The sequence below is a fragment of the Nocardioides sp. CF8 genome, assembly GCF_000389985.1.
GTDB classification, from domain to species: Bacteria; Actinomycetota; Actinomycetes; order Propionibacteriales; family Nocardioidaceae; genus Nocardioides; species Nocardioides allogilvus.
Map to the genome: position 1 here is coordinate 2147411 of NZ_CM001852.1, position 46789 is coordinate 2194199.

The following is a 46789-nucleotide window of genomic DNA, read 5'->3' on the forward strand; positions in this document are numbered from 1 at the left end:
GCCCGCCATCTTCTCCAGCGACGTCTCGCGCGGGCACTCGTCGGTGTCGAAGTCCCCGACGGGCGCGATCTCGCCCACGAAGCGACCCTCGGCGATCGCCGTACGCGCCCGCTCGTGGGACGCCAGGGCGAACGCCTCCATGTCCTCGCGGCTGATGCCCCACTTCTCGGCGATCATCTCGGCCGAGCCGAACTGCGAGACCTCGACGTCGCCGTAGCGCGCCGCCCAGCCGGGCGACTCGGCAAACGGCGTGGTGAAGCCGTACTGGTCGGCGACGAGCATGGCGGCGCTGATCGGGATGGCCGACATGTTCTGCAGCCCGCCGGCGACGACGAGGTCCTGGGTGCCGGACATGACGCCCTGGGCAGCGAAGTGCACGGCCTGCTGCGACGAGCCGCACTGGCGGTCGATGGTGACACCGGGGACGTGGTCGGGCAGCCCGGCGACCAGCCAGGCCGTGCGCGCCACGTCGCCGGCCTGCGAGCCGATGGTGTCGCAGCAGCCCATGATCACGTCGTCCACGAGTCCCGGGTCGATGCCGGTGCGCTCGACCAGGGCGGACAGGACGTGGGCACCGAGGTCGGCCGAGTGCATCGCGGCGAGCGAGCCCCCACGCTTCCCGACCGGGGTGCGGACGGCGTCGACGATGAATGCTTCAGGCACGGGCAATTCCCTCCAGCAAGATGGTGAGGTACTGGTCCGCCACGTCGCTGTGGCTCAGGTCGCCACCGGGGCGGTACCAGCGGACGGCGACCCAGACGGTGTCGCGGATGAAGCGGTGGACGAGGTCGATGTTCAGGTCCGGGCGGAGCACGCCGGTCTCGACGCCCTCGCGCAGCAGCGTCACCCAGATGTCGCGCGACTGGGCTCCCCGCTCGGCGAGGTAGCCGAACCTCTCGAGGGTGCCGAGGTGGTCCGCCTCGTTCTGGAAGATCGCGACCTCGGCCGGGTGCTGGTCGATGGCCTCGAACGAGAGCCGCACCACCCGGTCGAGCTTGGTGCGGGCGTCGTCGTCGGAGGCCAGCACTGCGTCGTACGACGCGAACAGCTCGTCCTGGAAGGTCGAGAGGATCTCGTCGACCATCGACTCCTTGGAGTCGAAGTGGTGGTAGAGGCTGCCGCTCAGGATCCCGGCGGCCTCGGCGATGTCGCGGACCGTGGTGTTCCTGAAACCCTTCTCGGCGAACAGCGTGGCGGCGATCCGCAGCAGCTCGCTGCGCCGGCCCGTCGTGCTCGGCGTGCTCGTCGGCTCAGGCATGCTGGCTGCTCACGGAGATGACCTCGCCGGTGAGGTAGGAGGAATAGCCGCTGGCCAGGAAGACCATCACGTTGGCGATCTCCCAGGGCTCGGCGGCCCGACCGAAGGCCTCGCGCTGCTCGAGCTCGTGCAGGAGCTCGTCGCTGGTGACCTTGGCGAGGAACGGGTGCATCGCCAGCGACGGGGAGACCGCGTTGACGCGGATGCCGTGCGGGGCGACGTCGAGGGCTGCGCAGCGCGTCAGCGCCATCACCCCCGCCTTCGCAGCGGCGTAGTGGGCCTGGCCCTCCTGGGCGCGCCAGCCGATGACCGAGGCGTTGTTGATGATCACCCCGCGCGTGCCGGCCGCGATCATCCGGTTGCTGGCCGCGCGCACGCAGCGCATGGTGCCGGTCAGCGTGATGTCGAGGACCCGGCTCCACTGCTCGTCGGTCATCTCGGTGATCGAGGCGGTGCCGCCGAGGCCGGCGTTGTTGATCATCACGTCGACGCCACCGAGCTCGTCGGCCACGTCGAGCAGGGCGCTCACGTCGGCCTCGGCGGTGACGTCGCAGACCAGCGAGCGCACCCGCTCGGCGCCGAACGCGTCGGACAGTGCAGCCTGCGCCTCGGCGATGCGGCGTTCGTGGGTGTCGGAGAAGACGACCGCCTGCGCACCCTCCTCGAGCGCACGGCGCACGACCGCGGCGCCGATGCCCGCGCCGGCGGCCGCCGTCACGACGACGACCTTGCCCGCCAGCAGGTTGTGCGGCTCGACGTAGTCGGGCGCAGGTTGTCGAACTCTCATCCGCGGGGCTCCTTGGGTAGGCCGAGCACGCGCTCGGCGAGGATGTTGCGCTGGATCTCGTCGCTGCCGCCATAGATCGTGTCGGCGCGGGAGAAGAGGAAGAGACGCTGCCAGGCGTCCAGGTCATCGGCGTCCCGGCCCGGACCCGCCTGCAGGCCTGCCGGGCCGGCGATCGCCATCGCGAGCTCGCCGAGGTCGCGGTGCCAGTTGGCCCACACGAGCTTGGCGATCGACTCGGCGCCGGGCGCCGGGTCGGCGAGCGTGCGCTGCACGTTGGCCCGCATCACCGCGAGGCCGACCTTCGCCCGGGCCAGCCGGTCGCGGAGCAAGGGGTCCTCGAAGGAGCCGTTGTCCCTGGCCAGCGTCACCAGGTCGGCGAGCTCGCGCTCGAAGCCGACCTGCTGGGCCAGCGTGGAGACGCCCCGCTCGAAGCCGAGCAGCGCCATCGCGACCGCCCAGCCCTGGCCGGGCTGGCCCACGACGAGGTCGGCGGTCGTGCGCGCGCCGGTGAAGAAGACCTCGTTGAACTCCGAGCCGCCCGTCAGCTGCTCGATCGGGCGGACCTCGATGCCGGGCTGGTCGATCGGGACCAGAAGGAAGGACAGTCCGTGGTGGCGCTGGGAGCCGGGACCGGTGCGGGCGAGGACGAAGATCCAGTCGGACTCGTGGGCGTTGGACGTCCAGACCTTCTGGCCGTCGATGATCCACTCGTCGCCGACCAGCCGGGCCTTCGTCTGCACGTTGGCGAGGTCGGAGCCGGCGTCGGGCTCGGAGTAGCCCTGGCACCACAGCTCGGTGACGTCCTTGATCCGGGGCAGGAAGCGCGCCCGCTGGGCATCCGTGCCGTGGGCGAGCAGTGTCGGGCCGAGCAGCTCCTCACCGAGGTGGTTGACCCGCGCGGGCGCCTCGGCCAGGGCGTACTCCTCGTGGAAGATCACCTGCTGGTCCAGGCTCAGGCCGCGACCGCCGTGCTCGACGGGCCAGCCGACGCAGGTCCAGCCATGCGCGGCGAGGTGGCGGTTCCAGGCCAGTCGCTCGGCGTGGGCCTCGTGCTCGCGCCCCGGTCCGCCCAGGCCCTTGCAGGCCGCCCACTCGCCGCTCAGGTTGTCGACGAGCCAGCTGCGGACCTCGGTCCGGAACTCCTCATCGGTGGGGGCGCTCATGCCTGCTACCCTACCAAGCAATTGCTTGGTTCGCACCACCCAACCAAATGCCCACGAAGGACCTCCGCGATGGATCTTGACCTCACCGACTCCGAACTGGCCTTCCGGGCCGAGGCCCGCGAGTGGCTCTCGGCCCACGTGCCGCGCACACCGCTGCCCTCGATGGACACCGCCGAGGGCTTCGTCGCCCACCAGGCGTGGGAGAAGCAGCTCTGCGACGCGCGCTGGTCGGTGGTGTCGTGGCCGCGCGAGCTCGGTGGCCGCGAGGCGTCGCTGGTCGAGTGGGTGATCTTCGAGGAGGAGTACTACCGCGCGGGCGCACCCGGTCGGGTCTCCCAGAACGGCATCTTCCTGCTCGCACCGATCATCTTCGACCACGGCACCCCCGAGCAGCAGCAGCGCTTCCTGCCGACCATGGCCAGCGGCGAGAAGGTGTGGGCGCAGGCGTGGTCCGAGCCCGAGGCAGGTTCCGACCTCGCGTCCCTGCGGTCGAGCGCCACCCGCGTCGACGGTGGCTGGCGGCTGAGCGGCCAGAAGACCTGGTCGTCGCGCGCCGCGCTGGCGCACTGGGGGTTCGGTCTCTTCCGCTCCGACCCGTCCGCGGAGCGGCACGCCGGGCTGACCTACTTCCTGTTCCCGCTCGACGCCGACGGGATCACCGTCCGCCCGATCGCCCAGCTCGACGGTGAAGCCGGTTTCGCGGAGGTCTTCTTCGACGACGTGTTCGTCCCCGACTCCGACGTGCTCGGCGCCCCCGGCGACGGCTGGCGGGTCGCGATGTCGACCGCCGGCAACGAGCGCGGGCTCTCGCTCCGCTCCCCCGGGCGGTTCTGCGCCGCCGCCGATCGACTCGTCTCGCTGTACGCCGCCACGCCGGCCCCCTCAGGGGCCGCGGCCGACGCCGTGGTCGACGCCTGGGTCAAGGCCCGCGCCTACCGCCTCTACACGTGGGGCACCGTCACCCGCCTCGCCGCCGGTGGCGACATGGGCACGGCCGGCTCGGTCAACAAGGTCTTCTGGTCCGAGCTCGACGTCGCCCTGCACGAGACCGCCCTCGACCTGCTCGGCCCCGAGGCGGAGGTCGAGTCGGCCTGGACCGACGGCTACCTCTTCTCCCTGTCCGGCCCGATCTATGCCGGCACCAACGAGATCCAGCGCAACATCGTCGCCGAGCGGATCCTCGGCCTCCCGAAGGAGCCACGCCGATGAGGTTCACCCACACCGCTGAGCAGGCCGACTTCGCGCGCACGCTCGAGTCGCTGCTGTCGGGAGCCGACACCGTCACCGCCGCCCGTGCGTGGGCGGCCGGCGACCACGCGCCCGGCCTCGCCCTGTGGTCGAAGCTGGCCGACACGGGCGTCACCGCGCTGCTGGTCCCGGAGCGGGCCGACGGCCTGGCTGCCAGCCCGGTCGAGCTCGTCATCGCCATGGAGGCCATCGGCCGCCACTGCGTGCCGGGTCCGTGGGTGGAGACGCTGGCCTTCCTGACGCCGCTGCTCTCGTCCGTCGGCTCCGCCGACGACACGCTGGCCGAGGTGGCCGCGGGTGAGGTGCTGCTCACCGTCGCGGCCGGTCCGCACGTCCCCCACGCCCTCGACGCCGACGTCGCGTCGGCCTTCAGGCTCCTCGACTCCCGCACCCTGCACACGGCTCGGGTCGGTGCGGCGCTCTCCTCCATCGACACCACCCGGCGGCTCTTCACGGTCGTCCCGGACCGCGAGATCGCCGAGGTCCCGACCGACGCGGTGCTCGCAGCGTTCGACCTTGCGGTGCTGGCGAACGCCGCGCAGCTGCTCGGGGCCGGCGAGCGCGTGCTCGCCGACAGCGTCGCCTATGTCAAGCAGCGCAAGCAGTTCGGCCGCGAGATCGGGTCCTACCAGGCGATCAAGCACCAGCTCGCGGACGTGCGGATCGCGCTCGACTTCGCCCGCCCGCTCATCGACGGTGCGGCGCTCACCCCGGGCACGATCGACGTCTCCGCTGCCCGCATCGCCGCCGCGGACGCCGCCCACCTCGCGTCGCGGGTCGGGCTGCAGGTGCACGGTGCGATCGGCTACACCGCCGAGTTCGACCTGTCGCTGTGGATCCTCAAGATCCGCGCTCTGGTCGCGGCCTGGGGCACCCAGTCCTTCCACCGGGCGCGGGTCCTGCAGGCGCTGGGAGCCGCCTGATGCGCACCGAGGAGCAGGCCGAGCTCGCTGCCGTCGTGCGGTCCCTGCTCGCGAAGCGCGCCGACAGTGCGGCCGTCCGGGCCGCGATGACCTCCGGGAGCGGCTTCGACGAGACCCTGTGGCAGACGCTGTGCGAGCAGGTCGGCGTGACCGATGCCGACATGGGCGTCGCCGAGACCTGCGTCGTGCTCGAGGAGCTCGGCCGCTCGCTCGCGCCCTCTCCCCTCCTCCCCACCGCGATCGCCGCCGCCGCCCTGCTCGCCGACGGCGACCCGGGCGGCCTGCTGGAGCGCATCGCGGCCGGCGAGATCGCCACCGTGGCCACCCCCGACCACGTGCTCTTCGGCGCCCAGGCACAGATCGTCCTGGCGTACGTCGACGGCATCCTCGTCGAGGTGGCCGAGACCCCCGTCAAGGTGCCCGCGATGGACCCGACGATCCAGCTCGCGACCGTGGCACAGCGGGTCGACCCCTTGCCCGCTCACGTCCGCGACGTCGCGCTCGTCCTCACCGCAGCCCTCCAGGTCGGCGGCATGCAGCGCGCCCTCGACGACACCGTCGCCTACAGCTTGCAGCGGGTGCAGTTCGGCCGGCAGATCGGCTCGTTCCAGGCGTTGAAGCACCGGATGGCCGACCTGCTCGTCGAGCTCGAGCTGTCGCGATCAGCGATGCTGCACGCGGTCGACGGGCTGGTCGACGCGGCAACCGATGCACCCGAGAGGGCGGCCGTCGCTGCGGCGTACTGCACCGAGGCCTTCGGCCACGTCGCCGGCGAGATGGTCCAGCTGCACGGCGGCATCGCCATCACCTGGGAGCACGATGCCCACCTGGTCCTCAAGCGGGCGCACGCGCTCGGCACGCTGTGGGGCCAGCCGCACACGCACCGTGCGCGGCTGGCCCTCTGACGGGGTCGGTCAGCCGTTGCCGCCGGCGCGGTACTCCACCCAGCCGTCGCTCATCCGGGCCGACTGGCCCGGCGTGAACATGTTCATGCAGGAGTCCTGCGTGTAGTCCATGAAGTTGTGGATGGGGTCGAGGCCGGGCGCCGAGCAGGTGTCCGCGCCGACCGGACAGTCGAACTGCGGGTGCGCCTCGGCCGGGGTGTCGTCGACACCGTCGCCCTTGACCGAGCAGCCGCCGGCGAAGGTGTGCTCGAGCATCAGCCAGTGGCCGACCTCGTGGGTGAGCGTGTCGCCGAGGGAGTACTTGCCAGCCGTGCCGCCGGGCATCGACTCGTCGAGGATCACCACGCCGTCCTTGGTGGCACCGGAGCCGGCGTTGTAGGTCTGCGGGAAGTAGGCCCAGCCGAGCAGGCCGCCACCGATGTTGGCGGCATAGACGTTGAGCGTCTCGGAGTCACCCTCGTGCAGGGCCTCCTTCATCGCGATCTCGGTGCGCCCCGGGGTGACGGTCGACCACTCGGCGTTGACGGTGTAGGTCGTCTTGGCGAGGGCGAAGCGGAACGGAGTGTCGGCGGCGTCCGGAGCGGTCAGCCCGCTGAAGGAGTCGTTGAGCACGGTCATCTGTGCGGCGACCATGCCCTCCATCCGGCGGGTCTCCCTGCGCGTCAGGGCGTGGTCGGAGACGACGTGGAAGACGGTGTCGACGGTGACCGACCCGGGTGCGAGCTGGGCGGAGTCGGCGAGCTGGGCGAACTCGCCTGCCTTGGCGGCGGGGTAGAGCGCCGGCTCCTGGGCCTTGGCGCCCGGCTTGATGCGGGCGGCGGACGAGGAGCCCTCGGCGCAGGCAGCGGCGCCGTCGGACATGACGCCGGCGAAGACCGGGGTGACGGCGAACGTCAGCGGCGAGAGGGCGAGGATGCCGGAGACGGCGGCGGGGCGGGCAAGACGCGTGGGACGCATGGGTGGTGTTCCCTTCGGGCGACGAGGTGGATCAGGCCAACCTAGACGCGCGTCGCCGGTTTGGGTATCACCGCTGCGGGGGAACTCAGGTCGCGGTGCGATAGCCGCCGCGGTAGTAGAGCAGCGGGTCCTCGGCGTCGCCTGCGGCGAGGTCGACGACCTTGCCGATCACGAGGTAGTGGTCGCCGGCCTCGTGCACGGCGTGCACCGTGCAGTCGACGTGACCGACGATCCCGGCCAGCAGCGGCGAGCCGGTGTCCTTGCTCGGGGTCCAGGAGACCCCGGCGAACTTGTCGTCGCCACTGGACGCGAACTGGTTGGAGACCTGCTCCTGGTCGGAGGCCAGGAAGTTGACGCAGAACGTGCCGGCACGCTGGATCGACGCGAAGGCCCGTGACTGCCTCGTCGGCAGGAAGGCGACGAGCGGCGGGTCGAGGGAGACACTCGTGAACGACTGGCAGGTCATCCCGACCGGCACCCCGTCCGACACCGTCGTGACGACCGTGACTCCCGAGGCGTAGCGGCCGAGGACGTCGCGGAACAGCCGCGCCTGGTTCTGCGCCTCCTCGCCGTCGACCTCGATCGTCTCGCCGGGCCGCCACTCGAAGTCGTGGGGGAAATTGCCCAGGAACGAGTCGATCAGCTCCCGTGGCGGCCAGGACGCGCGTGCGTCGTCGGCCATTCCGTCAGGGAGGTCATTCATCCGGACAGTCTCGCCCATCGCGCTCAACCGCCGAACTGGTGACCCCAGTAGGAGACGGCCGTGCTCTCCCGGGCCACCCAGCGGGCGTCGTCGACCTGCAGGCCCTCGGTGCCGAACTCGATGTCGAAGCCGGCCGGGCTCTTGACGTAGAACGAGACCATCTCGTCGTTCATGTGCCGCCCCAGCGTCGCCGACAACGGCGCCTTGTGCTTGCGGACCCGCTCCAGCGCGCGACCCACGTCGTCGAGCCTGTCGACCTCGAGCATGATGTGGACGCACTTGGACGGGTTGGGCATCGGCAAGAACGCCAGCGAGTGGTGGCGCGGGTTGATGCCGAGGAAGCGCAACCACACCTTGGTGCCCGGCTCCTTGCCGACGAACTCACCCGGCATCGACATCGAGTCGCGCAGCCGGAAGCCGAGCACGTCGCGGTAGAACCGCAGCGCCTCGACGTCGTCGCTGACCGGGACCACGATGTGGCCCATCCCCTGGTCGCCGGTGACGAAGGTGGCGGCATAGGGCGTGACGACCGGGCGGGACTCGTAGGTGATGCCGTGGAAGAGCTCGAAGACGTTGTCGAAGGGGTCGGTGAAGCGGACCAGCTCCTGCACCCGGCGCTCGGCCAGCTCGGCGGCCGTGCCCTCCTCGAACTCGACGCCCGCCTTCTGCAGGTGCTCGCGCGCCTGCTGGAGCGCGTCGTGGTCGGCCAGCTCCCAGCCGGTCGCCGACAGCTCGTCGACGTCGCTCGGGAAGACGACCAGCCGGGCCGACACCTCGTCGATGCGGTAGTAGAGGTTGCCCTCGGTCGGCCCGCGGCCGACGGCGAGTCCGAGCACCTTCTCGGCGAAGGAGCGCCAGGCCTCGAGGTCGGTGCTGGCCACGCGGACGTAGCCCATGGACTTGATGTCGATCATTTCGATCCCCTCTCGACATGGCGGTTCAGGAAGTTGACGGCGACCTCGCGGAACTCGTCGGCCGCCTCGATCTGGGCCCAGTGGCCGCAGTTGGGGAACACGTGCAGCTGGGCCTTCGGGATCAGCTTGAGGGCGACCATCGCGCCGTCGAGCGGGTTGACCCGGTCCTCGCGGCCCCAGGTCAGCAGCGTGTGCTGCCGCAGCCGGTGGGCCTCGCGCCAGAGCATGCCGTCCTCGTAGGTGTCGGGGTTCCAGAACGACAAGCCCATCGAACGCATCGCCTCGCGGGCGCCGGGCGCCGTCGCGTCGGCGAAGCGCTCTTCGACGAGCTCGTCGGTGACGAGGTCCTGGTTGACCACCATCGTCCGGATGAATGCCCGCAGGGACTCGCGCGTCGGGTCGGCCCCGAAGTCCATCAGCCGCTGCACGCCCTCGGTGGGATCGGCGTGGAACAGGTTGAGCGAGAGCCCGCCCGGTCCCATCAGCACCAGCCGCGCGACCCGCTTCGGGTGCTCGAGGGCCAGCCGCATCGCCGTACCGCCACCGAGGCTGTTGCCCAGGAGGTGGCAGCGGTCGATGCCGAGGTGGTCGAGCACGCCGATGACGTGCTGGGCGGCGTGGCGGTAGTAGTTGCCGACGACCTCGGGCTTGCCGGAGGCGCCGAAGCCGGGCTGGTCGACCAGGATCGTGCGGAAGCCCTGCGCGAAGCCGGGCAGGGCCGCGCCGAAGTTGGACCACGACGACGCCCCGGGCCCGCCGCCGTGCAGCATGACGAGCGGGAACCCCTCACCGCTCTCGTAGTAGGCGATCTCGGTGCCGTCGACCTCGACGGTCAGGCGGAGGTCTTCCTTGGCGGGCACTCAGTACATCCCCGGGTCGATCTTGTGCCCGAACTCGAGCTCGCCGAACATCTTCAGCGCGCGCTCGGGGTCGTTGGCAGCGTGCACCCGTCCGGCATGGGCGTCGCGCCAGGCTCGCTGGAGGTAGGTGCCCTCGGCCAGGGCCCGGCCGCCGGACGCCTCGAACAGCGCGTCGATCGCGTCGATCGCGCGCTGGGTGCCGAGCACCTGGTCACGCCGCACCTTGAGCCGGAGGTTGAGCGGGATCTTCTCCCCGCGGGCGACGTGCGCCTGCTCCTCGCGAATGTTGGTCATCAGCAACGCCCAGGCGGCGTCGATCTCGCTGCCGGCGCGCGCGATCCGGACCGCCGCGAAGGGGTCGGAGGATGCCTTCTCCCCGAGGTAGGCCGCACGCACGCGCTGCTGCTGCATCTCGACGTGCTCGGCGTAGGCACCGCTGGCCATCCCGACGATCGGGCTGGTGATGGTGCTGGTGAACAGCGAGTGGAAGGGCAGCTTGTAGAGGTCGGAGGTGTTCTGCTCCTGGCCGGGGCCGAAGCAGCGGCCGGTGTCGCTCATCGACAGCGTGAACGCCTCGGGCACGAACACGTCGTCGACGACGACGTCGTTGGAGCCGGTGCCGCGCAGCCCGACGACGTTCCAGACGTCGAGGATCTCGTAGTCGGAGCGCGGGACCATGAAGGTCTTGAAGTCGACGACGTTGCCGTCGGCGTTGAAGACGAGCCCGCCCAGCAGCACCCACTGGGCGTGCGCGGACCCGGATGAGAACGACCACTTGCCGCTGAGGGTGTAGCCCCCGTCGGTGAGCACGGCCTTGCCGGTCGGGGCGTAGGACGAGCTGAGCCGGGTGCTGGTGTCACTCCCCCAGACGGCCTGCTGCGCCTCGTCGGTGAAGAGCGCGACCTGCCACGGGTGGACGCCGAGCACGCTGGAGATCCAGCCGGTCGAGCCGTCGGCGGAGGCGATCAGCCGCACCGCGGTGAAGAAGTCGACCGGGTCGGACTCGAGGCCGTCGAAGCGCGCGGGCTGCAGCATCCGGAAGAAGCCGGTCTCCTCGAGCTCCTTGACCGACTGGTCGGGCACCTGCCGCAGGCGCTCGGCCTCGTCGGCACGCTCGCGGAAGCCGGGCAGCAGGTCTCGGACGGAGTCGAGAACAGGTGAAGGCGTCGTCATGTCGCCATACTAGAACCTGTTACAGTTTTGCGCCATGAGCCCCCCTCTGCCGGACCAGGTGGATGTCGTCGTCGTGGGCGCCGGTGGCGCCGGCATGGCCGCCGCGCTCGCGTCAGCGGCGCGACACGGACTACGCACGATCGTCATCGAGAGCAGCGACACCTTCGGCGGGTCCACGGCCCGCTCGGGCGGCGGCGTCTGGATCCCCGGCAACTACGCGCTGCGCGACGCGGGGCAGGTCGATCCCGGCGACCTCGACGCGGCCAAGCTCTACCTCGACTCGATCGTCGGCGACACCGTCCCGAAGGTCCGCCGCGACACCTACCTCGAGCGCGGCCCCGAGGTGATGGACTTCCTGCGCGAGCAGACACCGACCCGCTTCGCGTGGGTTCCGGAGTACGCCGACTACCTCCCCGAGCAGCCCGGCGGGCGCGTGCGAGGGCGGAGCGTGGAACCGGTGCCGCTCGATGCGTCGTTCCTCGGCGAGGAGCTCTCCCGGCTGACGAAGCCCTACACGAAGGCACCGGCCAACCTGATCGTCACGCAGGCCGACTTCCGCAAGATCAGCCTGGGCCTGCGCACGCTGCGCGGCCCGTTGACCATGGTCAAGGTGCTCCTCAAGCGGATCGTCAGCGGCCTGCGCCGCCAGCGGATGTATGCCATGGGCAACGCGATCGTGATCGGGCTCCGCCAGGGCCTCGTCGACCACGGCGTGGACGTCCACTACGCCACTCCCCTGGTCGGCCTGGTGACCGATGACGGCCGCGTGGTCGGCGTGGAGGTTCTCCGGGACGGCGAGCGAGCGGTGATCCGCGCCACCTGTGGCGTGGTGCTCGGCTCCGGCGGCTTCGAGAGCAACCAGGAGCTGCGTGAGAAGTTCCTCCCCCAGCCCACCGACGCAGCCTGGACGACCGGCGCCGCGAGCAACACCGGCGGCGGGCACGAGGCCGGCATCGCCATCGGCGCCGCGACCGACCTGATGGACGACGCGTGGTGGGGCCCGACGATCCCGCTGCCGAGCGGTCCGTGGTTCTGCCTGGCCGAGCGCAACCTGCCCGGCTCGATCATCGTCGACTCCGGCGGCCGGCGCTTCATGAACGAGGCGCTCCCCTACGTCGAGGCCACGAAGGAGCTCTACAAGGCGCACGAGGCCGGCCCCAGCGCCGTACCGGCCTGGATGGTCATCGACCAGCGCTACCGCAACCGCTACCTCTTCGCCGGGCTGACGCCGCGCACGCCCTTCCCGGGACGGTGGTACAAGCACGGCACCATCAAGAAGGGCGCGACCCTCGCCGAGCTGGCCGACGAGATCGGGTTGCCGCCGGGGGCGCTGGAGGAGACCGTCGACCGGTTCAACGGCTTCGCTGCGACCGGCGTCGACGCCGACTTCCACCGCGGCGAGAGCGCCTACGACAAGTACTACTCCGACCCGCGGGTCACGCCGAACCCGTCGCTGCACGCCATCGACGAGGGCCCGTTCTACGCCGTCAAGATCGTCCCCGGCGACCTCGGCACCAAGGGCGGGCTCGTCACCGACGAGCATGCGCGGGTGCTGCGGCCGGACGGCTCCACCATCCCCGGTTTGTACGCCGCCGGCAACGTCTCCGCAGCGGTCATGGGCCACACCTACGCCGGCCCGGGCGCGACGATCGGGCCCGCCCTGGTGTTCGGCTACCTCGCCGCGGAGGACATCGCCCATGCCCATTGATCCCGCGATCGCCATCGGCGCCGAGCTGCCCGACCGCACGTTCTCGTGGTCCGAGCCGGACGTCCAGCTCTACCAGCTCGCCCTCGGTGCCACCGACCTGCGGCACACGCTGGAGACCCACGGCCTGCAGGTGCTGCCGACCTTCGGCGTCGTGGCGCCGTCCTTCCACGAGACCGACCCGCCGCCGCTCGACCTGCCCGGCTGCGACATCAACCTGTCCCAGGTCGTGCACGGCTCCCAGTCGATCTCGGTGACCGCACCCCTGCCGACCTCGGGCACCGCCACCCTCTCGACCCGGATCTCGGACGTGTGGGACAAGGGCAAGGCCGCAGTCATCTGGCAGGAGGGCGTCGCGCGCTCGGAGGCGGGAGCGGAGCTGTGGACCGTCCGCTCGTCGATCTTCGTGCGCGGCGAGGGCGGCTTCGGCGGGTCTCGCGGCTCGTCCGAGCCGGTGGAGATCCCCTCTCGCCCAGCCGACGCGTCGTCGACGTACGACGTGACGGCGCAGCAGGCGCTGCTCTACCGTCTCTGCGGCGACCGCAACCCGCTGCACGCCGACCCGGAATTTGCGAGCGCGGCCGGCTTCCCGGCGCCGATCCTGCACGGCCTGTGCACCTACGGCATCGTCCTGCGCGAGGTGACCGAGCTGCTGCTCGACGGCGACGCCACCCGCGTGAGCGGCTTCACCGCGCGCTTCGCCGGGGTGGTCTTCCCGGGCGAGACGATCCACGTCGACGCCTGGGCGGACGACGGACGGATCATCGTCGAGGCGACCGTCGGGGCCGATCGTCGACCTGCGCTGGCCGACTGCGTCGTCACGACGCGTGCGCCACACTGACGCCCATGACCTTCCCGGACGACTGGACGCAGGGCTCGCACACGCACGACGGCGTCAGCCACACGACGTACAGGCAGTCTCCGTCGACAGGAAGCGGTCCCGGCGTCATCGTCATCCACGAGATCCCGGGCATCACGCCCGCGGTGGCGGCGTTCGGCCAGGAGGTCGTGGACGCCGGCTACACCGTCGTGATGCCCAGCCTGTTCGGCACCGACGGCGCTGCCTACACGCCGCTCGCGGTCGGCAAGGCCATCCGACAGGTGTGCGTCAGCCGTGAGTTCACCAAGCTCCGCACCGGCGTCACGACGCCGGTGGCCGGCTGGCTGCGCTCGCTCGCGACCGAGCTGCACGAGGAGCTGGGCGGGCCCGGCGTCGGCGCGCTCGGCATGTGCTTCACCGGCGGCTTCGCGCTGGCGATGATGGTCGACGCACCGGTCACCGCGCCGGTGCTGTGCCAGCCGAGCACTCCCTTCGTCCCCGGCCGCAAGCGCGCCGCCGACCTCAACCTCTCGCCGGGCGACCTCGACGTCGTCAAGGGCAAGTGCGCGGCCGGGCAGCAGGTGCTGGGGCTGCAGTTCCGCAAGGATCCGCTGACCGGCACCCGCTTCGACACGCTCACGCGCGAGCTCGGCGACGCGTTCATCCGCGTCGAGCTCGAGGGCAGGGGCCACTCCACCGTCACCGAGCACCGGCGCCAGGCCGGCGTCGACGCGGTGCTGTCATTCTTCGCCGACAACTTGCACTGAGGTCGGGTGGCGTTCATCCGGTTGCCCTAGCGTCCGGGCGTGCCGCCACCTGTCCGTCGTGATCTCGGGCTCGCCGTCGCGGTGACCTGGATGGTCACCCTGGTGCACCTCGCGGCTCGACCGGGCGGGCAGCTCGACCTGTCGGTCTATCGCGCCGGCTCCCAGCGGCTGCTCGACGGGGCCTCGGTCTATGCCCAGCCGTACGGCGACCTACCGTTCACCTATCCGCCGTTCGCGGCGCTCGTCATGGTGCCGCTGGCGGTGCTGCCCGCGACGCTGGCCGAGCTGGTGCTGCCGCTGCTCTCGGCGCTGGCGCTCGTCGTCGTGTGGCACCGCTGCGGGCTCGCCACCCGCTGGCTGCTGCTGGTCGCACCGGCCTCGGCCGTGCTCGAGCCGGTGTGGATGACCCAGCACTTCGGCCAGGTCAACCTGCTCCTGCTCGCGCTCGTGCTCGCTGATCTCGTCGGCCCGACGTCCCGCTGGCGGGGCGTGCTCACCGGCATCGCGGCCGGGCTCAAGCTGACGCCGCTGGTATTCTTGGGCTATCTCGTCGTGACCCGCCAGTGGCGCGCGGCCGGCGTCATGGCCGCGGTCTTCGCCGCGACGGTGATGGTGCCGATCGTGCTGCTGCCCGGCGACGGCCTGCGGTTCTGGACCTCCGTGCTGCCTGACGCCGAACGCATCGGGGCGTCGTGGTTCGCCGGCAACCAGTCGGTCATGGGCGTCCTGGCCCGGCTCGGAGGCGACGCCGCGTGGGTCCGACCGGCCTGGTTCGTGCTGGCCTCCGTCTTGGTACTGCTGCTCCTGTGGCTGGCCCGCTTGCTGTTCCTGCGGGGCGACACGCTGGGTGCCGTGAGTGCGACCGGGCTCGCGTCGCTGCTCGCCTCCCCTGTCTCGTGGAGCCACCACTGGGTCTGGTGCATCCCCCTGGGCGTCGTGCTCCTGCGGCGTGCGGGTCTGCTCCCTGCCCTCCTGTGGGCCGCCCTGTTCGTCGCGGCTCCCCACCTCTGGGTGCCCCGGGGGCACGACTCCGAGCTCGGCTGGACCTGGGCGCACCTGCCCGGCGACGCCTACGTCTGGGGGGCACTTGCTTGGCTGGCCGTCGTGGGGCGGACGTCATGGCGACCGGTCGCCCGGGCGACCAGCGCCCATGACGTCCCGGAGCGGCTAGCGTCTCGGGCGTGACGCTGATCGTGATGACCGGGCTGCCCGGGAGTGGCAAGAGCACCATCGCGGCGCAGCTCGCCGGCGAGCTCGGCTGCGCGGTCGTCTCGGTGGACACCATCGAGCGCGGTCTCCACGACGCCGGGGTCGATGCTTCCCAGCCGACCGGCCTGGCGGCGTACGCCGTCGCGAACCGTCTCGTCGACGCGCAGCTCGCCCTGGGCCACACGGTGGTCGCCGACGCCGTCAACCACCACCCCGACGCTCGGCAGGCGTGGCTCGACCTGGCGGCGGACCACGGCGTGGAGCTCCGGGTGATTCACGTCGAGTGCAGCGACGAGACCCTCCACCGGGAACGGCTCGAGACCCGTGAGCACGAGCTCCGAGTCGTGCCGTGGGAGCGCGTCATCGAGCTGCGCGGGACGTGGGCACCGTGGCCGGTCGAGACCGAGACGGTGGATACGGCTCGCTCGACAACGGGCTGTTCCACACCGCCAGCCGACCTCCGCGACTGATCGCCTGCAAACGGCCCTCAGTCGCGTCGCGCACCGCGTCCGGGACCGCGAGCAACAGATGGTCGCCGTGTCGCAATGACAGGTGCGGGCCCGCTGCCACGACCCCTCCCTCGCGAGCGACGAAGGCGAGGACGACGTGCTCCGACAGTCGCAAATCGTCGACGAACACACCATGCAACCGCGAGCCCTGCGGCACCTCGAACTGCAACACGCTCGCGCCCAGCTTCTCCAGCGGCGCCGACTCGACGGCCAGCTCGTCGGCCCGCTCGACCATCAACCCACTCCAGCGCGCGAGCCGCGGCAGCAACGGCGCCTGGATGAGCACGAACGTGATGACCAGCACGAAGACGATGTCGAAGACACGGTGTGCCGCAGGCAGCCCCTCGCTGACGGGGATGGTCGCCACCACGATGGGTACGGCGCCGCGGAGACCGGCCCAGGACAGGAACATCTGGTGTCGCCAGGGCACCCGCCACCAGATGGCGCACGCGACGACGGAGATCGGCCGCGCAACGAGGGTCAGGCCGATCCCGACGATCGCGGCGGGCAGCAACGCGTCGGGCAATCGCGTCGGGCTGGCAAGCAACCCGAGGAGCACGAACAGCCCGATCTGGGCCACCCAGCCGAGGCCGTCGGCGAAGCCGGCCGTCGCCTGCCGGTGCGGCAGCTTGGCATTGCCGAGCCACATCCCGGCGACATAGATGGCCATCAGGCCGCTCACGCCGAGGAGGCCGGCGACGGCGAACGCGAGGAACATGATGGCGAGCGTCGCGAGCGGGTAGAGCCCCACCGCCGGGAGAGCACTGGACGCCAGGATCCGCTGACCGAGGAAAGCAACTCCGACGCCGATCAGCACACCGCCCACGAGCTGGAAGACGACCAGCCCCAGGATCTGCCAGCCGGAGGCCTGGTGCCATGCGTCGCTGGCCACGACGGAAACCAGGATGATCACCGGCGGGTCGTTGAAGCCCGATTCGGCCTCCAGCGTGGCGCGGATCCGCGGTGCGAGTGGGAGTCGTCGCATGATCGCAAAGGTCGCCGCCGCGTCGGTCGAGCCGACGACTGCGCCCAGCAGCAGCGCCGTACGCACGTCGACCTCGAGGGCCCAGTAGGCGATCGTGGCGGTGATCGCCACCGAGATCGCGACGCCGGCCGTCGCCAGCAGACCCGACAGCCCGACGACCGGGCGGATCACGTCCCAGCGGGTGCTGAACCCGCCCTCGGCCAGGATCATCGCCAGCGCGATGGTGCCGAGGATCATCGTCAGCTCGGCGTCCTCGAAGCCGAAGCCGAGCCCGGACTCGCCGAGCACCAGTCCGATGACCAGGTAGAGCAGCAGGCTGGGCAGGCCGATGCGGGTCGATACGCGGACGGCGGCTACTCCGACGAGCAGGACCAGGCTGCCGGCGAGGATCGATGTGTTCAGGTCCATCTGTCGGGCCCGGCCCGGACCAGACGACGCAGCTCCGGCGAGACGACCACGTCGGCCGACTCCACCGTCACGTAGTCAATCCGAACTCCAGCGAGAGGCGCGCTCAGCAGTTCGTCAACCGACTCACCAGTGGCCGGGAGCTCGGCGACGGCGCGCGCTCCGATCAGGTGGCGCAGGCTCCACTCGAGCTCGGCCTCGACGAGTTCGTCGACGTCACGACCGGCGGTCGCGGCGTCGGTCACCGTCTGCAGGAAGGACGCCTGCAGGTGCGCGGTCACGCCGTCGAGCGTGGTGGCAGTGGCGACCACGAGCCGGTGTTGCGGGCCGGTCGGGCGAGGCTCGCGGCCTCCGAAGACGGAGAGGATCACGGCGACGACCAGCGCGGCCGCGATCGAACCCGCAACGAGAATGAGCTCCACGCAATCCTCCTCAGACTTGGTCGGGTCCCGCCCGAGCGCATCGGGTAGGACCCGCACCACCAGTCTGCGGCGCCCGCACCTGCCACCACATGGGGTCTGTCACCCACATTCGCCTGCAGGAGCCCGATGACGTGGACAGGTGCGGACGGGTGCGTGAAGGTGGCGGCATGGTGCATGCCGATGATCTCTCGCTGTCCTCTCGCGTGATCTTGATCAACGGGCTGCTCTTTGCCGCAGGCACCGCTGTGCTTGCCCTGTCGCCCGCCACCGTCTCCAGCCGCCCGGTCCTGTCCGAGCTGGTGGTGTTGCTCGTGGGCCTGACGGTGATGATCGTGGCCAACTCGATGTTGGTACGCCGCTCGCTGCGCCCCCTCGACAGGCTGATCCACCACTTGGCGCAAGCTGAGTCGTCTGCCCCGGCGACGCGGGTGCCGGTACCTTCCTCTCGGTTGGCGCGGCGAGTCTCGCTGGCGGTCAACGACCTCCTCGACCGGATCGACGAGGCGCAGCGGTCGAATGCCGCTGCCGCCCTGGCCGCCCAGGAGTCGGAACGGTCCCGGATCGCGCAGGAACTCCATGACGGAGTCGGCCAGTCGCTGACTGCGGTGCTGCTCGAGCTCAAGCTCGTCTCGGAGTCGGTGACCGCACCGCCGCTCGACCGGGTCCGCGAGGGCGTGCGGGCCAGCTTGGACGAGGTGCGCTCGGTCGCACGCACCCTGCGCCCACACGTGCTGGAGGACCTCGGGCTGCGCAGCGCACTCGCAGCCCTGTCCCAGGATCTCTTCGGCGCGACCCGGACCCACGTGCGCCGCGGGATCATGCCCGGGCTGCCCGACCTGCCCGACGACGTCGAGCTGGTCGTCTTCCGGGTTGCCCAGGAGGCGCTGACCAATGTGGCCAGGCACGCCGAGGCCGACACTGTCGAGGTCAGCCTCGGGATCGTGGGTCAGGAGGTGGAGCTCCGCGTCACTGACGACGGTCGCGGCCTGCCTGCTGACGCGGACGGCACCGGCCTGCGGGGCATGCGCGAGCGCGCCTCCCTGGTCGGTGGACGCCTCAGCCTCACGCGCCGCGAAGGTGGTGGCACCGTGATCACACTACGGGTCCCGGTGGATCCGGCATGACCACACGCGTGCTGCTCGCCGACGACCATGCGCTGGTGCGCCGCGGGGTCCGGATGATCCTCGACCAGCAGCCCGACTTCGAGGTCGTGGTCGAAGCCAGCGACGGCCACGAGGCGATCCAGGCGGTCCGGGACGAGCAGATCGACCTCGCGATCCTCGACGTCGCCATGCCCCGGATGACCGGGCTCCAGGCGGCCCGCGAGATCAGCCGGAGAGCGGATCCGCCGAAGCTATTGATGCTCTCGATGCATGACAACGAGCAGTACTTCTTCGAGTCGCTCAAGGTCGGCGCCTGCGGCTACGTCCTCAAGTCGGTGGCCGACCGCGATCTCCTCGATGCCTGTCGGGCCGCGGTGCGCGGCGAGTCGTTCCTCTACCCCGGAGCCGAGAGCGCCTTGGTGCGCGACTACCTCGAGCGGTTGCGCCGTGGGGAGCGGCTTCCCCGTGCCGTGCTCACGCCGCGAGAGGACGAAGTCGTCAAGCTGATCGCGGAGGGCAACTCCTCGCGCGACATCGCGCGCCTGCTGACCATCAGCGTCAAGACCGTCGATCGGCACCGGGAGAACGTCTTGTCGAAGCTGGGGATGCGCGATCGCACCGAGCTGACGCGGTATGCCGTGCGGGTCGGCCTGATCGAGCCCTGAGGATCAGCGGCCGAGGATCAGCCCGCTCGTCGGCACGCCCGTGCCGGCGGTGACGAGCACGTGCTCGGCACCCTCGACCTGGTTGACCGAGGTGCCGCGCGCCTGGCGCACGCCCTCGGCGATCCCGTTCATGCCGTGGAGGTAGGCCTCGCCGAGCTGGCCGCCGTGGGTGTTGATCGGCAGCCGCCCACCGAGCTCGATCGCGCCGTCGACGATGAAGCCGGGTGCCTCGCCGCGGCCGCAGAAACCGAGCTCCTCGAGCTGCATCAGGACGTACGGCGTGAAGTGGTCGTAGAGCACGGCGGTCGCGATGTCGGCCGGGGTGAGCCCCGACTGCTGCCACAGCGCGCGTCCGACGACACCGATCTCCGGGATCCCGATGTCGTCGCGGTAGTAGGACGTCATCACGAACTGGTCGGCGCCGCTCCCCTGCGCTGCCGCGACGACGGGTACGGCGCCCGCCGCCAGGTCACGAGCGCGCTCGGTCGTCGTGACGACGACCGCGACGGCGCCGTCGCTCTCCTGGCAGCAGTCGAGCAGCCGGAGCGGGTCGGCGATCAGCCGGGAGGCCTGGTGGTCGGCCAGCGTGATCGGGCGCTCGTGGAAGAACGCGGCCGGGTTGGTCGCGGCGTGGCGCCGGTCGGCGACGGCCACGCGGCCGAAGTCGGCCGAGGTGGCGCCGTACTCGTGCATGTAGCGCCGCGCCTGCATCGCCACCGTGGCGGCCGGGGTGGAGAGGCCGTGCGGATAGGTCCAGGCGTTGTCGAGGCCGTTGGTGTTGACCTGGGCGGCCGCCCCTAGCGACACCTGGCCGAAGCGGTCGCCGGAGCGCTCGTTGAAGCCGCGGTAGGCGACGACGGTGGTCGCCATCCCGGTCGCGACCGCCATCGCGGCCTGCTGGACCGTCGCGCAGGCTGCACCGCCGCCGTAGTTGATCCGGGAGAAGAAGGACAGCTCCCCCATCCCGAGCTCGCGGGCCAGCGAGATCTCCGACGAGCTGTCCATCGTGAAGGTGACCAGCCCGTCGACGTCGGCGGGCGCCAGACCGGCGTCGGCCAGCGCGGCGAGCGTCGCCTCGCAGGAGAGCTGGAGCTCGGAACGTCCGGACGCCTTGGAGAACTCGGTGGCGCCGATGCCGGCGACCGCGGCCGCGCCGCTGAAGGCGATCACAGCTGCACCGTCACTCGCGCGGTCACGTGGTCGCCCGACGACACGGCTCCCACGACGTCGACGACGATCTCGGCGTCGGTGCGCGATGCGATGGTGCCGGTGAGCTCGAGCGTGTCGCCCGGGTGGGCCGGCGCCCCCAGCCGCAGCGCACAGGCAGTGATGCGGGCGTCGGGAAGGCCCTCCTCGCGCGCCCAGTCGGCGACGTACTTCTGCACGAGGCCGGTGGTGGTCAGGATGTTGAGGAAGATGTCCTTGGAGCCCCGCTGGACGGCCAGGTCACGGTCGTGGTGGACGTCCTGGAAGTCGCGAGTGGCCAGCGCCGTCGAGACGACGAGGGTCGGGGTGACGGGGATGGCCGCGACCGGGAGGTCGGGTCCGTCATCCGAATCCGCACCCATCTCTTCCGGTCCGTATGACGGATCGCGGGTGCTCCACGACGCCAGCGTCAGGTCGTCGTCGATCCGGTCGAACACGACCTGCACCGGCGCGCCGATCTCGAGTCCCTCACCGCGGACCGCACCGACCATCCGCACTCCCTCCTCGAGCTCGACCAGCGCGAGCGGCAGCGGCAGCGTCTTGCCCGGCACTTGCGGTGCATGGTGGACCAGGAACGAGAAGACCGTCCCGCGGCCGCTGGCGACGACGTGGCCGCGGTCCATCGCGTGGCAGTCGGGGCACACGGGACCGGGCGGGTGGCGCAGCACCCCGCAGGCGTTGCAGGTCTGGATGCGGAGCTCGCCCAGCGCCGTACCCTCGAAGAAGAAGGCGGTGTCGCGGTTGACCACCGGGCGCACGGTCTGCGTGGGATCGACCCGAGCACCGGGCTTGAACTTCAGCACCCGGAACGTCATCGTCGCGACCGGCTCTTTCCGCCCGTCAGGGGCAGCGACCCACCAGGTGTTCTGGGTCGTCACGAAGTAGCCCTCACCGACGCCGGTCCGCTTCGGCCCGACGACCGACTCGAGCCGGGTCGTGATCGCGGGTCGCTCGCCGGGCACGAGGTGGCGGGCATAGGTCTGGTCGCAGTTGGTGCCGAGGACCGAGGTGAAGCCGGCCTCGTCGAGCAGCTTCATCGTGGCGTGCAGCGGGTCACCGGCCGGCCGGTGCGGGTCGAGCCCGTACATCGTCCAGACCTGGGTCATCGCCGGCGGCGCGACACTGCGCCACAGCGGGTTGGTGTCGCCCATCGCCTCGGCCCAGTGCCGGATCATCGGCAGGTTGACCTCGTCGAGCGCCTCGCGCGGGGACGTCTCGCCCGCCGCGACCAGCTCGTCGACGCGGGCCATGATCTCCTCGTGCGTCATCGCGGCACCCGCGGCAGGCCGAGGCCGAACATCGCGATCAGCTCGCGCTGCACCTCGTTGACTCCCCCGCCGAACGTGATGACGAGGTTGCGCTTGGCCTGCCCGTCGAGGTGGCTGACCAGCGACGCGGTGTCGGGATCGCTGGGGTCGCCGTGGCGCGCGACGACGTCGGCCAGCACGCGTCCGACGTGCTGCACCTGCTCGGAGGCGAACACCTTGGACGACGACGCGTCGGCGACGCTGATCTCGCCGTCGGCAGCCGCCCGTGCGACCTCCCAGTTGAGCAGCTCGTTGACCCGGAAGATCGCCGTCACCTCGCCCAGGGCCGCCTGTACGTCCGGCAGCTCCAGCACTCCCCGGTCGGCTGCCCACGACGCGACGCGGTCGCGCAGGCCCTCGAGCCGGCCGGCGGGGCCGAGCATGACCCGCTCGTGGTTGAGCTGGGTGGTGATCAGCTTCCAGCCGGCGTTCTCCTCGCCGACGAGCATGTCGACGGGGACGCGCACGTCGGAGTAGTAGGTCGCGTTGGTGTGGTGGGCACCGTCGACGGTGATGATCGGCGTCCAGGAGTAGCCGGGATCGGTCGTGTCGACGATCAGGATCGAGATGCCCTTGTGCTTGGGCGCATCGGGGTCGGTGCGCACCGCGAGCCAGACGTAGTCGGCCTGGTGGCCACCGGTGGTGAAGATCTTCTGCCCGTTGACGACGTAGTGGTCGCCGTCCCGCCTCGCGGTCGTGCGCAGCGACGCGAGGTCGGTGCCGGCGTCGGGCTCGGAGTAGCCGATCGCGAAGTGCACGTCGCCCGCCAGGATGCGCTCGAGGAAGAGCTCCTTCTGCTTGGGCGTCCCGTGCTTCTGCAGCGTCGGCCCGACGGTCTGCAGGGTCACCGCGGGCAGGTGCACGTCGGCGCGCTGCGCCTCGTTGGCGAAGATCGTCTGCTCGACCTCGCCGAGCCCGCGACCGCCGTACGCCTCCGGCCAGCCGACGCCCATCCAGCCGTCCGCACCCATCTGCCGGATCGTCTTCTCGTACGTCGCTCCGTGCCGCTCGCGCGCCATCTCGGTGCGCTCCGCGTCGGACACCAGGCCCGTGAAGTAGGCACGCAGCTCGGCCTTGAGCGCGCGCTGCGACGCGGTGAGCTCGAGGTTCTTCGCCTCCGCCGACTCGATCGCGACCAGCCGCAGCGTGCCTGCGGGCCCGCCGAGCGCGTGCGTGATGTCGGTCAGCCACGAGTAGTGGTGGTGCAGCGGATAGGCCTCGTCGACGCCCGTGCCGCCGTGCAGGTGGTGGCAGGTGTGGATCGCGGCCGGCGCCTCGGCGCACGTCCAGTAGGCCGCGACCGCGAGGTCGTCGCGCACGTCGAGCCCGCTGGCGATCCGCCAGACGGCGTTGTCGGCGGCGAGGTCGAGGGTGCGGGAGGCGATGTAGACGTCGGCGACCTGCATCGCCACCGCCTGGAACTCGGCCAGCGCCCGCCCGAACTGGGTGCGCTGCTTGACGTGGTCGGCGGTCAGGTCGCGGGCTCCGGCGAGCAGCCCGGCGGCGAGCACGACGAGGCCGGCCACCGCGTTGTCGTGCGCGATGCGGAAGGCGTCGGCGCCCGGCAGCAGGTCGATCGGTGCGTCGTCGAGGACGACGGTGTGCTCGACAACGCCGTCGAGCAGCGCGCGGCTCGACGCGGACTCGAGGAGGGTGACGCCGTCGGCGCGAGGGTCGACGAGTCCCACCACCGGCCGGCCGTCGGTCACGGCACTGACGAGGAGCATGGCCGCGCGATCGGCGTACTGCACCGAGATCTTGCGACCCGTCACCCGGTCGCCGGAGACGGTCGTCGCGGGCACGTCCGGGAAGCCCGGACCGACCTCGCGCAGGGCGGCGGCGAGGACGACCTCACCGCTGGCGACACCGGGCAGCAGGGACTTCTGCTGGTCGTCGCTGCCGGCCGCCGCGATCGTGAGTGCGCCGACGCACAACGTCTCCCACACCGGCACCTGCACGGCACTGCGTCCGACCGCGCGCAGCACGACTGCGAGCTCGGCCAGGCCGAGGCCCTCACCGCCGTGGTCGGTCGGGACGACCAGCGAGAGCAGGCCGGAACCGGCGAGCGTTGCCCAGTCCGTCGAACGCCCGACTGCGTCCGCGACCACAGCCGCTACCGCATCCACTTCTTCCGACACAGGTGACCTCCGACGACGGCAAACCTAGAACCTGTTCTACTCTAGCGGACATGCTCTCCCCGCTCGACGCCGTCCGCCGGGGCGTCTACATGCCCTACGCGCGGATCCCGTACGGCGACATGCTCGACCTCCCCGGACGCGGCGCCACCTACGTCACGGACACACCGGGACCCGAGGCCGACTCCCCCGCGATCCTGCTGCTGCACGCCATCGGCACGACCGGGCTGCTGAGCTGGTATCCCGCGATCGGACCGCTGTCGCGTCACTTCCGGGTCGTGACGATGGACCAGCGCTGGCACGGACGCGGCATCCAGTCCGAGGAGTTCTCCCTGGCCGACTGCGCGGACGACGCGGCGGCGGTGATCGAGGTGCTCGGCCTGCGCCACCCGATCGTCGGGGGCTACTCGATGGGCTCGATCATCGCGCAGCGCGTCTGGCGCCAGCACCCGCACGCGATCGAGGGGCTGGTGCTCGCCGCGACGACCGACTACTTCCGCGCGACACCGTGGGAGAAGGGCTTCCACGCCTCGATGGGCCTCACCATGCTCGGCCTGCGCGGGCTGTCGCGCTCTCGCACCCTGACCCACGCCGCCCGGCGTACGGCGCGCGCCGTCGACCTGGCGCCGAGCGACATCCACGAGTGGGCGCTCACGGAGCTGCGCCGTACGAGCCCGTGGGCCGTCGGTCAGGCGCTGGCCGCCCTGGGGCGGCACCACACGCGGCCGTGGCTCTCACGCATCGACGTCCCCACCGCCGTCGTGGTGACGCGGCAGGACAAGGTCATCCCGCCGGGCCGTCAGCTCGCCCTGGCCCGCCGCATCCCGGGCGCGACCGTGCACGACATCGCGGCAGGACATGCGTCGTGCGTGCTCCAGTCGGAGGTGTTCGTGCCGGCCTTCGTGGAGGCGGCCGTCACCGTCGCGGCCCGGAGGGGCGAGCTGCGTCGGTGAGCTCCTTGAGCGCAGCGAGCTCGGCCGGGAAGCGCCGAGCGAGGTCGTCGACGTCGGCCACGGACTCGCGGCAGGCGATCACCCCGACCTGCATCTCGCCGTTGTTGCTCATCACGGTGATGTTGAGCCCCGCGCCGTGGAAGACCGGCCCGAAGGCGAACATGCCCTCGATGCGGGCGCCGACGAAGTAGAGCGGCACCGGCGGGCCGGGCACGTTGGACACGACGAGGTTGTGCACGACCGGGTGCTTCTCGGCGAGCCGGAGGCCGGCGTAGGCCCTCATGGCCAGGCCGAACGTGTTGGGCGACGCGAACTCCGCCCAGTCCTGCAGCGCGTCGGCGCTGATCGCCTTCTGGTGGTCCTTGGCGTGCCGGTTGGCTGCGGTCAGCTGCTCGAGCCGCTCGAGCGGGTCCTCGAGGTCGGTGCCGAGCCGCGCGAACAGGGCGGAGACCTTGTTGGCGCCCTTCTCGCGCTTCGACACCGAGCGCACCGAGACCGGCACGGTGGCCAGCAGCGAGGTGGCGGGCAGCTCGCCGCGGTCCGCGAGGTAGGAACGCAGCGCGCCTCCGGTCACGGCCATGACCACGTCGTTGACCGTCGAGCCGGTGGCCTCCTTGACCGCCTTGATGTCGTCCAGGCTCATCGTCGACATCGCGATGGCGCGGTGGCCGGTGATGGTGCCGTTGAAGGAGGTGCGCGGCGCGGAGAACGGCGCGGCCATCGCCGTACCCCTCCTGGCGCGGTTGAGGGAACCGGCGACCATCTGCGTCGAGGGGGTGATCAACCGCGGGATCGAGAGCGGGCGGGTCACCTGGTTGACGAGTCCGCGACCGAAGAGGCCGAGGTCGCTGGGCGCGTGGCCGTAGGTGCCCTTGCCGCCGATGCCGAGGGGTTCGGAGCCGGCCTCGAGGCTGGTGAGGTGGGAGAGCAGGTTGCTGCCGGAGACGCCGTCGACCGTGGCGTGGTGCATCTTGGTGAAGATCGCGACGCGGTCGTCGGCGCAGCCCTCGATCACCCACATCTCCCACAGCGGGCGCGAGCGGTCGAGCGGCATCCCGGCGAGGTGGCCGAGGAGCTCGGTGAGCTCGGTGTCCCCGCCCGGTTGGGGCAGACCGAGGCGGTGGACGTGCCGGTCGATGTCGAAGTCCTGGTCCTGCACCCACACGGGGTGGTCGAGGCGCATCGGCACCTTCTTCAGCTTGCGCGTGAAGTGCGCGACGTCGCGCACGCGCTCGTCGATGCCGGCGCGCATCGCCGCGAAGGAGTAGCCGTCGGGGATGGTGGCCGGGTCGACCATGACCAGGCCGCAGACGTGCATGAGCTGGGCCGGCGACTCGAGGTAGAGGAAGCTGGCATCGAGGCCCGAGAGGCGATCCATGGTCGGCATGTCGTGACAACGACGTGAACACGTTCTAGTTCCGGGCCTGTGACGGATACCATCGGTACGTGAGCTATCTGCGACGCCAGGCCATCGTGGCCGCCCTGACCGCCAACGCCCTGCGACCCGTGACGGGACCGCGTGCCGGCGTCCCCGCCTTCTTCGCGGGCTGGCTCTTCGGTGAGCTGGCCCCCCAGATGCTGACCCTCACGGCGGTCGACTCGGCGGCCCAGCTGCGTCCCACGAAGCGCTCGGGCGCCCGCACCCGGGTCGGCCTCGGCCTGGCGGCGGCGAGCACGGCCGGGCTGGCGCACATCATCCGGCAGTCCCAGCAGGTCAAGGACCAGGTCGAGGACGCGCTCGTGGAGGGCCTCGGCGTCGACTACGTCGAGCAGCTCGACGCCGCGCCCACCCCGGCCGACCTGGCGACGCCATGGCGCAAGCTCGTCAACCCGTTCCGCTTCACGGACCGGGCGGTCCGGGTCGAGAAGGACATCGCCTACGCCGAGTTCGGCCGTCGCTCCATGCTCGACATCTACCGACCGGCGGCGGGCGAGCAGCTCGCCGGCGCACCCGTGCTCCTCCAGGTCCACGGCGGTGGTTGGACGATCGGCACCAAGGACCAGCAGGGCATCCCGCTGATGCAGCACATGGCCCAGCGCGGGTGGGTGTGCGTGGCGATCAACTACCGCCTCGCGCCGCGCGATCCCTTCCCCGCGCACGTCATCGACGTGAAGCGCTCGATCGCCTGGATCAAGGAGCACATCGCCGAGTACGGCGGCAACCCCGACTACATCGTCATCACCGGCGGCTCGGCCGGCGGCCACCTGTGTGCGCTGGTCGCGGTCACGCCCAACGCCAAGGAGTGGCAGCCCGGCTTCGAGGACGCCGACACGAGCGTCCAGGCCGCGGTGCCCCACTACGGCGTCTACGACCTCGCCGGCTCGACCGGCCTGCGCAGCGCGAAGGCCATGCGCGACGGCTTCCTCGCACCGCGGGTCTTCAAGACGACGTGGGAGGACGACCCGGACGCCTTCGAGGCGGCCTCGCCCCTCCTGCGCCTCGACGGCGACGAGCCCGACTTCTTCGTGATCCACGGCGCGAGCGACACGCTCGTCGACGTCGGCCAGGCCCGCGCGTTCGTCGAGAAGCTGCGCCGTGTCTCGACGAAGTCCGTCGTCTATGCCGAGCTGCCCGGCGCGCAGCACGCCTTCGACATCTTCCCCTCGATCCGCTCGGCCCACGTCGTCCGCGGCATCGAGCGCTACCTCGGGTGGCACTGGAACAGCTGGCGAGCCGGTCTCCCCGTCGACCACGAGGTCGACGACACGGTCACATCCGACACGGCTGGTCCGTCAACGTGACATGGACACACTCGACAGCTTCGAAGACCACCGCAGCCACCTGACCGCCGTCGCGACGCGGATCCTCGGTCCCGGCGGTGACGCCGAGGACGCGGTCCAGGAGGCGTGGCTGCGCTACTCGCGCAGCGACACCTCCGACGTCGACAACCTCCGCGGCTGGCTGACGACGGTCGTGAGCCGCCTCTGCCTCGACCAGCTCCGGTCCCGTACGGCGCGGCGCGAGGACCTCGTCGACACCCACCTCGAACGGCCGGACACCTCGCCCACGCCCGAGGACGATGCCGTGGTCGCCGAGGCGGTGGGCGGTGCGATGCAGGCAGTGCTCGACGAGCTGAACCCGCCCGAGCGCGTCGCCTTCGTCCTGCACGACCTGTTCGCGGTCTCCTTCGACGAGATCGCCGAGATGCTCGACCGCTCCCCCGCCGCCGCCCGCCAGCTCGCCTCCCGAGCCCGACGCCGGATCCGCGGCACCACGCCCGCCACCGCTCCCGGGCGCGAGGTCGTCGACGCCTTCCTCAAGGCCGCGCGCGCCGGCGAGTTCGACTCCCTGCTCGCGCTCCTCGACCCGTCGGTCGTGCTGCGGGCCGACGCCGCCACGGTCGCCATGGGCGGCCCGGTCCCGCTGCTCGTCGGCCCCCAGGACGTCGCCAACCGCTTCAACGGCGGCGCCCAGTCCGCGTTCCTCACCATCGTCGACGGGCTCGCGGGCGCTGCGTGGATGCTGCGCGGCGAGGCCAAGGTCGTCTTCGACTTCACGATCGTCGACGACTTGATCGTGGCGATCGACATGCTCTCCGACCCCGAGGTGCTCTCAGGGATGGTGCTCGAGAAGGTGTGAGGAGCTGCCCTCCTCGACCAGGGCCCGCACGGCCGGGTCAGCAGCCAGGGCCATCCGTGCCCTGTGCAGGCGCACCCGCGCCGTACCGGCACGCACACCCAGGGCTGTCGCCAGCTCGGCAGGCGTCAGGCGCTCCCACTCGATGAGCCGCAGGACCTCCTGGTGGCCGGGCGACAGCCGGCCGATCGCGGCCACCATGGTCTCGGTGGTGGTGCTCTGCGCGTCGTCGGGCGTGGCCCCGTCCAGCCGCGCGTGCTCTGCTCCCGCCTCACGCTCCCGCACCCTCCGCCGGTGCTCCGCCTGCATCACCTTCGCGGCCGCGCCGAAGAGCCATGCCCGTCGCAGCATCGGTGCGGGGAGGTCCGTACGGCGACGCCATGCGATCGCATAGACCTCCGCCGCCACGTTCTCGGCGTCCGAGGCGCCGCGGCGCCGCAGGTAGGCGATGAGGTCGCCGACTGTCGCGCGGTAGAGCTCCTCGAACTCCTGCTCCGTCACGGAACGACCCATGTCACTGGACCCGGAAGGCGGCGGGTACGGCGGCGGGCAGGTCGGGCACCAGCTCGGGGATGCAGCGCGTGTGCTCTGCGAACGGCCGGCCCATCGCCTCGAGGTCGCGTCCACCCGCAGCCGTGACCACGAGCGGGAGCCAGCCGAACGGGGTGGTGTCGAAGTAGGCCTGCCGCCGGGTGCTCCCGTGCTCGTCGGTCACCCACATCTTCTTCGGCGTGATCGTCTGGTCGGCGTCGACGTCCGTGATGGCCGGCCAGGACGGGGCCCCTTCGATGACCTCGATCGCCGCGGCGCGGGCGCTGTCGTCGCCCGCTGTCGTGGCCCCGGCCCAGCTGTTCGACCAGGCACACAGGGCCGCGCGAGCCGCCTCGGCGCGCATGCCTCCGGTGATCTGCACACTGCGCCAGTCCTCATCGCCACGGGACTGCGCGATGCGCATGCTCTCCGCGTCCCGGAGGGCAAACTTCACCTGGTCCGCCACCGCGATGTCGCGCGCCTCGTCCGAGGGGAAGGGGATGTCGGCCATCTCCTCGCGGAGGACCTGCTCGTAGTCGGCGCCCCGCGGGTCGATCAGCTCGCCCGGTCCGCCCAGCCGGATGCTCTCGGCGTCGGTCTGCTGGACACCCGTCCGCGCGTGCCACATGTCCGCTGCGGCGACACCCGAAGCGCCGAGGACGATCGCCGCCACACCGGCACCCACCGCCATCCGCCGGCGTGATCGTCGCGCGGGCGTGCTCGTCGCCCTGCGTGCGGCGACCAGGTTCCAGACCCGATCCACCTCGGCGTCAGCCGGCTCCCCGACCGGCGGTGCTGCCTCGGCGACCAGGCGTGAGTGGTCGTCGGTCCACGACGGGTTGGGCATGGGGTCCTCCAGCTGGGTCGGCGACATCCTTCACCCGTACATGTCGGCGCGTTACACAGCACGTCTAAGAAGCAGCCCCTTCCAGGGCGGCGACCGCGACGGACGGACCGGGGAGTTCCCTCCACTCGTCGGCGACAGCGACGCACCGCGCCCGCACAGCTTCGTCGGCGAGGAGCTCGCGGGCGCGTGCCCCGACCTCCTCGGACGTGACTGTGGCTGCGTCGAGGGTCGCGGCCACGCCCAGCTCAACAGCGCGCATCCCGTTGTGCGGTTGATCCGCGCCGAGCGGCAGAAGCAGGGACGGGAGTCCGTGGGCGAGCGTGGCCATCAGGCTCCCCGAGCCACCGTGCGAGATGACGAGGTCGACGGCTGGGAGGACCTCTCTCTGCGGCAGGAATCGTTCCACACGCACGTGCGTCGGCTGGGGCCCGAGGTCGGCGGGGTCGGTCCCTTCTCCGACGGTCGCCACGACGTCCACATCGAGGTCGGCGAGCCCCGCCAGAAGGCGCTCGAAGAGGTCCCCCGATGCATGGTTGAAGATGGTGCCCAGAGTGACGTAGATGCCCGGTCGGTCAGCGCGCGCGGACGCCCTGGGCGTGTCGAAGGAGTTGTACGGAGTCGGCCTCATCGGCAACGGCGACTTCGGACTCCGGAACGAGGGCGCCGCATCGGTGAGCACCAGCCCTGAGGTCAGTCGGGTCAGCGCAGGGTCCGGTGGCAACCCGTGCTCGGCGCGAAGGGCGTCGAGGCGCGGGGCGACAAGTTCCGGTCGGATCAACAGGCCCGCGGCGAGCACGAGGTGGGTGGCGACGGGCACGTCGAGAAGCTCGGCGGCAATCGTCGTACCCAGGTCGGTCTCGTCGCGCAGCACGAGGTCGGGCCGGAAAGCGCGGATGACGTCCGGCATGGCCAGTGCCATACGACGTGCGCCTCGCTCGGCGAAGTTGTCGGCGAACTCGATCGTAGCCGCGCGAGCATCCATCACCTCGAGTGGCTTGCGGGTCTGGCTCGGAGGCGCCGGGTCGTGATGCACCATCGGGCTGGTGGCGAAGGCGGTGAACCCGGCATTCTGGATCCGCGGGACCAGACCCCCGGACCCCGCGATCGCCACCTCATGCCCGGCCGCGCGTGCCGCGCGTGCCAGCGGGCGGAGCGGAGCCAAGTGGCCGAGGCCGCCGACGAAGGTGACGAGGAGTCGCATGATGTCTCAGCCTGGACGGTGCGTTGCGCTGGCGAGGCCGGCAAGTTCTGGGTGAGCCAGGCACGCTGCCACCCTGCGGCGATGTTCGCGCTTGTCCGCGGTCTTGCCGGTCCCGGGCAGTTCTGCAAGGACGACGAGTACGGCCTGGGCGTCGCTCGAGTGGTCGGTCACCACGACATTGTGAGTCGATCTGCGAGTCGGAGCCCGCGGACATGCCGCTGCGGGCGGACCGAACGGCGACTGCGGCGGCATGTCGGTGGTCGCCTCTAGGGTGGGAAAGGCCCCGGCGGGTGCAACATGCGCGCACGCCCGCAATCCTTTCACGGCCTCTGACCTGCGCACATATGACGATTGGCTCTTGTTTTCGCTCACCCGTTCGATCTACAATGAGACATGATCACCGCCGCGATCGACACCACCCTGGGTCCCATTCCCGGGGCTGGGCTCGATGCCTGCGACGCCGATGTCACCTTGTCCCTGGCGGAGTCGTCGACGCGCGCTCGGCGGTTCGCGGAGGTCGAGGACCTCCTGGTGGTCGCACACTGGGCCGACCTGCACTCCGACCCGCCGGTGCACGACCCCGACCTCCCCGCGCACGCGCGGGAGAAGATGGTCCAGCCCGGCGGCGACGGGACGCCGTCGCTGCGCGAATACTCCGTCGCCGAGCTCGCCTTCGCCCGCCAGACCCACCACGCCACGACCCGGGCCGCGATCGCCGACATCCTCGACCTGCGCCACCGGCTCCCCCTCACCTTCGCCGTCGTGATGGCGCTCGAGTGCGAGCCATGGGTCGCCCGCAAGGTCGCCGTCGTCTCGCGCCACCTCGCCGCGGCTGTGGTCGGGACCGTCGACCGGGCCGTGGCAGTGGCCATCGCAGGCGACGCACCAGCGGTCGTGCTCGACCTCGCTCGTGCCAAGACCATCGAGGCAGACCCGCAGCACGAGCAGGACCGCCTCGAGTTCGAAGCCCGCCACCGCTATGTCGCCCTGTCCCGGGCTGACGAGTCCGGCCTGCGCAATGTCATCGCGCGGGTCAGCGCCGGCGAGGCTGTCTGGATCGACGCAACGGTCGACCGCGTCGCCGACATCCTCGCCACCACCCACGGCCACGACCACAACCGCGACGAGCTGCGCGCCATGGCCTTCGGCTGGCTGGCTCGTCCCGCCGACCTCCTGCAGCTGCTCCTCGACCACACCGAGCCGGAGACGGACGGGCCCGATCACGGCAGACAGCCGACCGGTCTGGGCACCCGCCCACCTGGAACAGACCCTCGCCGGTCTTGCTGCGCTCAGCTGTCGCCAGCTCGCCTCCCTGCGTCCCAAGGCCGTCGTTCACGTCCATCTCACCGACTCCGCCCTCCAGAGCAGCAGCGGCCTCGCGCGGATCGAGGAGCTCGGGCCGACGCTCGTCCAGCACCTCGCCGACCTCCTCGGCCACGCAGACATCAGCCTGCAGCCCGTCCGCGACCTCAACGGCCGGATCCGGATCAACGACTACGAGCACCCCGATCGGCTCAAGGACCACATTTGGCACCTCAGCGGTGGAGACGTGTTCCCCCACGCCCCACCGGGCGCCAGGCTCAGGGTCGACTACGACCACCCCACGCCCTACGACAAGCACGGACCGCCCGGGCAGACCGGCACCCACAACTCCGGGCCACTGCGGCGGGCCCATCACCGCTGGAAGACCTTCGGGGGCTACCAGTGCCGACAAGCCGGCCCCGGCCGCTACCTCTGGCGAACACCCCGAGGCCGCTACTACCTGCGCGACCACACCGGCACTCGTCGACTCGACCCCGACCTGGCCGAGATGATCTTCTCCGCGCCCCGCGGCGTCGACCTCTATCCGGTGAAGTGAGCCGTGATCTCCCGCTGCGCTCCGTCCACGGTGACGCGGCCGCCGTAGGGCAACAGCAGCTGCGGTTGGGTGTGTCCGAAGTCCACGTCGAGGACGACGACGAGCTCGGGGTTGTAGTCCGCGACGGCCGCCAGGACGGCTTCGTGCCGCTCGGCGACCGCGACGGCGATCTCGGCCTCGGTCTTCGGGGCCTCACGCGACGTCACCGGCGGTCGACCCCACAACAGCGCGGAAGCGGCGCCGAGGATGCCTCGCTCCCCCAGGTTGCGCAGCATCCGGAAGCACTGGGACGCGGACGGCATCTCCTCGGAGGCCTCCAAGGCGAGCACGCATCCGTCGTACGTCGACACGGGATGCATCCAGCGACCGACCGCGAGTGTCATCTCGACGCTCTCCAGACAGCCGCCCCACACGGCTCCGGTCACCGAGCGTGACGGCCCCGACCACACCCAGGGCGAGGCCGGCCAGTCCGGTGCCACGTCGACCAGCGCTGCCGGCGATGCCCAGTCGAGGCCGAAGTCGCGGGTCCGCTCCGGCGGGACGAGAGTCAGTGAGCCGCCGAACAAGGCGGCGCGCAGCGACTGCAGGTGCAGCGGGTCGACGCCGGGACCGGGGCCGAGGTGGACGGAGGTCGAGCCGCCGTACACGCCGCCGACACCGTGGAACCACAGCCAGTTGGAGAGGTTCGTGTTGTCGCTGTAGCCAAGGAACCGCTTCGGGTTCGCGAGCATCCGGTCCGGGTCGAGGTGGCGCAGCACGGTGATCTGGTCGTCGCCGCCGATGGTGGCCATCACCGCGGCGATGGAGTCGTCCTCGAAGGCGGCCATCAGGTCCGATGCCCGCTCGGCAGCCGTGCCCTGGACTCGGGTGAACGGAAACTCGACGGGCTCGAGGTCAAGCTCGCGAAGACGTCCGAGCGCCTGTTCGTGGAGGTCCGGAAAGACCTCCGGGCCACACCATGACGGTGACACGACCGCGATCCGGTCACCGGGCTGGACGGGCGGCGGCAGCACGACGGTCACCTGGGCAAGCCTAGGACCCTTTCCGCCGCAACGTTGCGCAGGATCTGCGTCGTGCCGCCCGCGATGGAGAGGCAGCGCGTCACCAGCATCTCGTGCACGGCGGCCTCCGCCTCGGCACCGCCGAGAAGCACGGTGGGACCGAGCAGCTCCACCAACAACGCCGAGGCCTCCTGCCGGTTGCGGACGCCCAGCAGCTTGGCCACGCTCGATTCCGCACCCGGCCCCTGCCCCTGGGATGCGGCGCCGGCCAGTGCCTTCAACGTCGTCCGCACCCCGAGCAACGCGCACACCGTCGCGAGCGCGACCTGCCGCCCGACGCGCACCCGGTCCAGCGGGTCGGCGCCGACGGCGGCCACGCAGCCCTCGACGCTAACGCCCAGCCGGTGCCCCGCCATCGCCACCCGCTCGTTGGACAGCGTGGTGCGCGCGAGCTTCCAGCCGTCGCCCGGAGCGCCGACGACGAGCTCGTCCGGCACGAACACGTCGTCGAGGAACACCTCGTTGAACAACGCATCCCCGGTCAGCTCGCGCAGCGGCCGTATGTCGATGCCCTCGCTGGTCATGTCGACGAGGAAGTAGGTGATCCCCTTGTGCTGCGGCGCGTCCGGGTCGGTGCGCGCGAGGCAGATCGCCCACTGCGCGTCCTGTGCCAGCGAGGTCCACACCTTCTGCCCGGTCAGCCTCCAACCGGATCCGTCACGCACCGCGCGCGTGCGCAGCGACGCGAGGTCCGAGCCGGCACCCGGCTCGGAGAACAGCTGGCACCACGTGATCTCCCCGAGCAGCGACGGCCGGACGAACCGCTCGCGCTGCTCGTCGGTGCCGTGCGCCAGGATCGTCGGCACCGCCCACCCGGCGATCTTCAGGTCCGGCCGCGTGATGTCGGCAGCGGCGAGCTCCTGGTCCACGACGAGCTGGGTCACGGCGTCCGCCCCCAGTCCGTACGGCGCCGGCCAGTGCGGCATCAGCAGGCCGGTCGACACCAGGCCCTCCCGCGGGTGGTCCGCGGAGACCGACCCGACCAGGGAGCGGATCGACGGCCGGACCGATGCATCCCGGCCGTCGAGGTCCACCTCAAGCCTGCGTCGCACACCCGCCGTGGCGCGGTCGCACACCCGGGCGGCCGCTCGGTCCGACGACCCGACCAGCGCCTGCAGGGACAGCGCGCGGCGCAGGTAGAGGTGTGCGTCGTGCTCGAACGTGTAGCCGATCCCGCCGAGCACCTGGATGCAGTCCTGGGCGACCCGGACCGCGCCGTCGAAGGCCACGGTGGCGGCGACATCGGCGGCGAAGGCCCACTGCTCGTCGTCGGAGCCGAACGCCACGGAAGCGACGTCCCACGCGACCGCCTCGATCGAGGTGACCGTCTCCAGCATCTCCGCACACAGGTGCTTGATCGCCTGGAAGGACCCGATCTTCGCGCCGAACTGCTCGCGCACCTTCGCGTACCCGACCGCCGTGTCCAGGCACCAGCGAGCCACCCCGGCCGCCTCGGCGGCCGCGAACGTGACGAGCGTGCGCCGGAGCAGCTCACCCTCCAGCGGCACCGGCGTGCCGGAGGCCGACGACGCCGTCCCCACGCGACGGGACAGGTCGAGGACCGGCGCACCGGGGGTGACCACCGCCGACGACGACACGACGTAGCTGTCGGCGGTCGGCAGCAGGAACAGGTCTGCCCCCACAGCGTCGAGCACGACGTCATCGAGCCCCACGGCGACGCGCGCGCCCGACACCAGCTCCGGGGCGAAGGACGAGGGCAGCACGGCCGCCGCGATCGCCGTACCCAACAAGTGGCCCGGGACGAGCGAGTAGGCGCACGCCTCGAGCGCGACCGCGACGTCGAGCGCGCTCCCCCCGCCTCCACCCGAGGACTCGGGGAGACCGATCGTCGGCACGGACATCGACGTCAGGGCGGACCAGACGTCGTCGAAGGCCGCGCCAGGGTCCGCCTCGGCCGCGCGCACCGCGTCGATCGGCGTGATGGACGCCGCCCAGGACCGCAGGCTCGCGCCCAGCTCGACGTGGTCGGCGGAGATGCCCAGCGAGTAGAACATGTTCTACATACTAGTGTCTCGCCCCGTGACTGACTGGCTGGAGCACGCGCGCGCTGCCCAGGGCTTCATGCCCGAGGACGAGGGGCTGCTGCTCCACCGCTACGGACGCCAGCAGGCGGGCCAGGGAGCGTTGCTCGAGGTCGGCACCTACTGCGGCAAGTCGGCGGTCTACCTCGGCGCCGCGGCCCGCGAGGCCGGCGGCACCGTCTTCACCGTCGACCACCACCACGGCTCGGAGGAGAACCAGGCGGGCTGGGAGCACCACGACACCAGCCTCGTCGACCCGCGCACCGGCCGGATGGACACCCTGCCGTTCTTCCGCCGCACCATCGAGGACGCGGGGCTCGAGGACCAGGTCGTCGCCGTGATCGGGACGTCCGCCACGGTCGCCCGGCACTGGCGTACGCCGCTGGCGCTGCTGTTCATCGACGGCGGCCACGGCGCAGAGCCGGCCCGCGCCGACTACGACGGCTGGGTGCGCTGGGTCCAGCGCGGCGGACTGCTGGTCATCCACGACGTCTTCCCCGACCCTGCGGACGGCGGGCGACCGCCGTACGAGCAGATCTATCTCCCGGCGCTCGAGAGCGGCGCCTTCACCGAGGTGGAGGCGCTGGGCTCGATGCGGGTGCTGGAGCGGACCTCAGGAGATGCGGGCGACCCGGTCGGCTGACGCGCAGCCGCACTCGAGCGCCAGCTCGTCGAAGTCGGCCGCCAGCGAGGTGCCGCGCATGATGTCGCCACCCGCGGTCAGCTGCGAGAGCGCGTCGACGGCCAGGATCACGGCCGCAGCGGTGTACGTCGTGTGCTCCCCCGGCCAGTTGACGCCCTCGGGGAAGACGTAGCCGGTCCAGTACTTGCCGTCCTCCGCGCGCAGGTGCTGCATGTCCGCGAGCAGCTGCAGCGCTCGCTGCCGGTCGCCGATGGCATCCAGCGCGAGCACCAGCTCACAGGTCTCCGCGCCGGTGACCCACGGATTGCGGGACACGCAGCGGATGCCGAGCCCCGCTTCGACGAAGGTGTCCCAGCGCGAGTCGATCAGCTCGCGCGCCGCGTCGCCGCGGACGGCACCGCCCAGGACCGGGTAGTACCAGTCCATCGAGAACTCGGACTTGTCGAGGAAGAGGTCGCGGTGCTCACGCAGCGCGTGGCCGAGCCGGCCGCCGGTGAGCTCCCACTCCGGCTGCGGGTCGTCGAGCAGGTCGGCGAGCGCCACGCCCGCGCGCAGCGCTTGGTAGATGCTCGAGGAACCGGCCAGCAGCGCGTCGGCGTTGACCTTCGCGGGAGAGCCGTCGGCCCACTCCTGCGACCAGGCGATGCCACCGAAGCGCAGCTGCATGCCGACGACCCAGTCGAGGCCGCGCCGCACGGTCGGCCACATGCGGCGGACGAACTCCTCGTCGCGCCGGATCAGCCAGTGGTGCCAGACGCCGACCGCGAGGTAGGCGGACATGTTGGTCTCGCCGGAGTGGTCCTCGATCTCGCCGGCGACGATCTTCATCGGCCACGAGCCGTCGGCGCGCTGGGTCGCGACGGTCCAGTCGTAGGCGCGCTCGGCGGCCTCCACCTGACCGCCGACGAGCAGCGCCATCGCCGACTCGACGTGGTTCCAGACGTCGGTGTGCTGACCGACAGTCCACGGGATCGCCCCGTCGGGCTCCTGCATGGCCGCGATGGACGCTGCAGTCTCCTCGACCTGGGCGAGCGTCAGGACACCAGCCAGGACGTCCTCAGGCCGCATCGCTCGAGGCGGAGTCGACGGCCGTCTCCGGCTTGCGGAAGTAGAGCACCATGCTCTTGCCGATCATCGGGTCGAGCACCTTGCCGGCCACCTGCAGCGCCTTGGGGTTCTTCATGATCTCCCACACCAGCAGCTTGTGGTAGGCCTTCGCCAGCGGGTGCTTGTCGTTGGTGACACCGACGGCGCACTTGATCCACCAGTACGGCGAGTGAAGTCCGTGCGCATAGCCCTTGCCCTCGAAGACCATCGCGTCGCCGGGCGTGCCGTCGTTGAACCGACCGGCCTTGGTGACCTTGTCGACCAGCTCGTGGTCGGTGTAGATCCGGACGTGGCCGCCCTCGGCGTTGTGGTAGTCGTCGGAGAGCTTCCAGTTGATGACCTCGGGCAGCCAGCGCGGCACCGAGATCGCCAGCGTGCCGCCGGGACGCAGCACCCGGACCAGTTCCTTGATCGCGTCGACGTCGTGGTGGATGTGCTCGAGCACCTCGGCCGCGACGATGCGGTCGAACTCGCCGTCGGCGAACGGCAGGGCGAGCGCGTCGCCCTCCTTGGTGTCCGCCTCGGCGCCGTCCGGCACCTCGCCGGCCTCCTTCATCGCGCCGAACCACTCGCGCACGGTCGCGAGCTCATCGGCGTCCTGGTCGAAGGCGATGACGTCGGCGCCACGCTTGTACATCTCGAAGGCGTGGCGACCCGCACCGCAGCCCATGTCCAGCACCCGGTCGCCGGGGCGCAGGCCCAGGCGGTCGAAATCAACGGTCAGCACTGATGTTCTCCTTCGTGGCGCCAGCGTGCTCGGCACGGTAGCTGTCGATCGTTCGTTCGTACGCCGCTGCGGTGGCCGCGGCCACGGCCCGCCAGCTGAAGAGTCGCTGCACCCGCTCGCGGCCGGCGCGGCCCATCCGGGCCCGTCGCTCGGGGTCGTCGATGAGCTCCAGGAGCGCCAGCTCCAGCTCGCCGACGTCGCCCGGGGTGACCAGGATCGCGCACTCCCCGTCGGGTCCGACGACCTCGGGGATGGCGCCGGCGCGGGACACGACGAGCGGGGTCTCGCACGCCATCAGCTCGGCGGTCGGCAGCGAGAAGCCCTCGTACAGCGACGGGACGCAGGCGAGCTCGGCGGAGCCCATCACCGCGACGAGCTCCTCCTGGGAGACGCCGTTGACGAAGGTGACGTGCTCGCCGATGCCGAGCTGGTCGATCAGCTTCTCGGTGCGACCGCCCGGCTCGGGCTTGGTCACGAGCAGCAGCTCGACATCGCGCTCGGTGCGCAGCTTGGCGAAGGCCTCCAGCAGGGTCGCGATGCCCTTCATCGGGGCGTCGGCGCTGGCCATCGCGAGGATGCGGCCCGGGACGCGCGCCACGGTCGGCGGCACGAACGCGTCGTCGACGCCCAGCAGCACGGTCTCCATGCGGGCCGGGTCGACGCCGAAGTCCTTGGCGATGTCGCGCGCCGAGGTGTCCGACGGCGTGAGGATCGTGCGCGCCTGGCGGGCGACCTTCGTCTGCATGCGCAAGAAGCCGTACCACCGGCGCAGCGAGAGCTTCTTGCGCAGCGTCGGGGCGGCGGCGAGGTCGATGCGCCGGTCGAAGGTGATCGGGTGGTGGATCGTGGTCAGGAGCGGGAGCCCCATCTTCTCGATCTCGAGCATGCCGTAGCCCAGGACCTGATTGTCGTGGGCGATGTCGAAGTCGTCGACGCGGTCCTTGAGCAACCGCGCGACGCGCGAGCTGAACGTCTTCGGCTCCGGGAAGCCGGCGGTCCACATCGTCAGGACCTCCTCGACGTCGATGAGGTCGCGGAACTCGCTGAGCCTCGGCGTCCGGAAGGGGTCAGGCTCGCGGTAGAGGTCGAGGCTCGGCACCTTGGTGAGCGTCACGCCCTCGTCGAGCTCGGGGTAGGGCTGACCGGAGAACACCTCGACCTCGTGACCGAGGTTGACGAGCTCTCGGCTCAGGTGCCGGATGTAGATCCCCTGGCCGCCGCAGTGTGGCTTGCTCCGGTAGGACAGCAATGCAATGCGCACGCGCCGCGACCTTTCTAGAAGTGAAACGTGTTCCTATTATGTCTCACCCGTTGATAACCTTCTCGGGGTGTTCAACTGGGCACGCTCGGTGACTGTTCCATGCAGCCTTGTGCCCCGTGTCACAGACCGTGTCACAGACGACTACTTGGAGGCATGGGTGAGCAGCACCAACGCGGTGGCGAGCGACGAGATCGGCTCGAACGCGCAGCGTGAGCGCCGCGAGCGCATCCTCGACGCCACGATCGCACTCGCCTCGAAGGGCGGCTTCGACGCCGTCCAGATGCGTGCGGTCGCGGAGCAGGCCGACGTCGCCCTCGGCACCCTGTACCGCTACTTCCCCTCCAAGATCCACCTGCTGGTCACCGCCCTCGCCCGCGAGTTCGAGCGTGCCGAGTCGACCCTCGCCACCCGCACTATCTCCGGCGACACCCCGGCCGACCGGGTGATCTCGGTGCTGCGGCGCACCACCCGCGGCCTGCAGGGCGACCCGCACCTGACCGATGCGCTGACCCGCGCGTTCATGTTCGCCGACAAGTCGGCAGCCCAGGAGATCCACGCCGTCGGCATGCTGCTGACCCGCATGCTCACCCGCGCCATGCACCCCGGCACCGACGAGGTCAGCGACGACGACATCGCCATCGCGCGCGTCATCGGCGACGTCTGGCTCTCCGCGCTCGTCGCGTGGGTGACCGGTCGCAGCACGGCCGAGGAGACCGCGGCCCACATGGAGCGCGCGGTCCGCCTCATCCTGCGCTGAGCGCGGACTGCCCGCTCAGCCGCCGAAGGCGTGCGTTGCGGTGACGCCCCCGTCGACCGCGATCTCGGCGCCGGTGATGTAGCTGCTCTCGTCACTGGCCAGGAAGACGTAGGTCGGAGCGATGTCGCCCGGGGTCCCGACGCGGCGCATCGGCACCTTCGTGGCGCCGTACTCCATCGCCGCGTCCCCGCCGTGCTCCTGGGTCATCGGGGTGTCGATCATCCCCGGGTGCACCGAGTTGACCCGGATGTTGCGGCGCGCGAGCTCGTGGCTGGCGGCCTTGGTCATCCCGCGGATGGCCCACTTCGAGCCGCAGTAGGCCACCAGCGACCCCATGCCGCCGAGCCCCTCGACCGAGGAGGCGTTGATGATCGAGCCACCGCCGTTGCGCTTCATCGTGGGCGTCACCGCCTGCATGCCCAGGAAGCAGCCCTGCAGGTTGACGCCCCAGACGAGCTGGGCCTCGGCGAGCGGCATCTTGTCGATGTCACCGAAGCGGAGGATGCCTGCGTTGTTGACGAGCACGCCCACCGGGCCGAAGCGCTCGTCGGTGTCGGCCACCAGGGCCGCCCACGAGGCCGGGTCGGAGACGTCGTGGCGCGTGAAGTGGGCCCGGTCCCCCAGCTCGTCGGCGAGGGCCTGGCCGCCCGCCTCGTTGATGTCGGCGATCGCGACCGACGCTCCCTCGGCGGCGAAGGCGCGCACGATCGCCTCCCCCTGCCCCTGTGCTCCCCCGGTGACGATGGCGACCTTGCCGGTCAGACGACTCATGAGTGCCTCTCAGATCTTCAGCTGCATGACGGAGTCGGCGGCGAAGCCGACAGCGGGGTCCCGGTCGGCGAAGTAGCCGCCGAGCTGGGTCTCGAGATCGGCCTGCGTCCACGCGGCGGCGGACGCGTCGAAGCGCTGCTCGACGACCGGCGCCGCGAGCAGCGCCACCATGCCGCCGTACACGACGAAGACCTGGCCGGTGATGCGCGCGGCGGCCGGTGAGGCGAGGTAGGCGACGAAGGGGGCAACGTGGTCGGGCGAGTAGGGGTCGACCTCCTGGCCCGACGTGTCCTCGCCGAAGACGGCCTCCGTCATGGCCGTGCGGGCGCGGGGGCAGATCGCGTTGGCGCTCACGCCGATGCGGCCCAGCCCGCGGGCAGCCGACAGCGTCAGCGCGGTGATGCCGGCCTTGGCCGCGGCGTAGTTGGCCTGGCCGGGCGAGCCGGACAGGAACGCCTCGGACGCGGTGTTGATGATCCGGCCGTAGACCTGTCCGTCGGTCTCCTTCGAGAGGGCCCGCCAGTGCGCCGCGGCGTTGCGGGTCAGCAGGAAGTGACCGCGCAGGTGCACCTTGAGGACGAGGTCCCACTCCTCGTCGCTGAGGTTGAACAGCATCTTGTCGCGGGTGATGCCGGCGTTGTTGACGACGATGTCGAGCGAGCCGAACTCGCCGAGCGCGGTCGCGAGCATCGCGTCGGCGGTGCTGCGCTCCCCCACGTCGCCGGTGACGATCCGCACCTCGACGCCACGCGACCGGATCTCCTCGGCGGCGTCGTCGGCTGCACCGGGCAGGTCGTTGAGGACGATCCGGGCGCCCTGGTCGGCGAGGGCGAGCGCCTCGGCGCGGCCGAGACCGGCGCCGGCGCCGGTGACGACGGCGACACGGCCGTCGAGATTGGCAGAGGCTTCGAGGCTCATCCGTCCGTGGGTGCTTCCTGGAGCGAGATCGCGGCTTTGGGGCACGACGCCACCGCACGCCGGACGGAGTCGAGGTCCTCGGGACCGACGTGCTCCTTCTTCACGACGAGGTAGTCGTCGTCGTCGAGCTCGAACACCTCGGGCGCCAGCGCCTCGCACATGGCATTGGACTCGCACAGGTCGAAGTCGACCAAGACCTTCATGATGCTGCCTTCATCGTGTGAATCATCCTTCGCTGGAGTGGCCGGGGAAGACATGGGCGGACGGGTCGATCGCCACGGCCGCGTTGTTGACGGCGGTGACGGCCTCGCCGAAGCCGACGGCGATCAGCCGGACCTTGCCGGGATATTCGGTGATGTCGCCGGCGGCGAAGACCCGCTCGAGGTTGGTCCGCATCGAGGAGTCGACGACGACGTGACGCTTGTCGGTGGTGATGCCCCAGGTCTGGAGGGCTCCCAGGTCGGCGATGAAACCGAGGGCGGCGACGACCGCCTGCGCCGGGCGGACGACGGGCTCCTCGCCGTCGACGACGATCTCGACCTCCTCGACCCCGTCGGTGCCGCGCAGCGCGGTGACCTGGGCCTTGGTGATGATCTCGACCGAGGAGTCACGAACCGCGGCGACGGTCCGCTCGTGTGCCCGGAAGGCGTCCCTGCGGTGCACGAGCGTCACCGAGCTGGCCATCGGCTCGAGGTGCTGGGCCCAGTCGAACGCGCTGTCGCCACCGCCGACGATCACGACGTCCTTGCCGTGGTACGGCGCGAAGCTGGGCACGAAGAACTCGAGACCGCGCCCCACCCAGCCCTCCCCGGCGGGCAGCGCACGCGGGCTGAACTTGCCGATGCCGGCCGTGATCAGCACGGCGCCGGCGTCGATCAGGGTGCCGTCGTCGAGGCCCACCACGACCCGGTCGCCCTGGTGGGCGAGCGTCTCAGCGGTGCGGTCGAGGAAGTAGTCGGGCTTGGCGGTGTCGGCCTGGGCCACCAGCCCGGCCACCAGGTCACGGCCCTTGACCGAGGGGAAGCCGGCGACGTCGAGGATCGCCTTCTCGGGATACATCGCGGTGATCTGGCCGCCCAGCTCGGGCAGCGAGTCGACGACGGCGACGCTCAGGCCGCGGAATCCCGCGTAGTAGGCCGAGAACAGGCCGGTCGGGCCCGCACCGATGATGAGCAGATCGACCTGCGGCACAACGACTCCCTCCCGACCGACACTAGAACACGTTCTACTCTAGCCGAGAGCGTTGACTCCCGCTATCGCCCAGTCACCGTCGACCCGCACGAGATCGACGACGAGCCGGTTGCGGACCAGCTGGTTGGCCTTGGTCTTGGCCGACGACGTCTCCTGGTTGACGAACACCAGCACCTGCGCCTTGTCGGCCCTCGCCGAGATGATCGCCGAGGAGACGGCTGTCGCCTCCTGGGAGATCTTGTTCTTCTCGGTGTTGGCCCGCACCTGCTCCATGGCTGAGTCGTACTCCTCACGGAACGCCGGCGTCAACCGTGCCGCCGCGACCTCGAGGTCCTGGTCGAAGGTGTCGTGGTGGTAGGTCAGCACCCGCTGGCTCAGGTCGGCGGCCGCGACGAGCAGCCCGGTGCGGGCGTCCTCGTCGGTGATCTGGCCGCTCTCGGGGGTCGCACCCTGCGGGGGGTTGAGGGCGTCGTAGACCGTGAAACCGGTGAAGACCGCCAGTCCCACGACCACCGCCGTCAGGACGGCCGCGAGCCAGGCACTGCCGAGGATGCCTGACGTCTTCTTCGTCGTCGTCTCCGGCTCCGCCTCCGGCTCCGGTTCCGGCTGCTCGGGCTCCGGTGCCTCCACCGGCGGCGGGATCTCCGACTGGCAGTAGCGGCACTTGATCGCCGCGGCCTTGATCGTCTCGGCGCAGAAGGGGCAGGTGCGCTCGTCTGATTTCATCGCTCTCATCCCACGAACTGGAGGCCGGAGGTGAGCCAGCGCCCATCGACCTTCTCCATGTCGAGCTGGATCCGCCAGGGCACGGTGCGCGCCTCGCCGGCGGTCGACTTGCTGGTGACCTCGGTGTTGGCCGCGACGAACACCTTCGCGGTCGTCGCGTCGATGTCGCTGATCCCGACCTCGAGCACGCTCGCTACCGCCGTCGACTGCTGCTCCTCGGCCGACTGCTTGAGGCTGTCCAGCTCGTCGGCGTACTGCTGCTTGAAGTCGCCGGTCGCGCTGTCGAGCACGGTCTGGGCCTGCTCGTCGACCTGCTCGTGGTCGATCGCGAGGAAGGCCTGGACCTGCGCGGCCGCGGCCCGACTGACCTCGACGTACTGCTGACCCCGCTGCTCGGCCTCGGTCTCGCCGGGCAGGGCCGCGCTGCCCCGGGTGAGGAGCACCGCCAGCGTCGCGCCCAGCACCAGCCCGAGCACCAGCAGCAGGAGGTTGAGACGTCGCAGGTTCATCAGCTGGCCCCGGTGATCACGTCGATGGCCCGTTGCTGGACGGGCCTGGGCGGCGGTGCGTACTTCATGCCACGCATATTGACAGGCGCACCGCTGCGGCACTCCGCCGGGAAGAACTCCACGAAGGATGTCTCGTTGGGTGAACGTCGCTCGGACGCCGGGAGATAACCGTCGGTGCAGGGCGGCGGCTCCTGGTTGAGGTTCAGGTTGACCCGGCCGTACTTCTGGCCGTCGAGGTCGGCCAGCGCCGACGGGCCGGCCGCCAGCAGGCGCGGGAAGGTGACGAGGAGCTGCTCGAGGCCGTCGCGGCGCTCGGCCAGCACCCGGGTCACCTCGACGGTGTTGACGAGGAACTCGGGCAGCACCGCACGCAGGTCCTCGACCAGCGCCTGCACCTCGGTGGCGGCGCCCGGCGCCTCGGTCAGGACCTTGCGCACGTCCTTGTCGGAGGCCGCCAGCGTGTCGGTGAGCAGGGCGAGGTCGCGCGCGAACGAGCGGATGTTCTCCTTGTTGGCCGCCTGGGTCTCCAGCACCGGCTGGGCCGCATCGAGCAGCCGGATGGTGGCGTCCTGGTTCTCCCGGGCCTCCAGGATGAACGCCTGGCCGTTGTCCACGAGCGCGCGCAAGGGCGTCGCGTTGTCGCGGAACATGTCGCCGAGCTCGTCGACGACGGTGCCGAGGTTCTTCTTGTCGACCGAGCCGATCAACGAGCTGAGGTGACGCAGCAGCACGTCCTCGCCGATGGGCAGCGACCCGGCGTCACCGGTGAGCCGGTCGCCGTCCTGCACGAACGGGCCGCTGCGGGCGGGCGGCTCGAAGTCGAGGTACTGCTCGCCCACCGCGGAGAGGTTGTGGACGTACATCGGCGAGTTGACCGGCAGCCGGGTCTCCTCGTCGAGCGCGAGGTCGACGTTGAGGCCGTCGCCGGTGACCGTCATGTCGGACACCTTGCCGATCTTGACGCCGCGATAGGTGACCTCGGAGCCGATGAACAGCCCGCCGGAGGTCGGCAGCGTCACGTGGGCCTCGATGCCGCGGCCAAGGACGCGGTCGACCAGACCGAGGTAGCTGCTCGAGACGTAGAGGATCCCCAGCGCGCTGACCACGATGAAGGCGATCAGCCGGATGCGTACGCCGCGGGTCATCGCACACCTCTCAGTGCCGACTTGTCCAGGGCGGCCGGGACCCGCGCCAGCGTGGCCGGGGCGGCACAGCGGCAGGCCGGGGACGTTGCCGCAGAGCTCCTCGACCGCGGTGTCGGTCTGCGTGCACAACGGTGCCAGCGGCGTCGTGATGCAGAGCTGCTGGAGGTCCTCCAGCGTGCTCGGGATCAGGCCGCCGTCGGAGACCGGGGTCAACTTGATCTGCATCAGGAACGCGACGTTGGCGTAGTCGCCCTTGATCACGTCCGCGGCCTCGAGCGGGAAGGGATAGCTGGCGAGCGACACCAGGCCGGGGATGAGGTTCTCGTCCACGTCGGCCAGCTTGCGCAGCACCGGCTCGAGGTGGCGCAGCTGGGAGATCAGGTCGTCCTTGGTGGCGTTGATGACCCGGGTGCCGACCACACCGAGCTTGTCCAGCTCCGTCAGCATCCGCACCAGCGCGTCGTGCTGCTCGTTGAGCACGTCGAGCGCCGGGCCCATGGAGTCGAGCGCGTCAGCGATGACCTTCTTCTCCTCGACCAAGGTCTTGCTCAGGTCGTTGACCGAGTGGAAGGCCGTGATCAGGTCGTCCTTCTGGCCGTTCAGCGCGCTCACCAGGGACTCGACCTGGCTCAGCACGTCACGAAGCTCGTCGGAGCGGCCGCTCATCATCGCGTTCAGCTCCTGGCTGATCGTCTTGATCTGCGCGACTCCGCCTCCGCTGAGCAGGAAGGACAGCGCCCCGAGCACCTCTTCGACCTCGGGGTTGCGGCCGGTCTGGGCGAGCGGGATGTGGTCGCCGTCCGAGAGCCGACCGGCCGCATCGGCGGGCGCGGCG

The 46789-nt window shown here is 70.9% G+C and carries 47 protein-coding genes; 16 read left to right on the top strand and 31 right to left on the bottom strand.

Annotated features, from left to right (window positions below; all coding sequences use genetic code 11):
• From CF8_RS23110 to CF8_RS10520, 4 genes are all read right to left on the bottom strand, one after another.
• Positions 1-663, bottom strand: a 663-nt coding sequence (locus CF8_RS23110) for a beta-ketoacyl synthase N-terminal-like domain-containing protein (RefSeq protein WP_036490724.1), incomplete at its 3' end; no start/stop codon positions are given.
• The gene (locus CF8_RS10510; RefSeq protein WP_010833098.1) at positions 656-1258 is read right to left on the bottom strand and encodes a TetR/AcrR family transcriptional regulator; all 603 of its coding nucleotides are present in this window, start codon (positions 1256-1258) and stop codon (positions 656-658) included. The genes CF8_RS10510 and CF8_RS23110, both read right to left, overlap by 8 nt.
• Positions 1251-2045 carry an SDR family oxidoreductase gene (locus CF8_RS10515; protein WP_010833099.1) on the bottom strand — a complete coding sequence of 265 codons (795 nt, stop codon included), beginning with the start codon at positions 2043-2045 and terminating at the stop codon, positions 1251-1253. The genes CF8_RS10510 and CF8_RS10515 overlap by 8 nt, the downstream gene beginning before the upstream one ends.
• A complete protein-coding gene (locus CF8_RS10520; protein ID WP_010833100.1) occupies positions 2042-3208 on the bottom strand; it encodes an acyl-CoA dehydrogenase family protein in 1167 nt (388 codons plus the stop codon). The genes CF8_RS10515 and CF8_RS10520 overlap by 4 nt, the downstream gene beginning before the upstream one ends.
• 69 nt (positions 3209-3277) lie before the next feature.
• On the opposite strand from CF8_RS10520, the gene CF8_RS10525 reads away from it, so the two are divergent.
• Genes CF8_RS10525 through CF8_RS10535 form a run of 3 tightly spaced genes read left to right on the top strand, consistent with a single transcriptional unit; the run spans position 3278 to position 6284 of the window.
• Positions 3278-4417, top strand: coding sequence for an acyl-CoA dehydrogenase family protein (locus CF8_RS10525; protein WP_010833101.1), 1140 nt, complete (start codon positions 3278-3280; stop codon positions 4415-4417).
• The gene (locus tag CF8_RS10530; RefSeq protein WP_010833102.1) at positions 4414-5379 is read left to right on the top strand and encodes an acyl-CoA dehydrogenase family protein; all 966 of its coding nucleotides are present in this window, start codon (positions 4414-4416) and stop codon (positions 5377-5379) included. The genes CF8_RS10525 and CF8_RS10530 overlap by 4 nt, the downstream gene beginning before the upstream one ends.
• Complete coding sequence (locus CF8_RS10535) at positions 5379-6284, top strand: acyl-CoA dehydrogenase family protein (protein ID WP_010833103.1); 906 nt, start codon at positions 5379-5381, stop codon at positions 6282-6284. Before CF8_RS10530 ends, CF8_RS10535 begins: the two co-directional genes overlap by 1 nt.
• 9 nt (positions 6285-6293) lie before the next feature.
• Here the strand turns inward: CF8_RS10535 and CF8_RS10540 are convergent, their stop codons facing one another.
• The 5 genes from CF8_RS10540 to hsaA all read right to left on the bottom strand — a co-directional run bounded on the left by CF8_RS10540 (position 6294) and on the right by hsaA (position 10891).
• Positions 6294-7241: a zinc metalloprotease gene (locus CF8_RS10540; protein WP_010833104.1), complete on the bottom strand. Its 948-nt coding sequence runs from the start codon at positions 7239-7241 to the stop codon at positions 6294-6296.
• Positions 7242-7326: 85 nt separating this feature from the next.
• Positions 7327-7944 (bottom strand): flavin reductase family protein, encoded by a 618-nt coding sequence (locus tag CF8_RS10545; RefSeq protein ID WP_232211490.1) that lies wholly within the window; start codon positions 7942-7944, stop codon positions 7327-7329.
• 23 nt (positions 7945-7967) lie between these two features.
• Positions 7968-8858 (bottom strand): iron-dependent extradiol dioxygenase HsaC, encoded by an 891-nt coding sequence (hsaC, locus tag CF8_RS10550; protein WP_010833106.1) that lies wholly within the window; start codon positions 8856-8858, stop codon positions 7968-7970.
• Entirely contained in the window at positions 8855-9718 is an 864-nt protein-coding gene (hsaD, locus tag CF8_RS10555; RefSeq protein WP_010833107.1) for a 4,5:9,10-diseco-3-hydroxy-5,9,17-trioxoandrosta-1(10),2-diene-4-oate hydrolase, read from the bottom strand. Before hsaD ends, hsaC begins: the two co-directional genes overlap by 4 nt.
• On the bottom strand, positions 9719-10891 hold the full coding sequence (gene hsaA, locus CF8_RS10560; protein WP_010833108.1) for a 3-hydroxy-9,10-secoandrosta-1,3,5(10)-triene-9,17-dione monooxygenase oxygenase subunit: 1173 nt from the start codon (positions 10889-10891) through the stop codon (positions 9719-9721).
• Positions 10892-10925: 34 nt separating this feature from the next.
• On the opposite strand from hsaA, the gene kstD reads away from it, so the two are divergent.
• The 5 genes from kstD to CF8_RS10585 are packed head-to-tail and all read left to right on the top strand — an operon-like array spanning position 10926 to position 15862.
• On the top strand, positions 10926-12599 hold the full coding sequence (kstD, locus tag CF8_RS10565; RefSeq protein ID WP_198016821.1) for a 3-oxosteroid 1-dehydrogenase: 1674 nt from the start codon (positions 10926-10928) through the stop codon (positions 12597-12599).
• Complete coding sequence (locus tag CF8_RS10570) at positions 12589-13437, top strand: MaoC/PaaZ C-terminal domain-containing protein (protein ID WP_010833110.1); 849 nt, start codon at positions 12589-12591, stop codon at positions 13435-13437. Before kstD ends, CF8_RS10570 begins: the two co-directional genes overlap by 11 nt.
• 5 nt (positions 13438-13442) lie before the next feature.
• On the top strand, positions 13443-14183 hold the full coding sequence (locus CF8_RS10575) for a dienelactone hydrolase family protein (RefSeq protein ID WP_010833111.1): 741 nt from the start codon (positions 13443-13445) through the stop codon (positions 14181-14183).
• 39 nt (positions 14184-14222) lie between these two features.
• Positions 14223-15368: a glycosyltransferase 87 family protein gene (locus CF8_RS10580; RefSeq protein WP_010833112.1), complete on the top strand. Its 1146-nt coding sequence runs from the start codon at positions 14223-14225 to the stop codon at positions 15366-15368.
• The gene (locus CF8_RS10585; RefSeq protein WP_036490727.1) at positions 15365-15862 is read left to right on the top strand and encodes an AAA family ATPase; all 498 of its coding nucleotides are present in this window, start codon (positions 15365-15367) and stop codon (positions 15860-15862) included. Before CF8_RS10580 ends, CF8_RS10585 begins: the two co-directional genes overlap by 4 nt.
• Here CF8_RS10585 and CF8_RS10590 read toward each other — a convergent pair.
• Together CF8_RS10590 and CF8_RS10595 are read right to left on the bottom strand one after the other, a co-directional pair.
• A complete protein-coding gene (locus CF8_RS10590) occupies positions 15753-17294 on the bottom strand; it encodes a potassium/proton antiporter (protein WP_010833113.1) in 1542 nt (513 codons plus the stop codon). The two genes, CF8_RS10585 and CF8_RS10590, sit on opposite strands and share 110 nt — an antisense overlap.
• Positions 17285-17713, bottom strand: coding sequence for a hypothetical protein (locus CF8_RS10595; RefSeq protein ID WP_036490729.1), 429 nt, complete (start codon positions 17711-17713; stop codon positions 17285-17287). The genes CF8_RS10590 and CF8_RS10595 overlap by 10 nt, the downstream gene beginning before the upstream one ends.
• 167 nt (positions 17714-17880) lie before the next feature.
• Between CF8_RS10595 and CF8_RS10600 the strand changes: the two genes are divergently transcribed.
• Positions 17881-18837 (top strand): sensor histidine kinase, encoded by a 957-nt coding sequence (locus tag CF8_RS10600; RefSeq protein WP_010833115.1) that lies wholly within the window; start codon positions 17881-17883, stop codon positions 18835-18837.
• A complete protein-coding gene (locus tag CF8_RS10605; RefSeq protein ID WP_010833116.1) occupies positions 18834-19481 on the top strand; it encodes a response regulator in 648 nt (215 codons plus the stop codon). Before CF8_RS10600 ends, CF8_RS10605 begins: the two co-directional genes overlap by 4 nt.
• Before the next feature lie 3 nt (positions 19482-19484).
• On the opposite strand, the gene CF8_RS10610 is transcribed toward CF8_RS10605, so the two are convergent.
• Genes CF8_RS10610 through CF8_RS10620 form a run of 3 tightly spaced genes read right to left on the bottom strand, consistent with a single transcriptional unit; the run spans position 19485 to position 24132 of the window.
• Positions 19485-20651 (bottom strand): lipid-transfer protein, encoded by a 1167-nt coding sequence (locus CF8_RS10610; RefSeq protein WP_010833117.1) that lies wholly within the window; start codon positions 20649-20651, stop codon positions 19485-19487.
• The gene (locus CF8_RS23465; RefSeq protein WP_010833118.1) at positions 20648-21955 is read right to left on the bottom strand and encodes an OB-fold domain-containing protein; all 1308 of its coding nucleotides are present in this window, start codon (positions 21953-21955) and stop codon (positions 20648-20650) included. Before CF8_RS23465 ends, CF8_RS10610 begins: the two co-directional genes overlap by 4 nt.
• Positions 21952-24132: an acyl-CoA dehydrogenase gene (locus CF8_RS10620; protein ID WP_010833119.1), complete on the bottom strand. Its 2181-nt coding sequence runs from the start codon at positions 24130-24132 to the stop codon at positions 21952-21954. Before CF8_RS10620 ends, CF8_RS23465 begins: the two co-directional genes overlap by 4 nt.
• 50 nt (positions 24133-24182) lie before the next feature.
• Between CF8_RS10620 and CF8_RS10625 the strand changes: the two genes are divergently transcribed.
• Complete coding sequence (locus tag CF8_RS10625; protein ID WP_010833120.1) at positions 24183-25082, top strand: alpha/beta fold hydrolase; 900 nt, start codon at positions 24183-24185, stop codon at positions 25080-25082.
• On the opposite strand, the gene CF8_RS10630 is transcribed toward CF8_RS10625, so the two are convergent.
• Entirely contained in the window at positions 25045-26460 is a 1416-nt protein-coding gene (locus CF8_RS10630; RefSeq protein WP_036492849.1) for a WS/DGAT/MGAT family O-acyltransferase, read from the bottom strand. The genes CF8_RS10625 and CF8_RS10630 overlap by 38 nt on opposite strands.
• Before the next feature lie 68 nt (positions 26461-26528).
• Between CF8_RS10630 and CF8_RS10635 the strand changes: the two genes are divergently transcribed.
• Positions 26529-27824, top strand: a complete 1296-nt coding sequence (locus CF8_RS10635; RefSeq protein WP_010833122.1) for an alpha/beta hydrolase — start codon at positions 26529-26531, stop codon at positions 27822-27824.
• Between the two features lies 1 nt (position 27825).
• Positions 27826-28662 (top strand): sigma-70 family RNA polymerase sigma factor, encoded by an 837-nt coding sequence (locus CF8_RS10640; protein ID WP_010833123.1) that lies wholly within the window; start codon positions 27826-27828, stop codon positions 28660-28662.
• On the opposite strand, the gene CF8_RS10645 is transcribed toward CF8_RS10640, so the two are convergent.
• From CF8_RS10645 to CF8_RS10660, 4 genes are all read right to left on the bottom strand, one after another.
• Positions 28636-29160: an RNA polymerase sigma factor gene (locus CF8_RS10645; RefSeq protein ID WP_010833124.1), complete on the bottom strand. Its 525-nt coding sequence runs from the start codon at positions 29158-29160 to the stop codon at positions 28636-28638. The two genes, CF8_RS10640 and CF8_RS10645, sit on opposite strands and share 27 nt — an antisense overlap.
• 13 nt (positions 29161-29173) lie before the next feature.
• Positions 29174-30064, bottom strand: a complete 891-nt coding sequence (locus CF8_RS10650; RefSeq protein ID WP_010833125.1) for a PII uridylyl-transferase — start codon at positions 30062-30064, stop codon at positions 29174-29176.
• A gap of 37 nt (positions 30065-30101) precedes the next feature.
• A complete protein-coding gene (locus CF8_RS10655) occupies positions 30102-31238 on the bottom strand; it encodes a glycosyltransferase (protein ID WP_036490731.1) in 1137 nt (378 codons plus the stop codon).
• 381 nt (positions 31239-31619) lie between these two features.
• Positions 31620-32462 (bottom strand): hypothetical protein, encoded by an 843-nt coding sequence (locus tag CF8_RS10660; protein WP_036490733.1) that lies wholly within the window; start codon positions 32460-32462, stop codon positions 31620-31622.
• 325 nt (positions 32463-32787) lie between these two features.
• Here CF8_RS10660 and CF8_RS10665 point away from each other — a divergent pair, with 325 nt between their 5' ends.
• A complete protein-coding gene (locus tag CF8_RS10665; protein ID WP_036490735.1) occupies positions 32788-33096 on the top strand; it encodes a hypothetical protein in 309 nt (102 codons plus the stop codon).
• Here CF8_RS10665 and CF8_RS10670 read toward each other — a convergent pair.
• Both CF8_RS10670 and CF8_RS10675 read right to left on the bottom strand, forming a co-directional pair.
• Entirely contained in the window at positions 33081-34118 is a 1038-nt protein-coding gene (locus CF8_RS10670) for a S66 family peptidase (protein ID WP_010833130.1), read from the bottom strand. The genes CF8_RS10665 and CF8_RS10670 overlap by 16 nt on opposite strands.
• Complete coding sequence (locus CF8_RS10675) at positions 34115-36172, bottom strand: acyl-CoA dehydrogenase family protein (RefSeq protein WP_010833131.1); 2058 nt, start codon at positions 36170-36172, stop codon at positions 34115-34117. Before CF8_RS10675 ends, CF8_RS10670 begins: the two co-directional genes overlap by 4 nt.
• A gap of 25 nt (positions 36173-36197) precedes the next feature.
• On the opposite strand from CF8_RS10675, the gene CF8_RS10680 reads away from it, so the two are divergent.
• A complete protein-coding gene (locus tag CF8_RS10680; protein ID WP_010833132.1) occupies positions 36198-36842 on the top strand; it encodes a class I SAM-dependent methyltransferase in 645 nt (214 codons plus the stop codon).
• Here CF8_RS10680 and CF8_RS10685 read toward each other — a convergent pair.
• The 3 genes from CF8_RS10685 to CF8_RS10695 are packed head-to-tail and all read right to left on the bottom strand — an operon-like array spanning position 36813 to position 39937.
• A complete protein-coding gene (locus tag CF8_RS10685) occupies positions 36813-37910 on the bottom strand; it encodes a hypothetical protein (protein ID WP_010833133.1) in 1098 nt (365 codons plus the stop codon). The two genes, CF8_RS10680 and CF8_RS10685, sit on opposite strands and share 30 nt — an antisense overlap.
• Complete coding sequence (locus CF8_RS10690; RefSeq protein ID WP_010833134.1) at positions 37900-38676, bottom strand: class I SAM-dependent methyltransferase; 777 nt, start codon at positions 38674-38676, stop codon at positions 37900-37902. The genes CF8_RS10685 and CF8_RS10690 overlap by 11 nt, the downstream gene beginning before the upstream one ends.
• Positions 38663-39937, bottom strand: coding sequence for a glycosyltransferase family 4 protein (locus tag CF8_RS10695; protein WP_036490739.1), 1275 nt, complete (start codon positions 39935-39937; stop codon positions 38663-38665). Before CF8_RS10695 ends, CF8_RS10690 begins: the two co-directional genes overlap by 14 nt.
• A 157-nt stretch (positions 39938-40094) precedes the next feature.
• Between CF8_RS10695 and CF8_RS10700 the strand changes: the two genes are divergently transcribed.
• Complete coding sequence (locus CF8_RS10700) at positions 40095-40694, top strand: TetR family transcriptional regulator (RefSeq protein WP_107705497.1); 600 nt, start codon at positions 40095-40097, stop codon at positions 40692-40694.
• Positions 40695-40709: 15 nt separating this feature from the next.
• On the opposite strand, the gene CF8_RS10705 is transcribed toward CF8_RS10700, so the two are convergent.
• From CF8_RS10705 to CF8_RS20920, 7 genes are all read right to left on the bottom strand, one after another.
• Positions 40710-41465: an SDR family NAD(P)-dependent oxidoreductase gene (locus CF8_RS10705; protein ID WP_010833137.1), complete on the bottom strand. Its 756-nt coding sequence runs from the start codon at positions 41463-41465 to the stop codon at positions 40710-40712.
• A 9-nt stretch (positions 41466-41474) separates the two neighbouring features.
• Entirely contained in the window at positions 41475-42383 is a 909-nt protein-coding gene (locus CF8_RS10710) for a 3-oxoacyl-ACP reductase (RefSeq protein WP_010833138.1), read from the bottom strand.
• Positions 42380-42586: a ferredoxin gene (locus CF8_RS10715; protein WP_036490742.1), complete on the bottom strand. Its 207-nt coding sequence runs from the start codon at positions 42584-42586 to the stop codon at positions 42380-42382. The genes CF8_RS10710 and CF8_RS10715 overlap by 4 nt, the downstream gene beginning before the upstream one ends.
• Before the next feature lie 22 nt (positions 42587-42608).
• A complete protein-coding gene (locus tag CF8_RS10720) occupies positions 42609-43574 on the bottom strand; it encodes an NAD(P)/FAD-dependent oxidoreductase (protein ID WP_010833140.1) in 966 nt (321 codons plus the stop codon).
• 39 nt (positions 43575-43613) lie between these two features.
• Complete coding sequence (locus tag CF8_RS10725; protein WP_036490744.1) at positions 43614-44300, bottom strand: hypothetical protein; 687 nt, start codon at positions 44298-44300, stop codon at positions 43614-43616.
• A gap of 5 nt (positions 44301-44305) precedes the next feature.
• The gene (locus tag CF8_RS10730; protein ID WP_010833142.1) at positions 44306-44809 is read right to left on the bottom strand and encodes a hypothetical protein; all 504 of its coding nucleotides are present in this window, start codon (positions 44807-44809) and stop codon (positions 44306-44308) included.
• A partial coding sequence (locus tag CF8_RS20920) for an MCE family protein (protein ID WP_010833143.1) occupies positions 44809-46789 on the bottom strand: 1981 nt, incomplete at its 5' end. The genes CF8_RS10730 and CF8_RS20920, both read right to left, overlap by 1 nt.

Bases quoted from the DNA above. Each gene is read 5' to 3' on its own strand.
- CF8_RS10705 (WP_010833137.1), bottom strand. From the start codon at position 41,465: ATGAGTCGTCTGACCGGCAAGGTCGCCATCGTCACCGGGGGAGCACAG.
- CF8_RS10590 (WP_010833113.1), bottom strand. From the start codon at position 17,294: ATGGACCTGAACACATCGATCCTCGCCGGCAGCCTGGTCCTGCTCGTC.
- CF8_RS10535 (WP_010833103.1), top strand. From the start codon at position 5,379: ATGCGCACCGAGGAGCAGGCCGAGCTCGCTGCCGTCGTGCGGTCCCTG.
- CF8_RS10650 (WP_010833125.1), bottom strand. From the start codon at position 30,064: ATGTCGCCGACCCAGCTGGAGGACCCCATGCCCAACCCGTCGTGGACC.
- CF8_RS10715 (WP_036490742.1), bottom strand. From the start codon at position 42,586: ATGAAGGTCTTGGTCGACTTCGACCTGTGCGAGTCCAATGCCATGTGC.
- CF8_RS10525 (WP_010833101.1), top strand. From the start codon at position 3,278: ATGGATCTTGACCTCACCGACTCCGAACTGGCCTTCCGGGCCGAGGCC.
- hsaA (WP_010833108.1), bottom strand. From the start codon at position 10,891: ATGACGACGCCTTCACCTGTTCTCGACTCCGTCCGAGACCTGCTGCCC.
- CF8_RS10515 (WP_010833099.1), bottom strand. From the start codon at position 2,045: ATGAGAGTTCGACAACCTGCGCCCGACTACGTCGAGCCGCACAACCTG.
- CF8_RS10540 (WP_010833104.1), bottom strand. From the start codon at position 7,241: ATGCGTCCCACGCGTCTTGCCCGCCCCGCCGCCGTCTCCGGCATCCTC.
- CF8_RS10685 (WP_010833133.1), bottom strand. From the start codon at position 37,910: ATGCGGCCTGAGGACGTCCTGGCTGGTGTCCTGACGCTCGCCCAGGTC.
- CF8_RS10545 (WP_232211490.1), bottom strand. From the start codon at position 7,944: ATGAATGACCTCCCTGACGGAATGGCCGACGACGCACGCGCGTCCTGG.
- CF8_RS23465 (WP_010833118.1), bottom strand. From the start codon at position 21,955: ATGACGCACGAGGAGATCATGGCCCGCGTCGACGAGCTGGTCGCGGCG.
- CF8_RS10530 (WP_010833102.1), top strand. From the start codon at position 4,414: ATGAGGTTCACCCACACCGCTGAGCAGGCCGACTTCGCGCGCACGCTC.
- CF8_RS10575 (WP_010833111.1), top strand. From the start codon at position 13,443: ATGACCTTCCCGGACGACTGGACGCAGGGCTCGCACACGCACGACGGC.
- CF8_RS10640 (WP_010833123.1), top strand. From the start codon at position 27,826: ATGGACACACTCGACAGCTTCGAAGACCACCGCAGCCACCTGACCGCC.
- CF8_RS10730 (WP_010833142.1), bottom strand. From the start codon at position 44,809: ATGAACCTGCGACGTCTCAACCTCCTGCTGCTGGTGCTCGGGCTGGTG.
- CF8_RS10725 (WP_036490744.1), bottom strand. From the start codon at position 44,300: ATGAAATCAGACGAGCGCACCTGCCCCTTCTGCGCCGAGACGATCAAG.
- CF8_RS10675 (WP_010833131.1), bottom strand. From the start codon at position 36,172: ATGTTCTACTCGCTGGGCATCTCCGCCGACCACGTCGAGCTGGGCGCG.
- hsaC (WP_010833106.1), bottom strand. From the start codon at position 8,858: ATGATCGACATCAAGTCCATGGGCTACGTCCGCGTGGCCAGCACCGAC.
- CF8_RS10570 (WP_010833110.1), top strand. From the start codon at position 12,589: ATGCCCATTGATCCCGCGATCGCCATCGGCGCCGAGCTGCCCGACCGC.
- CF8_RS10510 (WP_010833098.1), bottom strand. From the start codon at position 1,258: ATGCCTGAGCCGACGAGCACGCCGAGCACGACGGGCCGGCGCAGCGAG.
- CF8_RS10520 (WP_010833100.1), bottom strand. From the start codon at position 3,208: ATGAGCGCCCCCACCGATGAGGAGTTCCGGACCGAGGTCCGCAGCTGG.
- CF8_RS10655 (WP_036490731.1), bottom strand. From the start codon at position 31,238: ATGCGACTCCTCGTCACCTTCGTCGGCGGCCTCGGCCACTTGGCTCCG.
- kstD (WP_198016821.1), top strand. From the start codon at position 10,926: ATGAGCCCCCCTCTGCCGGACCAGGTGGATGTCGTCGTCGTGGGCGCC.
- CF8_RS10625 (WP_010833120.1), top strand. From the start codon at position 24,183: ATGCTCTCCCCGCTCGACGCCGTCCGCCGGGGCGTCTACATGCCCTAC.
- CF8_RS10710 (WP_010833138.1), bottom strand. From the start codon at position 42,383: ATGAGCCTCGAAGCCTCTGCCAATCTCGACGGCCGTGTCGCCGTCGTC.
- CF8_RS10630 (WP_036492849.1), bottom strand. From the start codon at position 26,460: ATGGATCGCCTCTCGGGCCTCGATGCCAGCTTCCTCTACCTCGAGTCG.
- CF8_RS10600 (WP_010833115.1), top strand. From the start codon at position 17,881: ATGGTGCATGCCGATGATCTCTCGCTGTCCTCTCGCGTGATCTTGATC.
- CF8_RS10605 (WP_010833116.1), top strand. From the start codon at position 18,834: ATGACCACACGCGTGCTGCTCGCCGACGACCATGCGCTGGTGCGCCGC.